40 protein-coding genes, 2 tRNA genes and 2 pseudogenes (1 of these 44 running past the window's edge) are annotated in these 57671 nt (G+C 72.7%); 24 read left to right on the top strand and 20 right to left on the bottom strand.

What is annotated here, in order from left to right; genetic code table 11:
• Positions 1 to 3574, top strand: the 3' portion of a protein-coding gene (locus tag AC07D6_RS18125; protein ID WP_479045391.1) for a NaeI family type II restriction endonuclease. Its footprint begins 1493 nt before the window's first position; the window shows 3574 of its 5067 coding nt (coding positions 1494-5067); the start codon falls outside the window, past its left edge; its stop codon occupies positions 3572 to 3574.
• 221 nt (positions 3575 to 3795) lie between these two features.
• Here AC07D6_RS18125 and AC07D6_RS18120 read toward each other — a convergent pair whose 3' ends face one another.
• Both AC07D6_RS18120 and AC07D6_RS18115 read right to left on the bottom strand, forming a co-directional pair.
• A complete protein-coding gene (locus AC07D6_RS18120; protein WP_479045756.1) occupies positions 3796 to 4056 on the bottom strand; it encodes a DUF2180 family protein in 261 nt (86 codons plus the stop codon).
• A 42-nt stretch (positions 4057 to 4098) separates the two neighbouring features.
• Positions 4099 to 4992 (bottom strand): annotated as a pseudogene (locus tag AC07D6_RS18115) (glycosyltransferase family 2 protein); the annotation flags it as partial.
• Between the two features lie 456 nt (positions 4993 to 5448).
• Here AC07D6_RS18115 and AC07D6_RS18110 point away from each other — a divergent pair.
• Positions 5449 to 7521 (top strand): pectinesterase family protein, encoded by a 2073-nt coding sequence (locus AC07D6_RS18110; RefSeq protein ID WP_479045389.1) that lies wholly within the window; start codon positions 5449 to 5451, stop codon positions 7519 to 7521.
• 247 nt (positions 7522 to 7768) lie between these two features.
• Here the strand turns inward: AC07D6_RS18110 and AC07D6_RS18105 are convergent, their stop codons facing one another.
• Entirely contained in the window at positions 7769 to 8347 is a 579-nt protein-coding gene (locus AC07D6_RS18105) for a hypothetical protein (protein WP_479045386.1), read from the bottom strand.
• Between the two features lie 5 nt (positions 8348 to 8352).
• On the bottom strand, positions 8353 to 8544 hold the full coding sequence (locus tag AC07D6_RS18100) for a hypothetical protein (RefSeq protein ID WP_479045384.1): 192 nt from the start codon (positions 8542 to 8544) through the stop codon (positions 8353 to 8355).
• 253 nt (positions 8545 to 8797) lie between these two features.
• Here AC07D6_RS18100 and AC07D6_RS18095 point away from each other — a divergent pair.
• From AC07D6_RS18095 to AC07D6_RS18080, 4 genes and pseudogenes are all read left to right on the top strand, one after another.
• Positions 8798 to 8902, top strand: a pseudogene (locus tag AC07D6_RS18095) (IS5/IS1182 family transposase); the annotation flags it as partial.
• Positions 8903 to 9331: 429 nt separating this feature from the next.
• Positions 9332 to 10393 (top strand): ABC-2 transporter permease, encoded by a 1062-nt coding sequence (locus tag AC07D6_RS18090; protein ID WP_479045383.1) that lies wholly within the window; start codon positions 9332 to 9334, stop codon positions 10391 to 10393.
• A gap of 76 nt (positions 10394 to 10469) precedes the next feature.
• A complete protein-coding gene (locus AC07D6_RS18085; RefSeq protein ID WP_479045381.1) occupies positions 10470 to 11003 on the top strand; it encodes a DoxX family protein in 534 nt (177 codons plus the stop codon).
• Positions 11004 to 11525: 522 nt separating this feature from the next.
• Positions 11526 to 12407, top strand: a complete 882-nt coding sequence (locus AC07D6_RS18080) for an SGNH/GDSL hydrolase family protein (RefSeq protein WP_315879690.1) — start codon at positions 11526 to 11528, stop codon at positions 12405 to 12407.
• A gap of 549 nt (positions 12408 to 12956) precedes the next feature.
• Here AC07D6_RS18080 and AC07D6_RS18075 read toward each other — a convergent pair.
• Positions 12957 to 14483, bottom strand: a complete 1527-nt coding sequence (locus tag AC07D6_RS18075) for a non-reducing end alpha-L-arabinofuranosidase family hydrolase (protein ID WP_479045379.1) — start codon at positions 14481 to 14483, stop codon at positions 12957 to 12959.
• 1259 nt (positions 14484 to 15742) lie between these two features.
• Here AC07D6_RS18075 and AC07D6_RS18070 point away from each other — a divergent pair.
• From AC07D6_RS18070 to AC07D6_RS18060, 3 genes are all read left to right on the top strand, one after another.
• Entirely contained in the window at positions 15743 to 16915 is a 1173-nt protein-coding gene (locus AC07D6_RS18070; RefSeq protein WP_479045377.1) for a cellulase family glycosylhydrolase, read from the top strand.
• A 1031-nt stretch (positions 16916 to 17946) separates the two neighbouring features.
• A complete protein-coding gene (locus AC07D6_RS18065) occupies positions 17947 to 18186 on the top strand; it encodes a DUF397 domain-containing protein (protein ID WP_315879686.1) in 240 nt (79 codons plus the stop codon).
• Between the two features lie 84 nt (positions 18187 to 18270).
• Complete coding sequence (locus tag AC07D6_RS18060; RefSeq protein WP_315879685.1) at positions 18271 to 19242, top strand: Scr1 family TA system antitoxin-like transcriptional regulator; 972 nt, start codon at positions 18271 to 18273, stop codon at positions 19240 to 19242.
• Between the two features lie 21 nt (positions 19243 to 19263).
• Here AC07D6_RS18060 and AC07D6_RS18055 read toward each other — a convergent pair whose 3' ends face one another.
• From AC07D6_RS18055 to AC07D6_RS18045, 3 genes are all read right to left on the bottom strand, one after another.
• Positions 19264 to 20073: an SAM-dependent methyltransferase gene (locus AC07D6_RS18055; RefSeq protein WP_479045373.1), complete on the bottom strand. Its 810-nt coding sequence runs from the start codon at positions 20071 to 20073 to the stop codon at positions 19264 to 19266.
• Positions 20074 to 20236: 163 nt separating this feature from the next.
• Positions 20237 to 20686, bottom strand: a complete 450-nt coding sequence (locus AC07D6_RS18050; protein WP_479045370.1) for a hypothetical protein — start codon at positions 20684 to 20686, stop codon at positions 20237 to 20239.
• A gap of 1196 nt (positions 20687 to 21882) precedes the next feature.
• A tRNA-Pro gene (locus AC07D6_RS18045) sits at positions 21883 to 21956 on the bottom strand.
• A gap of 704 nt (positions 21957 to 22660) precedes the next feature.
• On the opposite strand from AC07D6_RS18045, the gene AC07D6_RS18040 reads away from it, so the two are divergent.
• On the top strand, positions 22661 to 23173 hold the full coding sequence (locus AC07D6_RS18040; protein WP_479045367.1) for a DUF309 domain-containing protein: 513 nt from the start codon (positions 22661 to 22663) through the stop codon (positions 23171 to 23173).
• A 75-nt stretch (positions 23174 to 23248) separates the two neighbouring features.
• Here AC07D6_RS18040 and AC07D6_RS18035 read toward each other — a convergent pair whose 3' ends face one another.
• The 3 genes from AC07D6_RS18035 to AC07D6_RS18025 all read right to left on the bottom strand — a co-directional run bounded on the left by AC07D6_RS18035 (position 23249) and on the right by AC07D6_RS18025 (position 26288).
• Positions 23249 to 23629, bottom strand: a complete 381-nt coding sequence (locus tag AC07D6_RS18035; protein ID WP_479045364.1) for a DUF488 domain-containing protein — start codon at positions 23627 to 23629, stop codon at positions 23249 to 23251.
• Between the two features lie 240 nt (positions 23630 to 23869).
• The gene (locus AC07D6_RS18030; protein ID WP_315879679.1) at positions 23870 to 25246 is read right to left on the bottom strand and encodes a carbohydrate-binding protein; all 1377 of its coding nucleotides are present in this window, start codon (positions 25244 to 25246) and stop codon (positions 23870 to 23872) included.
• Positions 25247 to 25337: 91 nt separating this feature from the next.
• On the bottom strand, positions 25338 to 26288 hold the full coding sequence (locus AC07D6_RS18025; RefSeq protein ID WP_479045361.1) for a LysR family transcriptional regulator: 951 nt from the start codon (positions 26286 to 26288) through the stop codon (positions 25338 to 25340).
• A 169-nt stretch (positions 26289 to 26457) separates the two neighbouring features.
• Here AC07D6_RS18025 and AC07D6_RS18020 point away from each other — a divergent pair, with 169 nt between their 5' ends.
• Positions 26458 to 28677: an NADP-dependent isocitrate dehydrogenase gene (locus AC07D6_RS18020; RefSeq protein ID WP_479045358.1), complete on the top strand. Its 2220-nt coding sequence runs from the start codon at positions 26458 to 26460 to the stop codon at positions 28675 to 28677.
• Between the two features lie 151 nt (positions 28678 to 28828).
• Here AC07D6_RS18020 and AC07D6_RS18015 read toward each other — a convergent pair whose 3' ends face one another.
• On the bottom strand, positions 28829 to 29845 hold the full coding sequence (locus tag AC07D6_RS18015; protein WP_315879676.1) for a LysR family transcriptional regulator: 1017 nt from the start codon (positions 29843 to 29845) through the stop codon (positions 28829 to 28831).
• Between the two features lie 881 nt (positions 29846 to 30726).
• Here AC07D6_RS18015 and AC07D6_RS18010 point away from each other — a divergent pair.
• The 7 genes from AC07D6_RS18010 to ssuE all read left to right on the top strand — a co-directional run bounded on the left by AC07D6_RS18010 (position 30727) and on the right by ssuE (position 38203).
• Positions 30727 to 31965, top strand: coding sequence for a styrene monooxygenase/indole monooxygenase family protein (locus tag AC07D6_RS18010; protein ID WP_315879675.1), 1239 nt, complete (start codon positions 30727 to 30729; stop codon positions 31963 to 31965).
• On the top strand, positions 31962 to 33101 hold the full coding sequence (locus tag AC07D6_RS18005; RefSeq protein ID WP_315879674.1) for an LLM class flavin-dependent oxidoreductase: 1140 nt from the start codon (positions 31962 to 31964) through the stop codon (positions 33099 to 33101). Before AC07D6_RS18010 ends, AC07D6_RS18005 begins: the two co-directional genes overlap by 4 nt.
• Complete coding sequence (locus tag AC07D6_RS18000; protein ID WP_479045354.1) at positions 33098 to 34360, top strand: styrene monooxygenase/indole monooxygenase family protein; 1263 nt, start codon at positions 33098 to 33100, stop codon at positions 34358 to 34360. Before AC07D6_RS18005 ends, AC07D6_RS18000 begins: the two co-directional genes overlap by 4 nt.
• Positions 34361 to 34463: 103 nt before the next feature.
• Positions 34464 to 34985, top strand: a complete 522-nt coding sequence (locus AC07D6_RS17995) for a cupin domain-containing protein (protein ID WP_315879672.1) — start codon at positions 34464 to 34466, stop codon at positions 34983 to 34985.
• Between the two features lie 112 nt (positions 34986 to 35097).
• Entirely contained in the window at positions 35098 to 36288 is a 1191-nt protein-coding gene (locus tag AC07D6_RS17990) for an MFS transporter (RefSeq protein ID WP_315879671.1), read from the top strand.
• Between the two features lie 325 nt (positions 36289 to 36613).
• Positions 36614 to 37420 (top strand): SDR family NAD(P)-dependent oxidoreductase, encoded by an 807-nt coding sequence (locus tag AC07D6_RS17985; RefSeq protein WP_479045350.1) that lies wholly within the window; start codon positions 36614 to 36616, stop codon positions 37418 to 37420.
• Positions 37421 to 37603: 183 nt separating this feature from the next.
• Positions 37604 to 38203, top strand: a complete 600-nt coding sequence (gene ssuE, locus AC07D6_RS17980) for an NADPH-dependent FMN reductase (protein ID WP_315879669.1) — start codon at positions 37604 to 37606, stop codon at positions 38201 to 38203.
• A 104-nt stretch (positions 38204 to 38307) separates the two neighbouring features.
• Here ssuE and AC07D6_RS17975 read toward each other — a convergent pair whose 3' ends face one another.
• From AC07D6_RS17975 to AC07D6_RS17955, 5 genes are all read right to left on the bottom strand, one after another.
• On the bottom strand, positions 38308 to 39222 hold the full coding sequence (locus AC07D6_RS17975) for an alpha/beta fold hydrolase (RefSeq protein ID WP_479045347.1): 915 nt from the start codon (positions 39220 to 39222) through the stop codon (positions 38308 to 38310).
• A gap of 531 nt (positions 39223 to 39753) precedes the next feature.
• Complete coding sequence (locus tag AC07D6_RS17970; protein ID WP_479045344.1) at positions 39754 to 40740, bottom strand: 2-isopropylmalate synthase; 987 nt, start codon at positions 40738 to 40740, stop codon at positions 39754 to 39756.
• Complete coding sequence (locus AC07D6_RS17965; protein WP_479045342.1) at positions 40737 to 41414, bottom strand: 2-isopropylmalate synthase; 678 nt, start codon at positions 41412 to 41414, stop codon at positions 40737 to 40739. Before AC07D6_RS17965 ends, AC07D6_RS17970 begins: the two co-directional genes overlap by 4 nt.
• A gap of 226 nt (positions 41415 to 41640) precedes the next feature.
• Entirely contained in the window at positions 41641 to 42753 is a 1113-nt protein-coding gene (locus AC07D6_RS17960; protein ID WP_479045340.1) for a Leu/Phe/Val dehydrogenase, read from the bottom strand.
• A 61-nt stretch (positions 42754 to 42814) separates the two neighbouring features.
• Positions 42815 to 44596 (bottom strand): PHA/PHB synthase family protein, encoded by a 1782-nt coding sequence (locus AC07D6_RS17955; RefSeq protein ID WP_479045337.1) that lies wholly within the window; start codon positions 44594 to 44596, stop codon positions 42815 to 42817.
• Between the two features lie 584 nt (positions 44597 to 45180).
• On the opposite strand from AC07D6_RS17955, the gene AC07D6_RS17950 reads away from it, so the two are divergent.
• Positions 45181 to 46908, top strand: a complete 1728-nt coding sequence (locus AC07D6_RS17950; RefSeq protein WP_479045334.1) for a long-chain-fatty-acid--CoA ligase — start codon at positions 45181 to 45183, stop codon at positions 46906 to 46908.
• A gap of 51 nt (positions 46909 to 46959) precedes the next feature.
• Here AC07D6_RS17950 and AC07D6_RS17945 read toward each other — a convergent pair whose 3' ends face one another.
• Positions 46960 to 47301 (bottom strand): transposase, encoded by a 342-nt coding sequence (locus tag AC07D6_RS17945; protein ID WP_479045331.1) that lies wholly within the window; start codon positions 47299 to 47301, stop codon positions 46960 to 46962.
• Positions 47302 to 47786: 485 nt separating this feature from the next.
• On the opposite strand from AC07D6_RS17945, the gene AC07D6_RS17940 reads away from it, so the two are divergent.
• Positions 47787 to 49541 (top strand): alpha-keto acid decarboxylase family protein, encoded by a 1755-nt coding sequence (locus tag AC07D6_RS17940; protein WP_479045329.1) that lies wholly within the window; start codon positions 47787 to 47789, stop codon positions 49539 to 49541.
• Positions 49542 to 50300: 759 nt separating this feature from the next.
• Here the strand turns inward: AC07D6_RS17940 and AC07D6_RS17935 are convergent.
• Positions 50301 to 51671 carry a transcriptional regulator gene (locus AC07D6_RS17935; protein ID WP_479045327.1) on the bottom strand — a complete coding sequence of 457 codons (1371 nt, stop codon included), beginning with the start codon at positions 51669 to 51671 and terminating at the stop codon, positions 50301 to 50303.
• 1773 nt (positions 51672 to 53444) lie between these two features.
• Here AC07D6_RS17935 and AC07D6_RS17930 point away from each other — a divergent pair.
• From AC07D6_RS17930 to AC07D6_RS17920, 3 genes are all read left to right on the top strand, one after another.
• Positions 53445 to 54245: an alpha/beta fold hydrolase gene (locus tag AC07D6_RS17930; protein WP_479045324.1), complete on the top strand. Its 801-nt coding sequence runs from the start codon at positions 53445 to 53447 to the stop codon at positions 54243 to 54245.
• Positions 54242 to 55903 (top strand): FAD-binding dehydrogenase, encoded by a 1662-nt coding sequence (locus tag AC07D6_RS17925; protein ID WP_479045322.1) that lies wholly within the window; start codon positions 54242 to 54244, stop codon positions 55901 to 55903. Before AC07D6_RS17930 ends, AC07D6_RS17925 begins: the two co-directional genes overlap by 4 nt.
• Positions 55904 to 56085: 182 nt before the next feature.
• Positions 56086 to 56313 carry a hypothetical protein gene (locus AC07D6_RS17920; protein WP_479045320.1) on the top strand — a complete coding sequence of 76 codons (228 nt, stop codon included), beginning with the start codon at positions 56086 to 56088 and terminating at the stop codon, positions 56311 to 56313.
• A 99-nt stretch (positions 56314 to 56412) separates the two neighbouring features.
• Here the strand turns inward: AC07D6_RS17920 and AC07D6_RS17915 are convergent.
• Positions 56413 to 56486 (bottom strand) — tRNA-Pro (locus AC07D6_RS17915).
• A 560-nt stretch (positions 56487 to 57046) separates the two neighbouring features.
• On the opposite strand from AC07D6_RS17915, the gene AC07D6_RS17910 reads away from it, so the two are divergent.
• Positions 57047 to 57671: acyl-CoA dehydrogenase family protein (locus AC07D6_RS17910; protein WP_479045317.1), on the top strand; the 625-nt coding region annotated here is incomplete at its 3' end.

Below are 57671 nucleotides of genomic sequence, written 5' to 3'. Positions count from 1 at the left end.
GGCCCTCGACCGGCACGTGGCGTCCCTCGGCGACGGCCGGCCGGGGCTGCGCTCGGTGGCGTACGACGCGTCCGGGCCCCATGAGTTGCCGGCCGAGCAGGAGGCGTTCGCCCGGGCGTCCCGGCAGACGCTGGAACTGCTGGGGCTGGCGGTGCCCGGCGGAGAGGGGCCCGCACCGGACGGAGGCGGGGAGACGGACGGGGCCGGGGCGACGGGCGCGGAGTCCGACGCGTTCCCGCCCCCGCCCGAGAGGTTCGTCGAGCGGGGGCACACCGTCGAGTCCCTCGTCGCCCGGCTCGCGGATCCGGCCGCGGGCGTCGTGTGGGTGACCGCGGTCCGGGACGATCCCGGCGCGGGGCGGACGGCACTGGCACTGCGGGCGGCCCACCGCTTCGCCGGTGAGCGGCACTTCGTCGACATGCGCGGTTCGAGCGACCACCCCGTACCGCCCGAGGCGGCGCTGCACCGCCTGCTGACCTCCCTGGGGGCACCCGACGACGGAGAGGCGCGCTCCGCCGAGGAACTGGCCGCCGAGCTGGCCGAGGCGGTCACCGGGCGGCGTGTGCTGCTCGTCCTCGACGACGTGCCCGAGCCCGCGCGGATGGAGCGCCTGCTGCCGTCCGTACCCGGCTGCGCCGTGCTCGCCACGACCCGGGTGACGGACGTGGCGCCCGAGCACCGACTGGCGCCCCTGCTGGACGGGGAGGCCGCGGACCTCCTCGCCACCTGGGCCGACCGGGAAGGGCACGAGGGGCGTGCCGCCCTGCGGGAGCTGCCGGCCGGCCGCGCGTGGTGGCCGCTCACGCTCCGGCTCATCGGGTCCTGGATCGCTTCGAGTGCCGCGCCGCCCCCGGCCGAGTTGTCCCGGATGATCCGCGACAGTTTGTCCGGCAGGACGCGGGCGACGCCGAAGGAGGACCTGGCCGCCGTCCTCCACCTGCGGCTGCGGGCCCTGCCCGCCCCGGAGCGGGAGGCGCTGCGCCGCTTCGTGCTCGTCCCGACCGGGCAGCTGACCCGCACGGAGGCGTGGGCCCTCCTCGGCGGCGACCGGGCCGCCCGCGCGGCGCTCGACCGGCTGACCGCCGAGGGACTGCTGGACCGGCGGGCCGCCGGGGTGTACCGCGTGCCGGAGGAGGTGCGCCGCCACACGATCCGGGAGCACGGGTACGGCGCCGAGGCGGCGGCCCCCCTCCTCCAGCGGCTCGTCGGCCACTACCTCGCCCGCGCCGCCGCGCTGTACGAGGAGGACCGCCCCGACTCCGCCCTCGTGGTCAACCTGGGGGTGCGGGCCACCGACATCCTCGACGACCCGGTTTCGCGGCACGTCTGGCTCGACAACGCGCTGGCGCTGGCCGCCTCGGCCGGCGGGGCCCCCGACCCGCTGCCGCGGCAGGTGCCCGACCTGCTGCTGCTCCTCCACGTCCACGGCGCCTCGGCCTCCTACCGGTCGCGGTTCGAGGAAGCCGCGAGGGCCGTGATCGGGAGGGCCTCCGCACGCTCCGGGGAGCCGACGGCCCGGGCCGTGGTCGCCCTGGCCCTGTCGCAGTACGCCGCCGGGGCGGTCGCGGACGCCGCGTCGACGTTGAACGGGCTGCCGGGGGGCGCGTGGGACCGGGACGACGCCCTGCGCGGTCCGGTGAACCGACTGGCCGGGCAACTGGCCCTGGCGAGGGGCGCGCCGACCGAGGCCGAAGAACCCCTGAGGCGGGCGCTCGACGCCTTCCGCGCGGACGACGACCGCTTCGGCGTGGCGGCGACCTGTCTGGACCTGGCATCGGTCCTCACCCGGCTCGGCAGGACCGACGAGGTGCTCCGGACGGTGCTGGAGGCGCTCGGCGGCTATCCGGACTCGGTTCCCCACCCGCTGATGCGCAGTGCCCTCCTGGCGCTGGAGGACGCGCTCGCGACGGCCGGCCGGTACGGCGAACTGCTCTCCGCGCAGGAGGCGCTCCTCGCCCAGTACCGGACGGAAGGCGGGGACTCCCGCGCCGAGGGCCTGCTCCTGACCCGCATCGCGCGGACGCTGGTCGCGCTGGACCGGCTCGACGAGGCCGGGGAAGCCGCACGGGCAGCGCTCGAGCGCCTGGACGGCCCCGGCGCGCAGGCCGACCGGGAGGAGGCCCGGCGGCTGCTCGACGAGGCCGGGGCGAGTCCCGGTTCCCCGAAGCCCCGGACCATCGTCGCCGTCGAAACGGACGGTGATCCGCGGGCGACGGGCGAGGCCCTTTCGCTCGCCCTGACCTCCGTGGCCGGGGGCCGCGACCTCGGGTGGTCGGACCACCGCCTGGTGGTCGGGGACGACCGCTGCCTGCTGTTCCTGCCCGCCGACGTCCCGCTCGACGCACTGCTCAGCACGCTGGCGGAGCGGCTGCCGGACGAACTGGAGGCGGCCGGGCGGCACCCGGCGGTGCGGCTGGCCGTGCACGTGGGTTCCGTCGAAGGGTTCGACGAAGGACGGGCGGAGGCCGAGCTGAACGTGCGGCTCGCGTTGGGCATGCTGCGCTCCGCGGAGTTCCGGGCGCTCTCGGAGAACTTCCCCTTCCACCCCGCCCTGTGCGTCTCGCCCGAGGTGTTCGGCCGGCTCGGCCACGGGGACGGGGACGGGCTCGTGGCAGGACGGTTCGTGCCGCGTGAGGTCACCGGGGCGGACGGCCGGGTCGTGTGCGTCGTCCTCACCCCGCACGTCGACCTGACCGCGTACGACGCCGAACTGCTCATGCTGGCCCGCGTGTTCAACGACCGCGACCCGGACGGGCGGGTGATGGCGGCGGCCGTACGGGAGTCCCTGGACGCGGTGCTCGCCCCGGAGGCCACCGGCCGTTACGACGTGGCGGAGCTGGACGAGCGGGAGAAGGCGCTGATCGGGCCACGGCTGGAGCTGGAGCTGCGGCGCCTGTTCCCCGCGGTGGCGCCGTTCCGGCTGAGGCTGTCGCTGGACGGCGGTCGGGGCTGGGCGTCGTTCTCGCGGGCCGAGCACGGCGAGATCTTCCTGGTCGTCCAGGCCGACGACGCGCACGCCCGGTGGTCGGCCGGGCTGCTGCGGATGCGCCATGGCATGACGGTCGCGCCGGTGCACCGGGACGCGCCGTCACCGCTCACGGCACAGGCGCGGATGGCGGTGCTGTGGCTGCACCGCGGCGCGCCGCTGCCGGAGAACGTGCTGCTGCGCCTGCCCGAGGCGGACCGCGTCGCGGTCCTGGCGCCCGCGTCCGTCGTGGACCGTGCGGCGGAGCTGTTCCGGCGGGTGCGGGAGCGGCCGGTGCCCGAGGCGGCGCTGCGGGCCGTGACGCGGCGCCGTGACAGCGCCCGCCTGGTCCGGGAGGCGGCCGCGGCGCTCCGGGAGGAGGGCGTGCTGGTGGTGGGCGGCAACCGGCGGGGACGGGAGCTGGCCAGGGCGCTGCGGATCCCCGTGCCGGAGGCGGACGCGTACGTGAGCGTGCGGCTGACCCGCCGCCGGCCGCACCACGGCGGGCCGTCGATCCTCGCGGGTGGCGTGGCCTGGGTGGTGGCCGGGCCAAACGATCCGGTGGAGCCGCTCCCGCAGGACCTGCCGGCCCCCCGGCGGCCCAGGTGACCCGCCCACCGGGACCGCGGCCGCCGGCGGTGCGGGCGCGCGGGCGCGGTCGCCGTGGCGCGTTCCCCGGCCGCGCGGGCCCGGCCGACGGCGGGGGCGCGCGAGCCCGGTCCCGGCTCACACGCCCGTGGGCCAGGTCTCCTCCTCGCGGGCGTCCGGCAGGGCGTCGTCCCGCACCCGCCGGGCGTCGCCGCCAGGGGTACCGGCCGGTGCCGCGCCGGTCATGGCACGCCCCCTTCGCCGCCGCCCCCGTCGAGGACGCCGCCCCCGTCAAGGGGGCCGTCCCCGCCGGGGGCGCTCGGTACGCCGACGCAGACGCCGCACAGGAGGCGGCGGCCCCGGGCTGTCCGGGAGGGTCCCGGCCCGACGATCTCGTGGAGTTCCTCGCCGCGCACCCGCACGTGGTCCCGGCAGAGTCCGGCGCCGCAGGAGCGGCACACGGCGATGGCCGGGTTCGGCCGGGCGCATTCGTAGCAGTTCACGGTCTTCCTCCCTCTCGGCGCCGGCCGGAGCCGCCGCCCGTCACCGACGTAGCGGCGGGCCGTGGACTCGCGCTGTGCCTTCGACAGGGCCCGGAGGCGCGCCTCGACGGGCGGGGGCACGACGCGCCGTTCCCGCAGGACCCAGGGCAGTCCGGCCACCGCGGCCGCGAAGGCCCTGGCCGACGCGCGGTCGCGGGGCACCGTACGGGCCAGGTACAGGGTCCTGCGCAGGGCGGGCCCGACCGGGCGGCGCAGCCGGCAGAACCACAGGGTGTTGCGCAGTCCGTCGATGCGGCGCTGCGTGGAGTCGCGGGCCTTGGACGGGGCGTGGTGGACGGTGAGATCGGAGACGTACGCGAGCCACCAGCCCAGCGTCGCGAGGTCCGTGGCCAGCGGTTCCTCCTCGCCGCCGAGCCACAGCCGCTCGTCGAAGCCGTCCGCTGCGAGGAAGGCGTCCCGGCGCATGACGGTGGCTGCCGCCAGGAACGACCCGAGCGCGGGACCGGGCAGCCGGTCCGGGCCCCGGACCGGCGGGTCGCGCAGCTCGGCGACGATCGGGTCCTCCCGGCCGCCCGGCTCGACGAGGATGCGCGCCGTCACCGCGGCGAGCCGCTCGTGCCGGTCCAGCAGGTCGGCGGCGCGGGCCGGCGAGCCGGGCTCCCACCAGGACTCGTCGTCGCAGAAGGCGACGTACGGCGTACGGGCGTGGCGCGCGGCGAGGTTCCGGCCGACGGCACCCAGGTTGGCACCGGGGGTGAGCAGGGTGACGTCCGGGTGGCAGCGGGCGACGGCTTCGGCGGTGCCGTCCGTCGAGGCGTTGTCCACGACGATCACGGGCAGCCGTTCGGGCAGCCGTACGGTCCGGTCGAGGGTGCGGAGCAGTTCGTCGCGCCGGTCGTGGGTGATGATGACGACGGTGGTGCGCGGATCGGTCACGTGGGCGCTCCTCTCCCGTACGGGCGGCTCTCCGCGGTCCGGCGCGGTTCGGGTGCCGTCGTGCGCGTTCCGGTCGCGGTCCGGTGTCCGGGGCCTCCCTCCCGGCTACCGTCCCAGGACCGGGTGAAACAGGGCGGCGCGCCGCCCTCCGGCCCCCCTCCGCGCGGGTGCCCTCCCGGGCCGGCCCGGCGAGCGACCCGAGGCCGCCGGCGCGGGCGGTACGCCTCCCCGTACCGGCGCCCCGGATCCACCGGGCACCGCGACGCGGCCGGCGCGGACCCGGACCGCCCCACCCAGGCCCCGCCCGGACCGCCCCACCGGGACAGCGGGCGCGGAGGCGGGACCGCTCGGCATCGGGCCGGTACCGGGGCAACCTTTCGCGGGTCGGCGGCGACTGCCCCGTGCTCGGCCTCCGGCGCGAGCAGCACATCCCCCACGCAGTATCGGAGCCAGTACATGACTGAAACCCGTGGCCGGGCGCGTCACCGCAGGCGGAGGACGGCCCTCACCGGCGTCCCCCTCGCCCTCGCCGCCGCCGGCGTCCTCGCCTACGGAAGCGCCTTCGGCGTCTTCGGCGAGGAGGAGCAGCAGTCCGCGTCCGCGGCGACGGCCGCCGTCCCGGCCTGGGCCGGTGACGTCGCCGACGGTTTCGCCTCCGTCGACGCGCTCGGCCAGAACGGCACGTACGGCGGCCGGGGCGGCAGGACCGTCACCGTGCGGACGCTCGCCGACCTGGAGAAGTACGCGACCGCCGCCGAGCCGTACATCATCGTCGTGGCCGGGACGATCACCATGAACCCGGTCGGCAAGGAGATCCGCGTCGCCTCCGACAAGACGATCGTCGGTTCCGGGACCAGCGGGCACATCGTGGGCGGCGGCTTCTTCCTCGGCCCCGGCGTCCACAACGTCATCATCAGGAACCTGACGATCCGGGACGCCTACCAGGGCGTGTGGAACGACAAGGACCACGACTACGACGCCGTGCAGATGGACGGCGCCCACCACGTCTGGATCGACCACAACGACCTGCGGCACATGGCCGACGGCCTCATCGACGTCCGCAAGGACAGCACCTACGTGACGGTGTCCTGGAACCGGCTGAGCAACAACAACAAGACCTTCGGCATCGGCTGGACCACGAACGTCGTCACCGACATCACGATCCACCACAACTGGCTGCGCGAGACCGAACAGCGCAACCCCTCGACGGACAACGCGGCCCGCGCGCACCTGTACAACAACTACCTCGAGGACACGCCGGGCACGGACATCACCTCGGCGTACGGCAACTACTCCCGCGGCAAGACCCGGATGGTCCTGGAGAACAGCTACTTCCGGGGCGTGCGGAACCCCGTCATCCGGGACAGCACCGCCGTGCTCGTCCAGCGCGGCAACGTCTTCTCCGGCACCAGCGGCCGCAACGAGAGCGGTGGCGGCGCGGCGTTCGACCCCCGGTCGTCCTACGCCTACACGCTCGACAAGGCCGAGGCCGTGCCCGCGCTGCTCAGGGCGGGTGCCGGGCCGAGGCCGTCGATCGGCACGGCGGCGACCACGGTCGCCCGGGCCGCCGCCGCGCAGACGCTCACGGTCGCCAAGAGCGGCGCCCAGTTCACCAGCGTGCAGAAGGCCGTCGACGCCGTCCCGGCGAACAACGCCTCACGGGTCGTCATCTCCGTCGCCCCCGGAACGTACCGCGAGACGGTCCGGATCCCGGCGAACAAGCCGCACGTCACGATCCAGGGCTCGGGCGGCAGCCGCAAGGACACCGTCATCGTCTACGGCAACGCGTCCGGCACCCCGAAGCCGGACGGCTCGGGCACGTACGGCACCGGCGGCAGCGCCACCGTGGCCGTGGAGGCCGACGACTTCCAGGCCCGCAACCTGACCATCACCAACGACTTCGACGAGGCGAGGAACCAGCACCTCAGCGGCCACCAGGCGGTCGCCCTGCGCACCGCCGCCGACAAGGTCCTCCTCGACGGCGTCATCGTCAACGGCGACCAGGACACCCTGCTGCTGGACACCGCCGCCAAGGACAGGCTCGGCCGCGTCTACGTCACCAACTCCTACGTCACCGGCAACGTCGACTTCGTCTTCGGCCGCGCGACCGCGGTGATCGACAAGTCGGTGCTGTCGCTGAAGAAGCGCTGGGACGGCACGTCCGCCGGCTACATCGCCGCGCCCAGCACCCCCGCGAACCGCAAGGGCTTCCTGATCAACCGGTCCGTCGTCAACGGCGACGTGTCCCCGCGCAGCTTCCACCTCGGCCGCCCCTGGCACGCCGGCGGCGACGCGACCCTGGACCCGCAGGTCACCGTCCGGGACACGACGCTCAGCGACGCGATCAAGACCGCCCCGTGGACCGACATGAGCGGCTTCTCGTGGAAGGACGCCCGCTTCGCCGAGTACCGCAACACCGGCCCCGGCGCGGGCGCCGCCGGTACGAACCGCCCGCACCTCACCGCCGACCAGGCCGCCGACCAGGAGGTCGCGGACTGGCTGGGCGGCTGGACGCCCACCGCGTCCTGACCCGTCCCACCACCACTCCCCTCCGCGGCGACGCACCCCGGCGCGCCGCCGCGGAGGCCGTACTCCCACACCACCGGTCCGGCCCTCGCCCCACGGTGTCCCGCGATGTCCAGCGGTGTCCCGCGGTGTCCGGCGGACGCCGCGGCGGATCACCCAGACGGCACCGCTGCGATCTGACGGACCACGGTAGGCGATTTCCTGAAAAACCGTGCCGCACCTCCCCGCTTGCCCAGCGCGAACCCCCGGTTCAATAACAGACGCGGAAACCATAAGCTCGCGCACTGGCTCGCCGCTCTGCTTGGACTTTTTCGTCGGCGAGTTGGTCCAGTTCCACTTGGGCCCGATCCGTGTCACCGGCTGCCCATAAATCTCGCACCCGCTGAATTGCCGCTACGTCCGCGTATTGTTTTTCGATGAAGGCGTCAGCCTTACCCGCGTCGCCCGCCGGCGGCGTCAGGGCGTGCCACTCGTTCGCCATGTTTGTGCCGAGCCGAATCAGAGTGGTGAAGAGTTCCCAGCTCAGCTCCGCGTCTGCGGTGGTGTGCTTTTCAGCCTGTCGAGTCCACTTCTGACAGATCGCGTCAGCGGCTTTGATGTACTCGGCTTTCTCAGGCGGTTTCGGCACGGTCGGACCAGGCGTGGTCGAGTGGGACTGCTGTGCAGCTTCCTGCTTCGGCACCGCATCCGGCTCGGCCGCCCGTCCGTTTGCCTCGTTGCCGCTGTTTTGGTTACCGCACACCGACCCGGTGCAGTTGTTGCAGCCTGTGACAAACATGAGTACGACGAGACTGGCACCCAGCCAGCCGGCCACGGCACGGATGTTCATGTCGTTCACCGTGTCGGCGAAGGCGCGGGGCCCACATTGTTGCCCTTGTTTCCGTCGCCGCAGACGCTCCCGACACAGGTATTGCTGCTGCCCCCCACGGTGTTGGCCACGGTGAAGATGCCAATCACCGCCAAGGCCACCACCCCCAGCGTCATAATGAGCTTGATCCAGACTCTCCGGCGGTCCGTGCCGCTCATGCCAACCATGCGCCCCCCTGCCTGCATCCGTTGGTTCCGGGCCATGGTGACACAAGTCACGTTCAGCCGTAGTTGAGTTCTGCGAACAACATGGAGTGCAGTGACGGCTCAAAGCACTGCTCTACCGGCTCCCGCTCCAGACGGCTGCTGCCTCGCCACCTCTGGCCAGGAGAACCGTCTCCACCGGAGGCTTCGCGCGCCTGTCCACCCGCCGGAGGCCGGCGTCTCTGGCTCCGCCCTTCGCTTCCTCGCCCTGCGGCTACGGCGGTACCGCCGCGAGATCGGCTCCCGCTGGCAGCCCCTGAGCGGCGGTCGCCAGGCCCTGCTCGCGCTCGCCCCCGTGCGGGTGGGCCACCCATGATGTCCGCTGAAGAACCGAGCACCCGCCGAACAGCCCGTCGCCACCCCCACGTCCCGACGCGTCCTTCGCACACTACGGTGACCGGTCGCCCGAATCACCAAGCTCGTCCACGTCGTCCTCGCCCTTCACCTGACCAGCTCAGGGCGAGGCGGGAAAAGCTCACTGCCGCGCGGGAAGGTTCCGCCCGCACCGGGACGACCGGGGCACGTTTGGCGGACGCGGAGGGAGACGACTCCGGAGCCGTTCGGCCGGCCGACCCGGGGCGCGGCCCGACTCGGGCCGGGGAGAGCGGCGTCACCGGTGGCCCCGGTCCGGGTGGTGCGGGCCTCCCCGTGGACGGGCCCCACCCTCGAATGAACCGTCATCACGTGCCGGTTCCGTCCGGGTGTGTCAGGGTCGTGCCTGATTGAAGGGAGGGTGTACGGGATGGCCGATACGCCCCATGGCGGCCACGGCAGGCCGCCCACGCGCGGGCAGCGCTGGGCCGCGTTCCGGCAGTCGCCGCTGCTGCCGGCCGTCGTGCTGGTGCTGATCCTCGCGGCCGCCGCCGGGTTGTTCGCCGGCTCGTACACCTACTCCATGGCCAACCCGACCCCGCGTTCGATCCCGGCGGCCGTGGTCGGCGCGTACCAGCAGGACCGGGGCCGGGCGTTCCTGGAGGGCATGGAGAAGGCCCTGAACGCCTCGGTGAAGGGACGCACCTACGACAGTGTCGCGCGGGCCCGGCGGGCGATCGACGAGCAGGAGGTCTTCGCGATCTTCGACGTGCGCGACGACGGACGCAGCGTCGTCCTGGACGTCTCGGGAGCCTCGGGCGTCTCGGTGGCCCAGGTACTGGCCGAGACCGCCCCGGCCGTGGGCCGCAGGACCGGGGTCGCGGTCACCGTCCGGGACATCAAACCGCTGCAACCGGGCGACCCCCGGGGGCTGACCATCTTCTACATCTCGCTGGCCGCCGTGATCATCGGTTTCGTCGGCGCCATCCAGCTGAGCGTGCACGCGCGGGCGCTCACCCCACCGGAGCGCATCGCCTTCACCGTCGCGTACGCGCTGCTCGGCGGCTTCACGATCGCGGCGGCCGTGGACTGGGTGCTCGGTGCGCTCGATCTGCCGTTCGTCGAGTCCTGGCTGATCCTGGCGCTGACGATGTTCGCCAGCGGCATGGTCTTCACCATGTTCAACACGCTGATCGGACGCTGGGCGATGCTGCCGACGTGGGGGCTGATGGTGCTGTTGGGCAACCCCTCGTCCGGCGGCGCGGTGTCCTGGCCGCTGCTGCCGTCCGCGCTGGGGGCGATCGGCCAGTGGTTGCCGCCCGGTGCCTCCGTCAGCGCCCAGCACACGGCCGTGTACTTCGCCGGGCACCAGCACGCGCTCCCGTTCCTGGTGCTGTCCGGGTGGGCGCTGGTGTCGTGCGCGGTGTTCTGGACCTGGCGGCACCGCCATCCCGGCAGTCGCGAGCGCCGTCCGGCGCACGCCGCCCCGTGAGGGTCCCGCGCATGTCCCCGACCGCCGCCGGGAACCCGGCGACCACCATCCGTCCGACGTCCTTCGGAGAGTTGCCATGAGTGTGCTGCGTCTGGTCGGCCGTCCCCTGCTCGCGTCGATGTTCGTCGCCGGGGGCCTGAACTCCGTGCGTGAACCCGAGCAGGTCGCGTCCGCCGCGGAGTCCGTCGTCCGTCCCGTCACCGAACGGGTGGCGGTGCTGCCCGACCGCACCGAGCAGATCGTACGACTGAGCGGTGCCGTGCAGGTGGCGGCGGGGCTGATGCTCGCGACCGGACGGACGCCCCGGCTCGCCGCGCTGGCCCTCGCGGGCACGCTGGTGCCGACGACCCTGGCCGGGCACCGCTTCTGGGAGGCGGAGGATCCGGCCGAACGCTCCCAGCAACTCATCCACTTCCTGAAGAACCTCTCCATGCTCGGCGGCCTGCTCATCGCCGCCGACGACACCGCGGGCGCCCCGTCCCTGCTGTGGCGGAGCCGCCACAGCGCCCGGGGCCTGCGGCACGACGCGCGTCTGGCGCGCCGTACCGCGCGGGCCGCGGCACGCGCGACCGCCGGCGCGGGCGCGCTGCGGACGAGGCTGCCCCTCTGACACCGGGGCGGGAACGGGGTGCGGACGGCGGTGCCGCACCCCGTTCCCGTACCTCATTGTGCGGATGGCCTTCCCGTCCCGGGCTCGGGACGGTCGAGCAGGCGCGGCGGCCCCACGGCCGGGGACGACTCCCGGGCCGCGGCGGCCTCGGAGCCGGGGGCGGCTCCCTGGCCGGGCGCGACCCCAGGCCGAGGGTGGTCGGCGGAGAGCGGCGCGCGGGTGGGCGCGCCCGACCGGCGCAGAGAAGCGGAGCCGTTCCCCCCGCGGAGGATGACGGGGCACCAGCGGTCGGCCCGTCCCCGTGCGCATGCCCCGCCGACCGGGCGCGGCTTGCCCCTCGTTGCTGTCGGACGTCTTGACGGGCTTTCACGCCCGCCACATATTACGTACCAGTAGCACACCCCAGTAACTGCGCGCAGTGCCTCGTGTCAACGGCAGGCGGACGGGACCGCCTGCCGCCGTTCCGCCCGCTCCCCGGTCCCCGCCGACCGGAGCCCCGCCCCCACCATGAGAGGCACCGCCATGCGTTTCGTCCCATCGAGCCGCCGCGCCCGCACCGTCGTCGCCGCTGCCACCACCACCGCGGCCGCCCTGGCCACGGCCGGTCTCGGCACCGGTCCCGCCCTGGGCGCCGAGACCCAGGTCGGCCGCTACGTCGCCCTGGGCGACTCGTTCGCCTCGGCGGCCGGTGTCCCGGACCAGGTCGACTCCGCCTGCGCCCGCTCCAGCCGCAACTACCCCGCCCTGGTGAACGCTTCGCTGGCCCCCGCCGCCCACAAGGACGTCACCTGCGGAGGGGCCACCACCGTGCACATGACCTCCTCCCAGAACGCCTCCGCGCCCCCGCAGTTCGACGCGCTGAACGCCGACACGGACGTGGTCACCCTCACCATCGGCGGCAACGACATCGGCTTCGCCGACATCATCGTCCGGTGCGTGAGCCTCGGCCTGTTCAACCCCTCCGGCTCGCCGTGCAAGAACAGCTACACCTGGACCGGCACCGACCGGCTCGCCGCGACCATCAACGCCACGGCTCCCAAGATCGCCGCGACCATCGACGGCATCCGCCAGCGCGCGCCACACGCCAGGATCCTGGTCACCGGCTACCCCGCGATCCTGCCCGACGACGGCACCAACTGCCCCTCCGTCGTCTCGATAGCCAAGGGAGACGCCCCCTGGCTGCGGGACACCCACAAGCGCCTGAACGCCATGATCGCCGCTCAGTCCGCCGCGCGCGGTGCCGTGTACGTCGACACCTACACCAAGTCCATCGGGCACGACGTCTGCAAGCCGCAGGGAACCCGGTGGATGGAGCCGCTCATCACCAACGCCGCCGCGCCGTTCCACCCCAACGCGGCCGGTGAGCGGGCGATGGCCGACGCCGTCCTGGCCGCCGCGTCCTGACGGGCCCGCCTGCGCGCCACCGCTCGACGGCCGACGGCCGACCGGCCGACCGGCTGACTCAGCGCACGCCGCGTCGGCCGGTCGGCCGGGGCCCGCGCCGTACGAGCGGACGCGGACACCGGACACCGGACACTCGCCCGGATGCCCCGAGGATCACCCGGGCACCGGGAGGGCGCGGAACCCCCTGGGTACGGCCCGAGTGGCGGCCCGGTCGGCGAGGTCGCCGGCGGTCCGGTTGCCACCCGGCCCCGACGGTGACGCCGGGCACGCGGCCGACCGTGTCGCGACGGGCGGCCGCCCTGCCCCGGCACGGCCACCGAGGCGCACCCCCCGGACTCGTCACGGAGGCGGGGCGACCGCCGAACACCGGTGGCTCCGTGGGGTTCACGACCCCAGGCGGCAAAGCGGTCCGCACGGGGTGGGGCGAGCGTGGTGACCGCCCGAGCGCCACGGGCCTGTGTCCGGCCGGTGCGGTGAGGCGGCAGGGTGACGGCACCCCGTCGGCACGGGTCCGCCGACGGGGTGTGGGGTTCGTCCGCGACGGTCGGGTCAGCAGGTGGAGTTGGTCTGGGTGAGCAGGCCCATCCGCCAGGGCAGGCGGAGGTAGTCGCCTCCGGCGCCGGGATCCATGCCCTGGTAGACGTACTGCATGCGGCACGGATTGATGGTCAGGGTCTGGTCGTTGTTCGCACGGACGAGCTCGCCGTGGCTGATGTCCTGGGTCCAGGCGCCGCCGGGGAAGGTGACGTTGGCGCGGCCGGCGAAGGGTTCGTTCTCCGTGGCGGCGAGAGGGGTCCAGGTGCCGGTGAGGGTGGAGGAGGTGTAGGAGCGGAAGTAGCGGCGGCCGGTGGAGCCGATGGACTCCTGGATGAGCAGGTACTGGTTGCTGCCTGCGACCTTGTAGACGTTGGTCGCCTCGAACAGGTTGAACTTGCTGTCGGAGAGCACGATCTGCGTGTTCCCGAAGCCGTTGGGGAAGTTCGCCAGGCTCGTCTGGGCGCGGTAGATGTGGCCGTTGTCGTCGCTGAAGAACAGGTGGCAGTTGGCCGTGTCGCAGATGACCCAGAAGTCGATCCAGGTGCCGTCGCCCTTGTTCTGGGTGACGATCGGCGGTTCCTGGGAGATGAAGGTGCGCGGCGCGGACCAGGAGCGCGGGTCGGCGGGGTTGGTGCTGGTGGAGTAGGTGGGCGGGCCGGTCTGGTAGACCATGTACCACAGGTTCTGCGGCGCGAAGTAGAACACCTGGGGTGCGGCTCGGTAGCCGGGGCCGATGGCCGAGGCGGTGTCGAGGTAGGTGTGCGGCGCGGAGGCGGCCTGCGACCAGTCGGCGAAGTTGAACTGCACCAGGCCCCAGCCGGAGGGGCTGGCGGTGGTCGCGTAGGTCAGCCACTGGTTGTTGTGGCGTATGACGGAGAAGTCCTTGATCGCCAGCGCCTGCGGGTGCTGGGCGTCCGGCTTCGGGCCGGCCAGCACGCCGCTGGAGGACCACCGGAACGTCGACGGCAGCGAGCCGCCGCCGCTGCCGACCCGGACCAGTTGCCACTGCTGGTTCGCCCCGCCCCAGTCGGCGTACTGCACGACCTTGGCCCCGTCCGCGGTGGAGCCGCCCTGCACCTCGACGGCCTTGCCGCTGTTGCGGTTGATCAGCCGGACGTGGCCGTCCGGTGAATCGGCCAGCCGGAACTGCTGGTTGGTGCCGTTGAGGTCACTCCACTGCACGATGCCGGCCCCGTCGGCGGTGGAGTAGTTGTAGACGTCCAGCACCTTGTCGGAGTGCTGCGCCCGCAGGCGGTAGTAGCCACCGCCCGAGTCGACGAACTGGAACCGCTGGTGGGCACCGTCGTGACGGGCCCACTGCTGGACGGAGGCGCCGTTGCCGGTGTCCGCGCCGGACACCTCCAGCGCCTTGCCGCTGCCCCGGTTGACCAGCACGTACCACGCGTTCGGGTCCACGGTGGCCGCCTGCGCCGTCCCGGCCGTGCCCCATCCGGACAGGAGCGCCGCCAGCAGGGCGGTCACCGCGGCGAGCACCCCCGTACGCCGGCCGCGCCTCCACCCCGGAGACAGGAATGTCATGTACCTGCCATTCATTTCTCGATTCCCCTTCACTGTGCGCGGCTCCCGCCGGGGCGCCCGCCGGCCCGCCGTGTCGAGTGACGCGGGCCTGGAAGCGCTTCCATGTGACGAAATATCGAACATTGGTCGGTAGGTCGGAGATCTGGGGCGCACAGTAGTGACCTGCCCGGTGAGCGTCAACGGGTCGCGGCGCCGCGGGGAAAGCCCTTCCACCGCCGACGGGCAGCGAGCCCCTTCGACCCGACCGCCGATCGGAGTGACGGTGGGGACCGTCCGCGCCCCTCCTGGCGGTGGCCGGCCCGCTCGGCCCGGCTGAACCGGCGCACGGGGAACCGCCCACGCCCCGAGCCCCACCAAGCCCACGCCTCCGAGCCCAACCAGCTCACGACCGTGCGCCAGCACGCCCCACGCCCACCACAACCCCCTGCCCCACCACCACGGCGAACACCGTTGCAGTACGAGTAGGACGTGGACAGGCCCACCCACCGACGGCGTGCCCGTTCGACGGGATGGTGCCGATCAGGCGAGCAGGAGGGGGAATTGGCCGGGGACCGCTGCGCCCCGGAGGCCGGTCGCTTATACACAGGAGTCGCCGCCCGGCGTGAAGGGGTCACGGCCCCAATCACACCAAGGACCCCGACACCCCGTGACCTCTCACGGAAATGCACTGCGGAGCCGACAGTCCCGCATCGCTCCCGCCGGACCCGGAAAGGGGCACTCCTTCACAGAGCCTGCGGCACCTCACCCGCAAGCCCGTGAAGGGCAGCGGCCACTCCGCCCTCGGAATCGGGCAAGATCGTAGAGGGAAAGCACGGGGGTGACAACCGCCGGAACAGGGCCGATTCGGTTTAGCGGCGGTTTATCTCTCGAACAGAGCCCCCATCAGGTTGCGACGCGAAACTTTCTTGACACTTCTATTGACACGACGCGAACACAAGCCGCCTCATAGGGGGGACATCCGGCCTGCGGACTGACGCGAGAGGGTGTCCTCGCCCCATCACGGCAGGACCCCTCACGCATTTCCGCTGGAGGGTTCCTCACGTTCTGACAACGTTGTCTAGCCGATCACCTCCGGCAAAGGGCGACGCGTCGGAGCTTCCGGGGCCCTGCGACCACGTCGCCCGTGCCGTCCGTTCCCGGCCGCCATCCCCATCGGCCGGGCGCAAGGAGGACTCCCGCACCCCCAGGCGGTCTCCGTGCGCGGGCGGCACCAGGGCGCGGCAGGCCGATCCCCCACTGACATGCCTCCGAGGAGAGACATGAACAAGCCACCGCGCGGCACCCTGCGCACGGCCGCCGGCGCTGTGATCGCCGCCTTGGTCGGCCTGCTGCTCCCCGTGTTCGGGCCGGCGGGCGAGGCCGAGGCCGCCACCGGCATCCGCGTCAGCAACGGTCGCGTGTACGAGGCCAACGGCAACGAGTTCGTGATGCGCGGCGTCAACCACGCACACGCCTGGTACCCGGAACGGACCAGTTCGATCACCGACATCGCCGCCAAGGGCGCCAACACCGTCCGCGTCGTCCTCAGCAGCGGCCACCGGTGGACCAGGACTACCACCGCCGAGGTCACGTCCCTGATCGGCAAGTGCAAGGCGAGCAAGCTCATCTGCGTGCTCGAGGTGCACGACACGACCGGTTACGGCGAAGATGCCGCCGCGACCACCCTGGACAAGGCCGCGGACTACTGGATCAGCATCAAAAGCGCACTGGCGGGCCAGGAGAACTACGTCATCGTCAACATCGGCAACGAGCCGTTCGGCAACAACAACCAGAGCGCCTGGACCGACGCCACCAAGAGCGCGATCGGCAAGCTGCGCGGTGCCGGCATCCACCACGCCCTGATGGTGGACGCTCCCGGCTGGGGCCAGGACTGGTCGAACGTCATGCGGAACAACGCCGCCTCGGTCTTCGCCTCCGACCCGGACCGCAACACCATCTTCTCGGTCCACATGTACGGGGTGTACGACACCGCCGCGGAGGTGCAGGGCTACCTGAACCACTTCGTGAACAACCGACTGCCCATCGTGGTCGGGGAATTCGGCGACGAGCACAGCGACGGGAACCCGCACGAGGACTCGATCATGGCGACCGCGCAGTCCCTGAAGCTGGGCTACCTCGGCTGGTCCTGGAGCGGCAACGGCAGCGGAGTCGAGTACCTCGACCTGGTCAGCGGCTTCAACGCGAACTCCCTGACCGGTTGGGGCAACCGCTTCTTCAACGGCGCCAACGGCATCTCCACGACCTCCAAGCCGGCCACCGTCTACGGCGGCACCGGCAGCACCGGAGGGAGCGGCACCGGCGGCACCGGCGGCACCGCCCCGAACGGATTCCCGTACTGCACCGGCGGCAGCGCCTCCGACCCCGATGGCGACGGCTGGGGCTGGGAGAGCAACCGCTCCTGCGTGGTCCGCGGCAGCTCCGCGGACCACTGACCACTCCCCCGTCGAAAACGGAGGAGAGCGAACAGGTGCCCTCCCGATCCCCTGGACGGGAGGGCACCCTCCGGCGCCCGGTAGGCGTTCGTCCCCTCCCTCCGCCTCGGCAGCGGGATCCGCCACGCCGTCCGCACGACCGACGCGGTCGAACCGATCGAGCGCGGAGTCGCCGGCGGTCGGGGCCCGCGACCACGTTCCCGACAGGCGGGCCGCACTCCGGCGCGCCCCCACGGCGATCCTGTCGCCCGGTCCCGCGAGCGAGGGAGCGGCCCGCCGGCCCGGCCGTGGGAAGACCCGCGCCGAACGCCGTCACCGAACACCTTCGACGACCGGCTCTCCCTCTAGTACGTCGACGCCCCCGGCCCCTCCGGTTGCGCCGGTTCGGCCGACGGGCCCTGGGCCGCGTCACCACCGACCGGCCGTGCCGCTCCGACAAGCACCGCCCGCGCAGGACGAACGTCCGGGTCGGCCGTCGAGCCGCTCGGAGCCCGTACGAGTCCCCCTCACCCCGCCCGGAGCGGCCCACGCCGTCCGCGCGACCCGCACCCACGCCACCACCGACACCCCGGGGCTCCGGAGCCGGCGCCGTTTCGGTTCCGCGGGGTGGCCGCCCCATCGAGGCGAGTCTCCCCATCGGCTCTCCCCCGGCGGCCCACCGCCGTGTCGCGACGGCAACCGGCTCCCGCTCACCGAGCACCCCACCACCTCATCCCTCGTCCCCGGAGCCCGGAGCCCGCACCCGCACCGCGCGATCCCACCCCGCTCACCCACACGGCTGAGCTCCGTACCGTCGTGTTGCCGCCGAGCGAGACGTGCCCCCGGCGTTTGCGGTGAAGCGCGGCACAACGGGGGTCGCCTCACCCTTTCGTGGGACGGCATTGTTCGATTTGAGGTCGCTAGCATTCCCCTCACACCGGGCCATGAAATTGCATGACGGGATTGCATGGGGCTCCCGCCTGCGCGATTCCAGCGGACCCGCCAAGAAGGATCAATTAATAGGATTATCCAACAGGAAGGGTGAGTCTCGAATGCAGGACTTCACGAACGGCATGGCGGCCGGCCTCATCACCACCCCGTGGGTGAAGAGCAGCGTCAGCGAAGCCAACGGCCAGTGCGTCGAGCTGTCGCAGCTGCGCAAGGGGAGCGTGGCGATGAGGAACTCCACCGACCCCGACGGACCGGCGCTGGTCTTCCCCGCCGTCGAGCTCGCCGCTTTCCTCGAGGGAGTCAAGGATGGCGAGTTCGACGCCCTGGTGGCCACGAACTAGGCTTACGTGGTAGTGAGTTCGGGCGACACTTCGCGCTCGGGCGTGTCATGATGGCGCATATGACAAGCCTCTGAAGGAGCGTCAGTGTCCCCGGACCCGATTCCCATCAACCGTCGGGCTCGGCGCATCGCCGGGCCCGACGGTACCAACACGGCCGCCTTGGTCATGCTGGGGCTGGCGGCTAAGGACCTGCGTGACGAAGCGGGACTTACACAGACCGCCCTCGCGAAGGCGATTCACGTATCGAACTCGACGATCAGCCGCCTGGAGAAGGCCGAAACCGCCCCGGAGCGGCGGACGGTCGAGTCGGTGTTGAACCACCTCCGTCCGAGCCCCGCGAAGAGGGCGGAGATCGAGACGTTGTTGTCGCGGGCGCTGGAGCCGGAATGGTTCCAGCATCGCTTCAGTGACTGCACCCCGGATTACCTTCGGCGGCTGCTGGGCCTGGAGTCGATGGCGATCCACCTGACGACGTACGACGTACGGCTGGTCTCCGGTCTCCTGCAGACGCCCGCGTACACGCGCTGCGTCATCCTCACCGGTCTGCACCTTCGCGAGTGGGACTCCCCCGAGGTGGAGCTGCGTCTCACTCAGCGCATGGAACGCCAGAAGCGCGTGTTCGAACAACCCGACCCACCTCGGTGCATCTTCCTCATGGACGAGTCCGTTCTGCTTCGGCGGGTCGGCCCCGACGAGGTGATGCGCGAGCAGATGTCACACCTTCGCGCACTGGCCGACCTGCCGCACATCACCATCCGGTTCGTGCTCCTCGACCGCATGATCGCGGGCAATGCCGGCACGATGGCCGGCTCGATGACCCACCTCGTGTTCGGCCGCGGCGGCCTTCCCGACTTCGTCTACGTCGAGGGGTACGAGAAGGCCGACTACTACAGCAAGCCCGCGCTGAGCGCCGAGGAGCGTGCGAAGCCGTGGCCGACCAAGGAGAACGAGTTCGAGCGGCATTTGCAGCTGCTCCTGCGTCTCCAGGGCGAAGCGTGCGCGTCCCCGGCCAAGAGCCGACTCATGCTGGACGAGGCCGTCAAGCGCTACTCGTAACAACTCGCGTGGCCCGACCGCCTACTCCCGGGGCGGCACCTTCCCCAGCCCCCCGTACTCCGTCCACTCGATGCTGCGCTGACGCTGCTGGAGTTCGGAGTCAGGACGCCAGTCGGTCACATCGACGAGTCCCGGCTCCTCCACGACGAGGTTCTTGAAGATCTCCTCCACGTCCGCCTTCTCCCGGACGCGGCCCCAGTTGCCGTGGGTCTGGACCCGCATGAGTTCGGTGACGTCGTCGCGGACCTCGGGATCGTCGCTCACGAGCTGGCAGACGACGACGAAACTGCCGGGGCGGAGCTTGTCGACGACCCTCTCCACGAGCTCTTTGGGGCCGGCGCTGTCGGGCAGGCAGTGAAGCACGGAGACGAACAGGGCGGCCACCGGCTCGGTGAAGTCGATGAGCCGGGTGAAGTCCTCGTGCGCGAAGATCGTGTCGGTGTCCGTCATGTCGACGGGCAGGATCGCGGTGTTGTCGTTCTCGTCCAGCAACGACTGGCCGAGCGCCAGGACGACGGGGTCGTTGTCGATGTAGACGACGTGGGCCTCGGGATCGACCTCTTGGGCGATCTGGTGCACGTTGCGCTGCGTCGGCAGACCGGATCCGAAGTCGATGAACTGCCTCATGCCGTGCTCCTCGGCGAGCACACGGACCACGCGCTGGAGGAACAAGCGGTTGTTCAGTGCGAGTTCGCGTGACGTGGGCGCGATATCCAAGAGCAGTCGGCAGGCTTCCCGGTCGACTTCGAAGTTGTTGCTGCCACCCAGCAGCCAGTCGTACATACGCGCCGCGCTTGGCACCGACAGATCGACATGCTTCTGCTTCGCCAACGGGCGTGTCCCCTCGCCGTTTCCGCCGCGCTCCCAGTGGATTCGCCCATCCTATGAGGGCAGCACACAGCGCACCAGCGCCGGTACGGGTGAAGGGTGGCGCAAGGTGGCGAAAAGTGGCGGAGCGGAGTGCCACGCCGGCGGATACGTGCGCGGGTGTCGTTCAGGAGTGCGTCAGGCGCTTCTCCCCGGCGAGGTGAGGCAGCGCGCGCCGGGCGACACCGAGGCCGGCCTCGACCGCGGGAGGTTCGAGGCCCATGAGTTCGGCCGCCTCGTCGACGGAGAGGCCGAGCCGATGGCAGAGCACCACGCTGTCGGCGCTGGTCTCGGGAAGGCCGTGGTACAGGGCGGCCACCCCGGCGTCCTGCGGTGGGCTGTCGTCGGCCTCGCAGCGGATGTGGTGGCGGAGTTCCTCCCAGACGTCGGCCGCGAGACAGGGCTGGTTCAGCAGCCAGTCCCAGTGCCGGTGGGCGTAGGCCAGGGTGGCGCGCACCACGGTCACCGCTCCGGCGGACAGGCGCGCCTCGGCGTAGCGCGTGTAGCGGGGGCGGTTTCGTTCGGCGAAGGCGGCGAACCCGAGGCCGGCGGCGACGAGGGCGGGCCCCGGCTGCACGCGGGGGTGAGTCCGCGCACCGGCCTTCGGCGCACTCGATCGAGGGGTGGAGAGAATGGGGAGCTCCTCAAGCATGCGGGACCGCTCGCCGGCCCTGTACTCATTGCCGCGCATCGCAGCGGCACGGGGAGAGGGCTCCACGCCCTTCAGGGCGCGGAGCCGGAATGCCCGGGCTGCCCGGACCGGGCCCCGGGTGACGTTCACGCCGGCATGTCAGGTGAAGCCCAGCACGGTCACGACGAAGGCGGACCCGGCCGCGTCGGCGTCGGTGTCCGGGCCCGGAGTCCGCCCCGGGGCGAGCGCGGCGGGAAGGGCACTCGGCCTGACCGGCGCGCATCTGCCGGATCCATCGAGAAGTGCCACGGGAAAGGCACGGGAGCTGATACCGTGAAATTGCCCGGAGGGCGGCTGCAGATGCCCTCGGCGAATCGGTTCGAACATTTGGTGCATTTACCTTCGATCTGAATCGTCCTCGGGAATGTGGTGACGCACCTTCCCGGGCGGGCCCTCGACCAGGGGCCCGAAAGGAAAGTACCGCGCCGCACAGGGCGATCGGGCCCCTCACCCCCCTCATGCAAAGTCATTCTTGTCGTACTTAGTACTTCGGTCAAAAGTGATCAAAATCTTCCATCATTTGACCATGTCCGATAATGGAAGAGTCAATCTCATTCCCTCTCGGTCCGAAGGGGCAATTTCACCTCACATTTGACGTGGAAGGACTCCAGGCGGGGCGACGCCGGCCGGGGTCGGAAAGGCCACTTCGGTTCCCGTACCCGTGACCGACCCGTCATTCCTCGTTCACGCCGACGGCCTCGGCATACCGGCCCTCTTCCGCGACGGCCCGCACCGTCCGACGGCGAACGGTCCCCGCCTCGGCGGCCCGGCCGGCGAGGGGACCAAGAGCAAGCACACCCGCGAGGTCCCCCTCGTCGAGGAGATCCGGCCCGTCGTAGCGCAGCGCGTCCTGGCCGCCGGCCCCGTCTCCGACGCCCGCCTGTTCACCGGGTCCCGCGGCGGCCTCATCACCACCGCCGGAGCCGTGCTCACGCCCCACCCCGGCGTGCCGCGCACCCCACGATCCCCGTCGCCGTCGCGCGCCGGCGCGGTCAGCGAGTTGGTCCCCAAGAGGCCCCAAAACGATCAAGGGGCCGTTTCAGATTCCTCTGAAACGGCCCCTGACCTGCGACTCTTTCGAGTCGGGACGACAGGATTTGAACCTGCGACCCCTTGACCCCCAGTCAAGTGCGCTACCAAGCTGCGCCACGTCCCGATGCGTCTCGGCCCGGCCATCGCCGGGTGAGCGCGCAAGAGAACATTACCTCACCGCGCGGGCAGGTCCGAAAGGGGCTGGTGGGCGCGGGCCGCCAGGGTGTCGGCGCCGCAAACCGCGGCGAGGGCGGCGGCGCGGGCCAGTTCGGCGCGGGAGCCGAGGACGTGGTCGTGGCGGACGAGGGCGTGCCCGTACGCGGACGGGGACGCCTCCGGGTGGCGTACCGCGCGGGCCAGGAGGGCCCTGGCCTCGTCGGGAGTAGTGAAGCGGCGCGGCGCAGGGCCTCTCGGAGGGCGGTTCCGGTGCCGGAGCGTTCCGCGCGGGTGAGGGCGAGGGCGGCGAGGCCGGCGACCAGGCCGCTGCCGCGTGCCGACGCGCCCAGGCCGCGCAGGAGGCCGGTGGAGCGGGCGACGGGTTCCGACCTCCGGTCCCGTACGGTCGCGAGGAGCTCGACCGTCCCGTACGGGTCGCCGCCGGTGACCCCCCGCAGTTCCCGGCAGGACGGGGCGTCGGTGCGGTCGCCGAGCGCCGCGCGGGCCGGGTCGGCGATGGTGTCCTCGGTGAGGGCCCGCAGGGGGGCGGTGAACCCGGCCCGGGCGGCGGCGCACCCTTTATCGAATGCGGGTTCGAGTGGTGAGGGTGGCCGGGGCGTCGGTCGGAGCAGACGATTCGGGCCGTCCGCGCCGGGCGGGGACAATGGGCGGATGGACAGGGCTCGGAGGGACCGCGACGCGGAGGGGCGCGCCCGCAGCGTGCGACCCCGGGACGGGCTGGGGAGGCCGCTGCCGTACGGAACGCCGGGGGTGGAGCGGCAGCCCGAGGGGGTGGAGCGCTCCCCCGAGGAGAGCCTGCGGGAGGCGCAGCGGCTGCTGGACGCGGGGCGGCCGTTCCACGCGCACGAGGTGCTGGAGGACGCGTGGAAGGCGTGCGCCGGCGCGGGGCGCGAGCCGGAGCGGGAGCTGTGGCGGGGGCTGGCGCAACTGGCGGTCGGGCTGACGCACGCGGCGCGCGGCAACGCCGCGGGCGGGGAGCGGCTGCTGCTGCGCGGTGCGGACCGGATCGGGCCGTACGGGGCCGGGAGCGGGGCTCCGGGGCCGTACGGGGTCGACGTGGGCGGCCTCGCGGCGTGGGCACGGGAGCTCGCGGGGCGGCTGCGCGGGGGCGCGGGCGCGGCGGTGGACCCGGTCGCGGAGGCGCCCCGGCTGACCGGGCGCTGACCGGGCGCCGGCCGGGTCGGTCCGTCGGTGGTCCTGGCGGAAACCGCACGGTGAGGGGTGCCGGGGGCGGTGCGGTCACCCGCCGCCGAGCCGGTCGCGCAGGACGGCGGCGTGGCTGCGCTCCGGGTCCTTGGCGGCCGTCAGCAGGGTGAGCGGCCCCTGCCGCGTGAGGGCCCGGACGCGGTCGAGGGCCTCGGCGGCCCGGGGTTCGGCGAGCTCGGCCTCGTACCGGCGCCGGAACTCCTCGAACACCTCGTCGGACGTGGCGTCGGAGGCGTGGAACCAGCGGCGCAGCCCGGTCGACGGGGTGGCGGACCTGGGCCACTCGTCGACCCTCGCGTCGGCCTTGGAGAGCCCGCGCGGCCACAGCCGGTCGACGAGCACCCGCGGCCCGTCGCCGGGCTCCGGGGACTCGTACACCCGCCGCAGCCGGACGCGGGGCTCGGGACGGCTCATGCCCCCAGCGTCCCCCGGCCCCCGCCCTCCGGCAACACCCACCGGCCGGCCCGGCGGCCTGTGCGGGGCGGCGGGCGGCGGCGGGCGGGCCGGAAGAGGCCGCCCCCGGCGCCGGGGGCAGGCCGGAGCCGGGGGCAGGGGCGCTCCCCGCCGTGCCGGGGCGGGGGCGCGGGCGGGGTCCGTGTCCGGACGCCCTGGCCGGTGTGCTGGTGTGACGTTTCCGCGGTGGGGTCCCCGTGCCTAGACGCGCTGCCAGAGCGCCGGCACGTTCGGCGGCTCCCAGCCGGCCTGGGCCTGGTGGGACTGGAGGCAGCGGTAGGTCGCGCCGCCGTACGTGACCTGGTCGCCGGCGCTGTACACGGTGCCCGCCGCCCACGTGCCGCCCGGTTCCTCCGGCGGGTCGCCCGGCCCCGGCTCACCGGGGTCCGTCGTGGTGGTGAGGGTGAGGCCGTACGTCTGGAGGATCGGGTTGATCGGCTGGTGGTACGTCGTGCCGCCCGACCGGCAGTCGCCGGAGCCGCCCGAGGTGACGCCCTGGGCCTGGCTGCCGGAGATGTACGAGCCGCCGGAGTCCCCGGGCTCGGCGCACACCGACGTGCGGGTGACGCCGCTGATGGTGCCCTCCGGGTAGGTGACGCTCGTGTTGTGCTGCTGGATCGCCCCGCAGTGCCAGCCGGTGGTGGAACCGGACCGGCAGATCGACGCGCCGACGACGGCCTGCGTCGACCCGGTGACCTGGACGTTCTGGCCGCCCGCTCCCTTGACGTACGGGGTGGAGCGCCAGTTGCTGTTCGCGGCCACCCACGCCATGTCGCGGCCGGGGAAGCTGGACCCCTGGAAGGAACCCAGCGCGATCTGGTTGAAGCCGCTGGTGGCGGTGCCGGCACGGCCGCAGTGGCCGGCGGTGGCGAAGCCGTGCTGGGTGCCCTTGGTGACGGCGTAGCCGATCGAGCAGCGGCCTCCGCCGCCCATGTAGTACGCGTCTCCGCCCCGGATGTCGTACAGCGGGCGCGGCCGCTCGGCGGAGGACTCGACACGGACGAGGGACCGGTCGACGCCGGCGGCCCTCAGGAACGACTCGGCGGCGGCCCGCTTGGTGGCGCGGACGGTGACGGAGTTGGTGCGCACGTCGACGTACCAGACGGGCGTGTCGAGGGTGTCGGTGCGGGCGGCGGCCCGGTCGAGGGCGGCCTTGGCGGCGTCGAGGGCGGCCAGCGCGTGGGGGACGACCTTGGCCTCGGCGCCGGCCGCGCGGATCGCCGGGGCGTCGGCCGGGTCGGTGGTGGCGACGGTGAGGGTCGCCGACTCGGCGCCCCGCACCCAGGCTCCCGCGTAGTCCGCGCCGAGGGTGCCGCCGAGGCGGCCGGCCACCGCGCCGGCCTCCGCCTCGTTCACCAGGCGCCGCTGGGCCTGGGGCGCGCTCAGCCCCAAGTCCCGCTGCATCGCGGCGAGTACGTCGGGGGACGGCTTGTCGGCGCCCATGCTCACCGCGGCCGAAGGGGGGGTGGCGGGCGGGGTGGGCGCGGCGACCGCCGCGCCGGGGAGCGCGGTCAGCGCGAGCGCGCCGACGGCCGTTGCGGCGACGGCCCACGCGGCTCCGGTGTGTCTGTGGAGCATCTGGTGTTCTCCTCGGTTTCGGTGGGGGTCCCGAAACCGTAGGTCTTGCCGAATGCCCCTCAGAAGATGTCGCTTTTCCCTCTCTTCGACGTTATGGGAGGGCCGAAGCCCTCCAGGCGGCGTAACTGCGGCTGCGGGCCGCCGCCTCGGTGTGCGCGGCGCGCGCCCGGGCGACGACGGACGGCGCGGCGAGCGCGGCGGGCGCGGCCGGGTGCCAGCCGATGAGGTGCCGCCACACGAGGGGCGTGCCGGCGAGCGGCCGGGTCACGAGCCCGGCCGTGTCGGGGAACGTGGCGCGGCAGAGCCCGACGGCCCGCCCGACCTGGACCAGGTGGACGCAGGAGGCGGTGTCGGTCTCGTACACCCGGGACGGGGCGAAGCCGGCGCGGGCGCAGGCCGCGTGGAAGCAGTCGGCGAAGCAGCCGTCGCCGGGCACGTCGGCCCAGGCGGCGCCGGCGAGGTCGGCGAGGTCGACCTGGTCGCGGGCGGCGAGGGGGTGGCCGGTCGGCAGCATGACGAAGACGGGGTCGGTGGCGATCTCCGCCCAGGCCAGCCGGTCGCCCCCGGGCGGGGCGCTGGTGCCGCAGGTGCCGATCAGGGCGTAGTCGAGGCGGCCCTCGGTGACGGCGGCGGCGATCTCGCGCTCGGACCAGGAGGTGTGGGTGGTGACGGCGGCGCCGGGGTGGGCGGCGGCGAGCCGGTCGACGAGGGCGCCGAGGAGCGGGCCGTGCGTGCCGCCGAGCCGGAAGCGGCTGCCCGTGCCCTCGGTGGCACCCCTGGCGAACCGTACGGCGTCCTGCTGGAGCTCGCTGACCGCGGGCAGCACGATCCTGGCCCGCTCCAGGACGAGCTCGCCGAGGGGCGTCGCCCTCACCCCGTGTCGCCCCCGCTCGAACAGGGCCCCTCCCAGTACGCGCTCGATCCGCTTCAGCTGGGCGCTGAGGGCGGGCTGGGCCAGGCCGAGCGTGGTGGCGGCCTTGGTGAGGCTGCCCGCGTCGGCGATCGTCCGCACCGTCTTCAAGTGCCGCAGCTCAAGGTCCATGGAGCGAGCTTCGCGGGCCCGCCCGGACAGGGCAAGACTCTGGTCCGGACCTGTACGGCCGCTCCGGGGAAACCGCCGCGGAATCCGTGGGAGGGGGTCTGTCGAGCGGGAGGCGATCACGAGATATCTTGATGTCGAGCAATGTTACAGACGTGGAGCGGAGCACCCGGTGACTGACTCGACCATCATCTACACCCACACTGACGAGGCCCCGGCCCTGGCGACGTACTCGTTCCTGCCCGTGGTCCAGGCGTACGCCTCGACGGCCGGCGTCAGCGTCGAGACCCGCGACATCTCGCTGGCGGGGCGGATCATCGCCTCCTTCCCGGAGCACCTCCAGGAGGGGCAGCGCATCGACGACGCGCTGGCCGAGCTCGGTGAGCTGGCCAAGACGCCCGGCGCCAACATCATCAAGCTGCCGAACATCTCGGCGTCGATCCCGCAGCTGAAGGCCGCCGTCGCGGAGCTCCAGGAGAAGGGCTACGCCCTTCCGGACTACCCGGACGACCCGAAGACGGACGAGGAGCGCGACATCCGCGCCCGGTACGACAAGGTCAAGGGCAGCGCCGTCAACCCGGTCCTGCGCGAGGGCAACTCGGACCGCCGCGCCCCCGCCTCGGTCAAGAACTACGCCAAGGCGCACCCGCACCGCATGGGCGCCTGGTCGGCCGACTCCAAGACGAACGTGGCGACGATGGGCGCCGACGACTTCCGGTCCACCGAGAAGTCCGCGGTGATCGCCGAGGGCGGCACCCTGCGCATCGAGCTGGCCGGTGAGGACGGCACGACGACCGTGCTGCGCGAGTCCGTGCCGGTCCTGGCGGGCGAGGTCGTGGACGCGTCGGTGATGCGCGTCGAGGCGCTGCGCGAGTTCCTGTCCGCGCAGGTCGCCCGCGCCAAGGCCGAGGGCGTGCTGTTCTCCGTCCACCTGAAGGCCACGATGATGAAGGTCTCGGACCCGATCGTCTTCGGCCACGTGGTCCGCGCGTTCTTCCCGAAGACCTTCGCCGCCTACGGCGACGTGCTCGCCGGCGCCGGCCTCAGCCCGAACGACGGCCTCGGCACGATCCTGAAGGGCCTGGAGGCGCTGCCGCAGGGCGAGGAGATCAAGGCGTCCTTCGACGCCGAGCTCGCCGAGGGCCCGGCCCTCGCCATGGTCGACTCGGACCGCGGCATCACCAACCTCCACGTGCCGAGCGACGTCATCGTCGACGCCTCCATGCCGGCCATGATCCGTACCTCCGGCCACATGTGGGGCCCGGACGGCAAGGAGGCCGACACGCTCGCGGTCCTCCCGGACAGCAGCTACTCCGGCGTGTACCAGGCCGTCATCGAGGACTGCCGCGCCAACGGCGCCTTCGACCCGGCGACGATGGGCTCCGTCCCGAACGTCGGCCTCATGGCGCAGAAGGCCGAGGAGTACGGCAGCCACGACAAGACCTTCGAGATCGCGGCGCCCGGCACGGTCCGCGTCGTGGACCAGGCGGGCGAGGTCGTCCTGGAGCAGTCCGTGAACCGCGGCGACATCTTCCGGATGTGCCAGACCAAGGACGCGCCGATCAAGGACTGGGTGAAGCTGGCCGTCACCCGCGCCCGCGCCACCGGCGACCCGGCCGTGTTCTGGCTGGACGAGAGCCGCGCCCACGACGCGCGGCTGATCGAGAAGGTCAAGGCGTACCTGCCGGAGCACGACACCGAGGGCCTCCAGATCGAGATCATGGCGCCGGTCGAGGCGACCAAGTTCTCCCTGGAGCGCATCCGCCGCGGCGAGAACACCATCTCCGTCACCGGCAACGTGCTGCGCGACTACCTGACCGACCTGTTCCCGATCCTGGAGCTCGGCACGAGCGCCAAGATGCTGTCGGTCGTCCCGCTGATGAACGGCGGCGGCCTGTTCGAGACGGGGGCGGGCGGCTCCGCCCCGAAGCACGTCCAGCAGCTCGTCAAGGAGAACTACCTGCGCTGGGACAGCCTGGGCGAGTTCCTCGCGCTGGCCGTCAGCTTCGAGCACTTCTCGCAGGTCACGGGGAACGCCCGGGCCAAGGTCCTGGCCGACACGCTGGACCGCGCGACCGCGACGTTCCTCAACGAGGACAAGTCGCCGACCCGCCGCGTCGGCGGGATCGACAACCGCGGCAGCCACTTCTACCTCGCCCTGTACTGGGCGCAGGAGCTGGCGCGGCAGACCGATGACAGCGTGCTCGCGGAGGCGTTCGCGCCGCTCGCGAAGACCCTCACCGAGCAGGAGGGCACGATCGTCGAGGAGCTGATCGCCGTGCAGGGCCAGCCGGCCGACATCGGCGGCTACTACCAGCCGGACCCGGAGAAGGCGGCGGCGGTCATGCGCCCGTCGCAGACCTTCAACCAGGCCCTGGCGTCCCTGAGCTGACGCCACGCGCGCGAAGGCCGTGCCGGGCACTGTCCGGCACGGCCTTCGCCGTACCCGGGCGCCCTCCCGGGACGGACTTCCCGGGGCTGCCCGGACGGGCTCCCGGGGACGGCCGTACTCGGCCGGCCGTCCCCTGCCGCCCGCGGGCCGCTCACCGGGACGGCAGGGCCACCGCGGGCTCGGCGTGCGCCTCCCGCCCCGCCCCGCGCGGCGCCGCCGGCTCGTCGGGCTCCCGGATCGTCCCCGGCAGCAGCCCTCCCTGGTCGCGCAGGCGGCGGCAGACGTCCGCCAGGACGGCGATGTTGGGGTTCTCGCGGTTCGGTTCGGGCCAGACCACGCTGAAGGTGCACGGCGCCAGGTCCGCGACGGGGCGGTAGCGGATGTCGGGCCGGGGGAACAGCTCGGCCGCGACGGCGGGCAGGAAGGCGATGGCCCCGTCGAACGAGACGGCGGACAGCAGGGACTCGACCCGGATGGCGTGGTGGTCGGTGTAGCGCACCGGGGTGCCGTCGGGGCGGGGGTCCATGCCCCAGAAACGTCGCTCGGCGACGGACACCGCCGGTGCCAGGCCGACCATGGGGCGGTCGGCGAGGTCCGCCAGCCGCAGCGCCGGCCGCCGTGCGAGCGGGTCGGAGGAGGACAGGCACACCACGCGCGGCTCGGTGGTGAGCGGCTCGGCGTGGAAGCCGGCGGACACCGGACCGTAGACGAACGCCGCGTCGATCTTCCCCAGCGCCAGGGCCATCGGCTGCTCGACGAGGTCGAGCACCTGGAAGTCGACCTCCAGGCCGCGGTGCAGGGTGGTGAGCGTGGCGATCACGCTGCGCGTGGCGGCCAGGGTCGCGGCGCAGTCGGTGAGTCCGATCCGCAGGACCATCCCGTCGGCCCCGGCCGTCGAGTGCCGAGCGGCGTCGCGCAGTTCGTCCGCCGCCCCCACCACGTTCCGCACGAGCGGCAGCAGGGAGCGGCCCAGAGGGGTCAGTTGCACCCTGCGGCTGGTACGGGTGAACAGTTGGACCCCCAGGCGCCGCTCCAGGGTGCGGATCTGCTGGCTGAGGGCGGGCTGGGTGAGGTACAGCCGCGCGGCGGCACGGCCGAAATGCAGTTCCTCGGCCAACGCCAGCAGCGACCGCAGTTGATGAACGGCTGGGTCCTCCGCGCCGGCCATCCCCCACGCCTCCTACCGCTGCAGTTGCGTCTTCATCCATCAAGCATGCTAATCGATGGATCATTGCGCAAGCCCTCCGGTTCGCGGGAAACTGGCGTAGCCCGGGTCCGGTTGCGGGGATTCCGGTACAGCGCGAGGGCATTGGCCGAAAACCGGTCCGCCAATCCTTTGCCCTGTCCTGAATTCGCCCGCACACGGCAGGGCGCTCTCCGGCACGTTCCGCGGAGGGCGGTCGCCGGATCGCGTACGGAAGGGTCGGCGGAGGACCGCACGAGCCCGACCGGCGATACGGCGACAACCGCGCACGACCATAGAGCATCGAACGGTTTGTCAGGTCATCGGTGATCGTCGAACATCCCCCGGGAACCGCCCGCCCGCACGGGCCGATCCCCCGGTCCCGCGCCCGTGTCCGTACCCGAATGCTCCGTGGAGGTGGTGTGAACGGCGACTGGTCGGGGGCACCGGCCGTGAGCGCGGAAGCGGCGGCCGGGCGGCGTCCCCCGTCCCCGGCGGTCCCGCGGCGAACGCCCCGGGGACCCACCGAACGGCACCGGAGCGCTCCGCCGGGCACGGCGGCCGGACCACCCCCGGGCGCCGGTCCTCCCGTGACGCCGCGCGGCGCGCCGCGCCACGGTCGAGGAGGCGGTGGACCGGCAAAGCCGCACGCCTCCGGAAACCGTCGCCTCACGCATTCCTCTTCACGGACCGCGAATCCCCGCTTCCCGGACCCTCTGAAAGGAAGTACCCGCACATGACGAATTCCACGTCCACCCCCGTGGGTGGCCGGCGCGTTCCGCCGTATTCCCCCACCCGCACGGCCGGATTTCCGGGCGGCAGTGCCCCGGGAGGAATTCCGTTCCCGGCGCGGGTGGGGTGAGACCATGGGCATCGGTATCGTGGGCACGGGGATATCCGGTCTTCACCTGGCCCTCCGGCTGCGGCAGTCGGGCATCGACGCCACCTTGTACTCGGCCCAGGGGCCGGACGAGATCCGCGGCGGGCCGCCGTTGAACTTCGTCACCAGGTTCGCCTCCACCCGGGAGCGGGAAAAGGCGCTCGGTCTGACCGCGTGGGAGTCGAGCACGTTCGACAACGCCTGGGTCCACATGTGCGTGGAGGCGCCGGGGGGGCCGTCGTTCCGCGCCCGGCTGCCCCGGCCCGCCAGTTCGGTCGACTTCCGGATGTACCTCGCCGCGCTGCTGGAGGAGTACCGGCGGCGCGGCGGGAGCTGGGTCCGCGAGCGGGTGGCGGACCGGGACGACCTGCTGCGGCTGGCCGAGCGGCACGAGCTGCTCGTCGTGGCGGCCGGGCGGGGAGCGCTCACGGACGTCTTCCCACGCGACCCGGCCCGCTCGCCGTACGACTCCGCGCCGCGGCACCTGGTCGGCGGCCTCTTCCACGGCGTCCGGTCCCCGGAGGAGCCCGGGATGACCATGCACATGGTCCCCGGTGCCGGTGAGGTCCACGCCCCGGCGTACCACTCGTTCACCGGGCGGGTGACCGCGGTGCTCGTCGAGGCGGTGCCGGGCGGCCCCTTCAGCGCGGTGACGGACCGGGACCACCGGGAGGATCCCGGCCGGTTCGCCGGGGAACTGCTGGAACTGCTCGCCGCGTACGCGCCCGCCCTGCGCGCCCGGATCGACGAGCGGGAGTTCGCCCTGACCCGGCCCGTGGACCTGATGCGGGGCGCGGTGGTGCCGGGGGTCCGCCACGGCTGGGCCCGGCTGGCCGACGACCGGTACGCGCTGGCCGTGGGCGACGCGTGGATCACCAACGACCCGATCACCGCGCAGGGCGCCAACCTCGGCTCGGCCCTGGCCTTCCAGCTGGCGGACGCGCTGCGGGAGCACCCCGGGCCGTACGACGAGGCGTTCTGCCGCGCGGTCTCGGAGCGGATGTGGACGACCGCCCAGCCCGTCGTCGACTGGACGAACCTGTTCGTCGGCCCCCCGCCGCCCCAGGTGGGCACGCTGATGGCCGCCGCCGCGGCCGACCAGCGGGTGGCGGACGCCTTCGTCGCCCGGCTCGACCGCCCGGACGCCATGTGGCGGTGCGTGCGCAGCCCGGAGAGCACGGCCCGGTTCATCGAGGAGGCACGAGCAGTGAGGAGCGCCGCATGAGCGTGAAGGTCGGCCTCGTCTGGGACGCGGTCGGAGACGTGGGGGCCGGACGCGGGCTGCTGGAGGTCGCGCGCCGGGCCCGGCTGGACGCCTTCATGGTGGTCGACCACCTGATCAACGTCTTCCCCCGGCAGGCCTGGGACACCGACTTCAGCTACCTGGCCGCGGACATGCCCACCCCCGACCGGTGCCTCGACTTCGCCACCGTGCTCGGCAACTTCGCCCCGCTGGCCGGCCCGGTCCGGCTCGCCATCGGGGTCACCGACCCCCACCGCCGGCACCCCGCCGTACTGGCGCAGACCGCGCTGACCCTCGCCCAGCTCACCGAACGGGCACCCGTGCTCGGCATCGGGGCGGGCGCGCTGGAGAACCTCGTGCCGTACGGCGTGCCGCACGACCACCGGGTGGGCCGGGTCGAGGAGGCGCTGCGCGTCCTGCGGATGTTCTTCTCGGGCGAGGGCCCGCACGACTTCCGGGGCCGCCACTTCACCCTGGACCGCGCCCTCATGGGCCTGCCCGCTCCGGCGGGCCGAACCCCGCTGATCTGGCTGGGGGCGAACCGCGAGCGCATGCTGAACCTGGCCGGCCGCTACGCCGACGGGTGGATCCCCTCCGACCTGATGGCTCCGGACGAGTACGCCCGGCGGCTGGCCGTGGTGCGCACGGCCGCCGAGCAGGCGGGCCGGGATCCCGACGCCGTCCTCCCCTCGGGCGGCGTGCCGATCGTGGTGGCGGAGTCCGACGCCGCCGCCCAGGACCTGCTGCGGGCCGCCCCGATCCGGTTCCTGGCCCTGCACGCGGGAGCGCGGGCCTGGCGCGCGCACGGTGCCGCGCACCCCTTCGGCGAGGAGTACAAGGGCCTGGTCGACCTGCTGCCGCACCTGCTGACCCGTGAGGAGGTGACCCGGGCGCTGGCCGCGGTGCCCGACGAGGTGGTCGCCGACCAGGTCCTGGCCGGCAGCCGGGAGACGGTGCTGAAGAAGATCGGCGAACTGATCGAGGCGGGCATGCGGCACCCCATGCTGATGCCCGCCTCCGCCATGGCGTCGCCGGAGGCGGCCCGGTTCACGATGGAGGCCGTGGGCTGGCTCGCCGACCGGCTGCGCGGCGGGTCCGCCGAGGAGGAGGCGAAATGAGCGGCGTGGGCATCATCGGCTGCGGCATCTCCGGTCTGCAACTGGCCCTGCGGCTCCAGCAGCTGGGGGTGCCGGCCACGGTGTACTCGGAGCACGACGTCGACCGGCTCAAGGCCGGGCGGCCACGGAACTTCCCCGCGCGGTTCGGCCCCACCCAGGAGCGGGAGCGGGAGCTCGGCGTCTTCGACTGGGACTTCCCGGACGCCCAGGTCCACCACTGGGCGGTCACCATGCACACCGGCGGCCCGCGGCCGCTGGAGTTCCTCGGCGCCCTGCGGCCCCCCTCCAGCGTGGTGGACTTCCGGATCTACCTGCCGCACCTGCTGTCCGCGTTCGTCGACCGCGGCGGTGAGCTGGTGATCGGGGACTTCCCGGTCGAGGACCTCGCGCCCCGCCACGACCTGCTGGTCGTCGCCAACGGCAACCAGTCGGTGCGGCGGCTGTTCCCCGCCGACCCCGAGCGGTCGCCGTACTCCGCCCCTCAGCGCGTCCTGTGCACCGGGATCTACTTCGGCATCGGCGAGGAGGTGCCGCACTCCGTCGACATCCACTTCCTGCCCGGCGCGGGGGAGATACTGAAGCTCCCGTTCCTCTCCCCCGCCGGGCGGGCCGACGTCCTGTCGATAGAGGCGATACCCGGCGGCCCGCTGGAGGCCGCCCGGCACTTCGACGCCGACGCCGACCCCGCCGCGTTCCACCGGGACGTACTGGACCTGGTCGCCGCCTACGCCCCGCGGCTGCGCGAACGCATCGACACGGCCGGGTTCTCACTGATCGCGCCCGGCGAACTGGCCCAGGGCGGGATCACACCGGTGGTGCGCCGGGGCTGGACCCGGCTGGACGACGGCACCTGCGCGCTGGCCATCGGGGACGCCTGGATCACCAACGACCCGCTCACCGCGCAGGGCGCCAACCTCGGCTCGTACACGGCCTTCGCGCTGGCCGGCCTCATCGCCGGCAACGAAGGGCCGTTCGACGAGGGGTTCTGCCGCGAGGCGTCGGCCCGGCTGTGGGAGCACGCACGCCACGTCGTGGAGTGGAGCAACGCCTTCCTCGCCGAACCGCAGCCGCACGTGGCGGGGTTGTTCCGACGGGCCGCGGCGGACCCGCGGGTCGCCGACGCGTTCATCAGCAACTTCCATGACCCGGTCTCGATGTGGCAGGCCCTGGCGACCCCGGAGGGCACGGCCGCCTTCGTGGCCCGCTGCGAGCGGCAGGCGCCCCCGCCCGCCGGCCCCCCGGCGGTCCCCCGCGGGTGACCGGCCGCGCCCGGCCCCTCCTCCCGGCACGACCCGACGCGACCCGAAGCCGCCCCGTCGCCGACCCGAAGCGACCCGATACGAACCGACGCAAAGGAACACCATGACCTTCCCGGACATGGCCCGTGACGAGAAGGGCCGCCTGATCCCGGAGTCCGAGCAGACCGCGGTGTGGCTGCTCGGCGGCCTGGCGCAGATACGCGTGCCCGGCTCGGCCACCCGGAACTCCTTCACCGTCGTCCAGCACACCGGCAACCGCGGCTACAACACCCCGCTGCACGTCCACGACTACGAGGACGAGGTCTTCATCGTCCTGGACGGCACCCTGCGCATGGTCTGCGACGGCGAGGAGCAGGTCGCCGAGGCCGGCAGCACGATGATCGTCCCGCGGAACGTTCCGCACGGCTTCGTGACCACTTCGGACAACGCTCGTTTCCTGACCATCCACTCCACACCGCAACCGGACCGCCGCCCGCAGTTCGACCTCTTCCTGGAAGCGGAGCTGCCGCACGCCAAGACGCTCACCCTGCCCACCGAGGACCTCGCCGGCCCGGACCTCGACCACCTGATCGCGCTGGGTTCCGCGTACGCGTTCCGCTACGCCGGCCCGCCACCCGCCCCGTGAGGGGCACCCCGCGGGGCACCCCCGGCCGGGGCCCGACGCGCCGTCCACCGCGGCGCGTCGGGCCCGGCCCCGCGGGCGACAGTCGCGTCCACCCCGAATCAGAAGAGACAGCATGTCGTTGAAGCTCGTTGCCCTGATGCTGTGCGTGTTCGGCATCACCTCCGGTGAGTTCGTCATCGCCGGCATCCTGCCGGACGTCGCCGACGACCTGGAGGTGTCGATCCCCTCCGCCGGACTCCTGGTCACGGCGTACGCCATCGGAATGATCGTCGGCGGTCCGGTGCTGACCGCGCTCACAGCGCGCTACCCGCGCAAACCGCTCATCGTGGGCCTCATGGTGATCGTGGTGATCGGGAACCTCGCCTCGGCGCTGGCCCCCGTGTACTCCGTCCTGTTCGTGGCACGCGTCGTGACCGCGCTGATCACCGCCACCTTCTTCGCCAACGCGGTCGTCATCGCCGTGTCCACGGCCCCGGAGGGCAAGCAGGCCTCCACCGTGTCCAAGCTGGCCTTCGGGATGAACCTGTCGATGATGCTCGGTGCGCCGCTCGGCACCTTCATCGGCAACAACTTCGGCTGGCGCGCCACCTTCGGCGTCATCGCCGTCGTGTGCCTGCTCGGCCTGCTGCTGGTGCTGCCGTCGGTGCCGAACGTGGCGGGCGCGACACCGGGGGGCTCGGCCGTGGCCGAACTGCGGGTGTTCCGCAGCCGGGACGTCCAGCTCGCGATCCTCATCACCGCCGTCGCCAACATGGGCCTGCTGATGGTGTTCACCTACTTCGCGCCGCTGCTCACCGACGTCTCCGGGTTCGCCGCCGGCTCGGTCGCGGTGCTGCTGGTCGTGTACGGCGTCGGCGCGGCGGTCGGGAACTTCGCCGGCGGCTGGCTGTCCGACCGGGCCCTGATGCCGTCGCAGGTCGCGCTGCTGGGGCTGCTCGCCGCGGGCCTGCTGTTGACCTGGGCGGTCAGCGGCAGCACCGTGGCCGCCGCCGTGATGGTGTTCTTCGTCGGCGCGCTCGGCTTCTCCGTCATCCCCGGCATGCAGACCCGGGTCCTGAACACCGCCAGTTCGGCACCGACCCTGGCCATCGCGGTGAACGCCTCCGCCTACCAGGTCGCCGCCGCGCTGGCCGGCTGGCTGGGCGGTCTGGTCATCGACGGCCCCGGTCTGCGCTCCGTCTACCTCGCCGCCGCCGCGGTCACCGTCCTCGGCATCCTCGTGAGCTGCTACGCCTGGTACCGGGACCGCGCCACGGCCGCCTCCGGGTCCCCGGAGACGGCGGTGGAGACCTCGCCGGCCTGACGCCCGTACCGTACGGGCACCCCGCGAGGAGGAACCCCGAGCCGCGCGTCCGCCCCGGTCACCGGCGGCCGGAGCGGGCGCCGCGGCTCACGGGGGCTTACGGGGGCTTACGGGGGCTTACGGGGGCTTACGGGGGCTTACGGGGCCGTACGGCCACCGGCCGGTACGGCCCGCCCGACGGCGGACGTGGGAGGCCCGGCGGCCCCGGCACTCACACCGGTACCGGCGAGTCCTGGCCTCCCACCCGCGTCACGCGTCACCCCTTCCCCACCGACCCCATGTCCGAAGGGAGCAGGGCCGACCCGACCGGGCGGCACCGCCACCGATGAGCGCACACTTCCCGCACCACATCTCCGACAGCACCGCCCTCCGGCACCGGCTGGAGGGCAAGGTGGCCCTGGTGACAGGCGCCAGTTCCGGTATCGGCGAGGCCGCCGCGAAGGCGCTGGCCGCCCAGGGCGCGGCCGTGGTCCTGGCGGCCCGCCGCCGCGCGGACCTGGACCGGGTCGCCGGGCAGATCACCGCCGCCGGCGGCACCGCGGCCGTCGTACGCGCCGACGTCACCGTCGACGAGGACGTCGCCGCCGCGGTGCGCACCGCCGAGGAGCGCTTCGGCGGGCTGGACATCGCCTTCAACAACGCCGGCTCGCTCGGCACCCCCGGGCTGATCGCGGAGCAGAAGCCCGAGACCTGGTCCGAGGACGTCGGCAAGGTGCTCACCAGTGTGTTCCTGTCCATGCGGCACGAGATCCCCGCCCTCCAGCGCAGAGGGGGCGGAGTGATCGTGAACAACGCCTCCCAGCTCGGTGTCGTCGGATTCGGCGCCGGGATCAGCTCCTACGTGGCCGGCAAGCACGGGGTGGTCGGCCTGACGAAGGCCGCCGCGCTGGAGTACGCCGGGCAGAACATCCGGGTCAACGCCCTGGCGCTGGCATCGGTGGACACGCCGATGTACCGCTCCACGGTCGGGGGGAGCCAGGAGAAGGCGGACATGTTCGCCGCTCTGCACCCGCTCGGCCGCGTCGCGACCCCCGAGGAGGCCGCCTCGGCGGTGGTCTACCTCGCCGGGGACGAGGCGGGCTTCTTCACCGGCTCGGTGCTGGTCATGGACGGCGGGTGGACCGCGCAGTGACCCCGCGACCACCCCCGGCCGCCGGAGGACGCCCCGCCGGCGGCCGGGCCGGAGCGCCTCGACACCCTGCGCTACGGCGGCCGGCGCGGGCGCCCGGCCCCGCCGGATGCCCCGGCCCCGCACGGTCCCCCGATGACCCCCCCGGCGGCCGTACCCGTCCCGTCGCCCGCGAAGGAGCCCCCGATGACCTCCCTGCTCGCGATATCCGCGAGTCCCTCGGCGCGCTCGCGCACCGCCGCGGTCGCCGCCCACCTGGTGCAGCGCCTGTCCCGTGCCGGCTTCCGCACCGCGCACCTGAGGGTCCGGGACCTGCCGGCGGCGGAGCTGCTGGCCGGGCGGACCGACCACCCCGTGATGCGCCGGGCGCTGGACGCGGTGGCCGCCGCCGACGGCGTCCTCGTGGCCACCCCCGTCTACCAGGCCGCCTACAGCGGCCTGCTGAAGACCTTCCTCGACGTGCTGCCGCAGTCCGGGCTGGCCGGGAAAACGGTGCTGCCGGTGATGACCGGCGGCAGCCTCGCACACGCGCTCGCCCCCCACTACGCCCTGCAGCCGGTGTTGGTGGCGCTGGGCGCCCGGCACGTCGTCCGCGGCGCGTTCGTACTCGACCACTCGATCGGCGTCGACGGCGACGGCCTCCCCCCGGTCTCCGGGGACGCCGCGCCCCGGCTCGACCGCGCCCTCGAGGAGTTCGTCGCCGCCCTGCCGCCCAAGGAGCCCTCCGCCTCCGGGGCCCTCCACGCGGTCCGGTTCGGCGACCCGGCCGCGCCCCGTACGCACTGACCCCCGGCGCCGTGCGCACGGTCGGTCGGGCGGTCGCCCCGGGTGCCCGGGCCGGTTCCCGGGCCGCGACGGCCCGGGGCCTGTGGTGACGTGCTCCGCGGGCGTCACCCCATGTGCACGGGTGTCTGTCCGCCGCTGGTGACGCCCTCGCCCGTGGAGTGGGCGAGGAACGGGCGGACGGCCCTGAGCAGTTCGTCGGCGGCTTCCATCGGTACCAAGTGCCCGGCGCGGGGGACCAGTTTCAGCCGTCCGTCATGCAGACGGCGGCGGGCGGCGATCCCCTGCCAGAAGGGCACCAGGACGTCCTGGAGGCCCCAGGCCACCAACGTGGGCATCGGCAGTTCCGGCAGTCGCCCGAGAAGGAGGTTCCTCTGCCCCAGCGGTCCCACCGAGGTGCGCTGCGAGCGCAGTGTCATGGACAGGGCACCGGGCGAGGAGACGGCCTTGACCTGGCTGGACCACCAGGGGGACGGGATGCGCCAGGGGCGGCAGGACCCCACGGCCGCCACCGCCGTCACGAGCAGGCGCGGCCCGAAGGGCAGACGGGGGATCAGCCACTTCGTCAGGTCGCCCAGGGGTGTGAGGGCCAGCACCAGCTTCGCCGGGTTGATGGCGCGTCCCATACCGGCGGGGCTCACGAGCACCAGGGACGGCACGCTGCCCGGCTGCTGCAGCGCCATGTTCACCGCCACGGCACCCCCGAAGGAGTGGCCGACGACCACGGGACGCTCGGCACGGACCGCTCGGGCGAACTTCCACGCGAACGCCGCCATGGCCGCCGGGTCGGCGCCGGGGACCGGTTCGCTGTAGCCGTAGCCCGGCAGGTCCACGGCGATGACCCGGTAGCCGTCCGCGAGCCCCTTGAGGACTCCGTACCACTGTTCGGATGCACAGCCTTCGCTGGGGATCAGCAGTACGGGGTCTCCGCGTCCGGCTTCGAGGTAGCGGGTCGATGTCCCGCCCACGTCGATCCGGCGTTCCCTCACGGTCCGCCCGTGTGCAGCAGTGGTTCTGTTCATCGTGGTCTCCCGTCTCGTCCGGTGCAGGGCGGGCCGCAGCGCGCCCGGGTGCGGTGGGGTGCGGTGCCGCCGGAAAGCGAACGGAGGTTCTCCCGGCGCCGGGCCGCACCTGCTGACGACCGGTGGGCCGCGGGGGGAGGGGTGTGCCCGAGCCGGAACCGGACCTTCCCCGCACGGAAGGCGACCCGGGTCCGTGCGGTGGAACCCGTACGTTCCCCGGGGTCACGCCGGCGCCCTCCCCCGGCGACCGGTGACGCGGGTGACGCGGGTGACGGCACCGTGACGCGCGGCCCGTCGGCGCCGGCAGGCGTACGGGGCGGGTCCGGGGGGCGGGCTCGCCCCGTGGCGTGCGCGCCTGCTCGTACGGCGGTGTCCGCGCGCGCCGAGTCCCACCGCGCGGTCCGTCCCGGCGCGCCTTCCGGTCCACCGCGCGCGGCGGGCGGAAGGGTCCCGGTGACCGGGGCGGCGTGCGGGCCCCGCGCGCCCCGCGGAGGGGACGCGCGGTGCGGGGCGCGCGGAGCTCCGGGCCGCTCACGGGGCGGGCGCCTTCAGGGACGCGGCCGGGGCGTTCCGTGTCCGCGGCTCCTCGGACCGGGCCCGCCGGACCGTCGCCAGCACCGCGCCCCGGACGGCTTCCGCCTCGTCCGCGTGGAGGCCCACCCCCCACAGGGCACGCGTGTCCGTACCCAGGACGACCTCGCAGAAGGCGACGTGGTCGGCGCGGCCCTCGCGCCGGTCGACGATGAAGTCCCGCACCGTGGCCGGTGTGAGCAGAGTGGCGAGCAGGTACTGAGCCCGTTCGCGCCAGTCGCCGGGGCACCGGTCGAGGTCGAAGGTCGTTTCCGGACCGCCCGCCGCGGCTCCCCGCCCTACCTCCGTACCCGGTGTGACGTACCGGTCCACGAAGGTCTGCCAGAGCTCGTCCGCGCCGACCTCACCGCCCTGCTTCTCGCAGAGCTTTTGCATGACGTGGGCGAAGTCGATCTGCAGCCTCCTGGGCAGGACCACGCCCTGGGTGCTCCGCAGCAGGTGGGCGATGCCGCCCTTGCCCGACTGGGTGTTGATGCGGATCAGGGCCTGGTAGCTGCCGCCGATGTCGCGGGGGTCGACCGGGAGGTAGGGCACGTCCCAGAAGGCGTCGGCGTCCTCCTCCTCACGGGCACGGAGACCTTTGGCGATGGCGTCCTGGTGCGTGCCGGCGAAGGAGGTGAACACGAACTCGCCCACCCAGGGGTGGCGACTGGAGACCGGGAGCTGGCTGCACTTCTCCGCCACCCGCCGTATGCCGTCCAAGTCGTGCAGGTCGAGCATGGGGTCGATGCCCTGGGAGAACAGGTTCATCGCCAGGGTGGGCACACAGACGTTGCCCGTGCGCTCACCGTTGCCGAACAGGCAGCCCTCCACGCGGTCGGCGCCGGCCAGCAGTGCCAGCTCGGTCGCGGCGACGGCGCTGCCGCGGTCGTTGTGCGGGTGCACGGTGAGGATGGTGCGGTCGCGGTGCGCCAGCTCCCGGCTCATGTACTCGACGCGGTCCGCGAACTCGTGCGGGGGTACGCCTCGACGGTCGCGGGCAGGGTGATCCGTAGGGTGCGGTCGGTACGGGGGGCGCAGTACTCCTGCACCGCGTTGCAGACCTCCAGGGCGAAGTCGGGCTCGGTCTGGGTGAAGGACTCGGGCAGGAAGGACAGCAGGATCTCGGTTTCCGGTGTCGTCTCCTGCAGGTGCACTGCCTGCCGGGCGCCTGCGAGGGCCATCGCCAGCATCTCCTCGCGGCTGGCGCGGAAGACCACCCGGCGCTGGGCGGTGGAGGTCGGGATGATGTACTGCACGATCGCCTTGCGGGCGCCGCGGACCGCGGCGACGCTGCGTTCGAGGGCTTCGGCACGGATCGGCGTGAGGACCTGGATGACGACGTCGTCGGGAATGGCGTCGGTCTCGATCAGGTGCCGCACGAAGTCGTGTTCGTCCTGGGACGCGGCAGGGTAGCCGACCTCGATCTCCTTGAAGCCGATGGACACCAGGAGGTCGAACATCTCGCGTTTGCGGGCGACGTCCATCGGATCGATCAGGGCCTGGTTGCCGTCCCGGAGGTCCACACTGCACCAGAGGGGTGCCTCGGTCAGCCGCCGGCCGGGCCAGGTGCGGTCGGCCAGCCCGATCGGCTCGTACGGCGCGTACTTGTGAAAGGGCATGCCGCTGGGTGTCTGCACCCCCCTGTGCTGCGGGGGGAAAGTCCGGCGCGGCTGCTGAAGGCCACTCATGTTGTCCTCCTCCGGGAATCGGGGATGGGGGATCGGGACCGTAAAGACCGGTCGGGCCGTGGTGCCGGCACGGTGGAGCGTCCACGGGACGACGCGTACGCTCCGGCGCCGCGGTCGGGGCCCGTCCGGGTCCGGTACGCCCCCTCCGTCCGTGTGGTCACCGCGGTCGCGGCCCTCCCGCCGCGGTCCGCGCGTCCGCGGCGGTGGCGATGCGCTGTTCGGCGATCCGGTCGGCGGCGGCACCGGGCAGGATGTCCTCCGCCCTGGCGCGTTCCAGGACGGCCAGCGTCGTGTCGAAGATCCGCTCCACCTTCGTCATGCTCTGCTGGGGCGTGGCCCCGCGCAGATCCCCGGCGGCCTGGATCACCCCGCCGGCGTTGACGACGTAGTCCGGGAGGTAGAGGATCCCCCGGTCCGCGAGTTGGCGCTCCACGTCGGGACGGGCCAGCTGGTTGTTGGCCGCGCCGCACACCACCTCGGCCGTGAGCACCGCGGCGACGGCTTCGTCCAGTGCCCCGCCCAGCGCGCAGGGAGCATAGATGTCCATGCCCTTGAGCTGGATCAGCGCTTCGGTGTCGTCCGCGACGACGATCTGGGGGAATTCTTCCGCCAGGCGGCGCACCGGCTTTTCGCGCACGTCGGTGACGGCCACGCGGGCACCCTCGTCGAAGAGGTGCTCCACCAGGAGGCGGCCGACTTTGCCCACTCCTGCGACTCCGACCGTCCGGTCCCGGAGCGAGGGCGTGCCCCAGCGGTGGAGCGCTGCCGCCCGCATGCCCTGGAGCACGCTGAGGGCGGTGAAGACCGACGGGTCTCCCCCGCCGCCGCTCTCCAGCGAGCGGGTCGCGGTCCACCGGCACGTGCGGGCGATCGTGTCCATGTCCGCCGTGTCCGTGCCGACGTCGCACGCCGTCACGTACCGGCCGCCGAGGGAGTCCACGAACCTGCCGTAGGACATCAGCAGTTCCTCGGACTTGATCTGTTCGGGGTCCCCGATGATGACGGCCTTGCCGCCGCCGAAGTCGAGTCCGGCCATGGCGTTCTTGTAGGACATGCCGCGCGAAAGCTTCAGCACGTCGGCGAGAGCCTTCTCGTCGCTGTCGTACGCGTGGAAGCGGGTGCCCCCCAGGGCCGGGCCCAGGGCCGTGGAGTGAAGGGCCACGATGGCTTTCAGGCCCGAGGCGGGATCCTGGAACAGGGCGACTCGTTCGTGGTCGAAGGGGTCCGAGCCGAGAGTGGTGAGGAGTGCCTTGAGGTCGACGGAATGCATGGTGCTTCTCCTTGGGAGAGACGGGTCTTCCTGCGTCGTGCCGGTGGTTCCGGTGGGCGGTTCACGCCGTCGCGGACGGCCGTTCGGGGTCGGGTGCGTTCTTCCAGCGGGGGTTCGTCCACCCATGGGCGGCCTCGCCGGTGGCGGCGGGCGGGAACGACGGGGCGAGCCGGGCACGGCGACGGCGGACGCGGCGGCGAGGGGACGCCGCGCGGGTCGGGCCGCCGGCGGTCCCGCGGTCACCGGGCAGCACGTAACGCCCGGGTGCGGGGGTGCGGGCCGGATACCGCGCGCTGCCCGTCGTGCGGCTCGGGACGCGCGGGCCCGACCGGGGGCCGAGCCACCGCGACCAGGCCGTCCACCAGGACTCGTGCTGTGAAGCGGCGCGGGCCAGCCAGTCCTGGGGCCTCGGGGGAAGCCCGTCCCCGCCGATGAGGTAGTCGGCCTTGGGGCGTGGCGGACTGATGATGCCTCCCACGTGTCCCGAGGGCACCAGGTGGAAGGCGACGTCGCCGCCGAGCAGCCGGGCGCTCCGGTACACCGTTTCCCAGGGGATGATGTGGTCGCGGGAGCCGGCCACCACGAACGCGTCCTGCGTGACGGCGGAAAGATCGATGGTCCTGTCATCGATCCGCAATCGACGCTGGGCCAGGGAGTTGTCCGCCGCGATCCGCAGGGTCTGCTTGAAGAGCGTGTCGGGCACGTCTATTCCGTCCTCGCTCCACGCCCAGATGTCGAAGGGTTGCGGCCTGTCGCCCATCAGCCAGCCGGACACGAGCGGTTGCCAGATGGTTTCCCTGGGCCTGAGCAGGTCGAAAAGAAGGCTGATCTTCTTGCCGTCGACGAGGCCGCGCTTGTTGGAGAGCATGCGGGTCAGGAGGTCTATCTCCGCCTCCGACGACTTCTCGCGGCCGTCCGGACCCGCGTAGTCGAGTGCCGACATCAACAGGGTCAGCGATGCCACCCTCGCCTCGCCGCCCGCCGCCAGCCAGGCGGCCGCGGATGCCGCGAACATCCCTCCGGCGCACACTCCCACCAGATGGGCCCGGGGGGCCCCGGTGATCTCCCGTACGACATCCAGGGCGCGCAGTGGGGCCTGCGGCAGGTATTCGTCCAGTCCGAGCCCCGCCTGGTCGGGTTCGGGGTCACGCAGGCTGATGGCGAACACCGTGAAGCCCTCGCGGACCGCCCACTCGACGAGACTGCGGTCGGGGGCCAGGTCGTATATGTAGAACTTGTTCACCCAGGCGGGGACGAACAGCAGCGGCACCTGGTGCACCTCTGCGGTCTGGGGCTCGTACTGGATCAGCTCCATCAGTTCGTTGCGGTACACGACGCGGCCGGGGGTGGCGGCCAAGTCCTCTCCCAGCCGGTAGGCGCCGGGCGGCATCTTGGCCGGCCGCCCCCGGCGGCGCACCACGTCGTGCAGGAGGTTGCCCGAACCGCGGACCAGGCTCACGCCCCGGGTGTCCGCGGCGCGGCGCAGCGCGGCGGGGTTCCCCGGAAGGAAGTTCACGGGGGCCAGGGCCTCGGTGACGACTTGGGCGAGGAACTGCAACTGCTGCCGGCGCCGCGCCGGCAGGTAGGGGGCTTCGGCGGCGGCCAGGGTCAATCGGGACCACGTCAGGTAGTACTGCAGAAGACGTTGGTACTTCGGGTCGGAGCTCCAGGCCGGGTCGCTGAAACGCCGGTCGTCGGGTTCCGGGCTCCACCGGGCCGCTGGGGACGTCTGACGCGGCCGCCCCCGGCGGAGGCGCCGGAGCACCTTCGCGCGCCGGTTTCCCGAGGCCGGCCCCACGTCGTTGTCGTCGTAGGCATAGGGCTCGCTGCCGCACGGACTCATCAGGGTGTCTCCTTGCCGGGCCGGCGATCGCACCGGCACTCGATTTCGCAGGGGGGTGGGCCTGTTCCTGTGACGGGCAGGTGGCAGAGGGGGCGGCGGGCAGGGAATTCGGCTCGCCCGTTTCCTGAGAAAGGAATGTAGAGGCGTGCCGGATCCGCCGGCAGGCGTGTTCGTGGCCCGCGGAACGGCTCACCGCCCAAAGGTGCAGTCGGCGCACGGCAGGGCGCGTACCGGCTCCGGCCCACCCCCGCACCACCAGTGCGACAACAGGCGTGTGTCTCATGTGGGGCACTGCGGGGAAATCGCGGTCCCGGGCGGAACGCTCGCGCGAACACCCGCCTTTTGGTATCGCCGGGCCTTGTGGAGGACGTCCCGGGAAGGCCCGCGGGCCGGGGCGCGGAACAGCGGAAAAACCGACCACGACGGCATGTGGCAGTCATGTCCTTTGTCCGGTGGTCGGCGACCACGCGAGACCGGCGGGGAGGACGACAGGCGAAGCGGAGGGGAAATACCTTGCCGTTACGGATTCACGAGGGCCCGACAATCCGTTCCATCTGGCACGACACCCGATCCGGAGGATCACCATGCGCAGCACCATGCCGGACACTCCGCTCACCATCGCCCGTGTCCTGCAGTACGGCTCCACGGTCCACGGCGCTTCCACCGTGTCCACGTGGAACGGAAACGGATTCGACCGCAGGACCTACGCGGAGACGGGTGAGCGTGCCGCTCGTCTGGCGCACGCGCTCCGCGATCAGCTCGGTGTGCGCACCGGTACCGGACCGTCGAGCGAGCAGAGCGTCATCGGTACCTTCATGTGGAACAACGCCCGCCACCTGGAGCTGTTCCTCGCGGTTCCGGCGATGGGCGCCGTCCTCCACACGCTCAACCCGCGCATGCCGGCCGAGCAGTTGGCCCACACCCTCAAGGACGCGGGCGACGAGGTCATCGTCGTGGACGCCGACCTGACCGAGGCGCTCGCCTCCGTGCTGCGCCTCCTGCCCCGAGCGGTGCGGCACGTCGTCGTCGCCGGTTCCGGCGAACGCGCGGCGCTCGCCGGGCTCGCCGGTGAGGTGCACCGGTACGAGGAGCTGATCGCCGACCGTCCTCTCGACTACCCCTGGCAGGAGCGGCTCGACGAGCACACCGCCGCGACGATGTGCTACACGTCCGGCACCACCGGCCGCCCCAAAGGGGTGGTCTACAGCCACCGGTCGATATACCTGCACTGCTTTCAGATGATGGCCCCGAGCCACTACGACGTCGGCCAGCGCGACGTCCTCTTCCCCATCGCGCCCATGTTCCACGTGAACGGCTGGAGCATCCCCCACGTCGCGTTCCTCACCGGCGCCGACCTGTTGCTGGCGGACCGGTACTCCCGGACCGCATCGCTCGCCCGCATGATCGAACAAGGGCGGCCGACCTTCAGCGCCGCCGTGCCGACGGTCTGGGCCTCCCTGCTGGAGGAGCTGGACACCCACGCGTACGACACCGGCAGCCTGCGCCGGGTGTTCGTGGGGGGATCCGCGTGCCCTCCCGCCCTGATGGCCGCCTACCGGGACCGGCACTCCATCGACTTCCTGCACGGGTGGGGAATGACCGAGACCCTCGGGGCGGTGAGCGCGGCCGTGCCTCCGGGAGGGGTGGGCGCCGACGAGGAGTGGACCTACCGCGTCAGCCAGGGGCGGTTCCCGGTATCGGTCCGCTTCCGGCTCGTCGACCCGGACGGGGCCCTCGTGCCGCACGACGGCGTGTCCGTGGGCGAGCTGCAGCTGTGCGGTCCCGACATCACCACGGCCTACCACGGCGGCGTGGGCGCCCTTCCGGTACGGCCGGAGGGGAACTTCACCCCGGACGGCTGGCTGAGGACCGGCGACGTCGGAAGGATAACCCCGGACGGGTTCCTGACCCTCACCGACCGCGTCAAGGACGTCATCAAGTCCGGTGGCGAGTTCATCTCCAGCGTGCACCTCCAGAACACGCTGATGGAGCACCCCGCGGTGTCCGAAGCGGCGGTGGTCGCGGTGCCCGACGAGCGCTGGGGCGAGCGGCCCCTGGCGGTCGTGTCGCTGCGTCAGGACACCGGCGCCGACCCGGAGGAGCTGCGGGACTTCCTGGCCCGCCGCGTCGACTCCTGGATGATGCCCGAACGGTGGGCGGTCGTCGGGGAGATACCGAAGACCTCGGTGGGCAAGTACGACAAGCGCCGCATCCAGGTCCAGTACGAGCAGGGCGGGTTCGACGTCGTCAGCCTCGACAGGCGGCCCGGCAGTGCGCCCGCCACCAGGTCGGCGGAGCATGCCGACAGGTGAGGCGACGGCCTCTCCGAACCGCCCGCGGCGACGGCCCCGCGGCGGCGGACCTCACCGGGACATCGCGGCCTCCACGATCTCCATCGCCCACTCCCGGTCGCAGCCGATCTCCTCGTACTCCAGCACCGCCTGCCGCAGCCGCCCCCACAGCCCGGCCCTCGACCACGAGGCGAAGCGACGGTGCGCCGTGGCCGGGGAGACCTCGAACGAAGAGGGCAGGCGGCGCCAGGCGCACTCGCTGGTGAGGACGAACACCACGGCCGTGAAGACGTCGCGGCTGTCCAGCGGGCCGGTGCCGCCTCCCTGGCTCCGCGGGGCGAACTCGGGGATCAGCGGTGCGAACAGCTCCCACATCCGGTCGGACACCAAACGCCGTGCCAACGTCTCTCCCATGGCCGACATCATGGTGCTCGGCCGGGACCGCACAACCGGGCAGGGCCGTCTCACGTGGTGCCCGGTGCCCGCGGCAGCGATTCCACGGAGCCCTCCCGGCGACGTCCTGCCGCGAACCCGTCCCGACCCCCCGGCCTCCCCGCGCCCACCGCCGTGTGGGACGTGTCCCCGCGAAGGGCCCCGAAGCCCTTCCCCCCCCGTTGCACGCCCGCGCTCCGCCCGGGGCGCGGGGAGCGAGTGGCCCGGCGCACCTCCGCCACCGCCCCGTACGCCTGCCGGCGAAAGCCGAACCGCGTCCACGGTGACGGCCCGGCGGACACGGCGCCCGGCGGTGACGGCAGGGCGGCGGGCGGTGGCCCACCACGGTCCACCCCGGCGCGGAACCCCGCCGATCGCTCCGCGACACCGCACCCGAAGGCTCACGGCGCGCCGCTCTCCCCCGGCACGTGCGGCGCGGCCGGCCACCCGAGGAAAGGAAGGCACCCATGAAACCCCGGTCGTCCAAAACCGGCGAGACGGTCATCGACCACCTCCTGTACCGCTTGAGCGGCGTGGGGGTGAACCACCTGTTCGGTGTGGCGGGTGACTACAACCTCCCCGTCCTGGACCGTGTGCTCGCTCACCCGAAAGTGAAGTGGATCGGAACCGCGAGCGAGCTCGGCGCCGCCTACGCGGCCGACGGCTACGGTCGCACGCGGGGCTTCGGAGCACTCCTCACCACGTTCGGCGTGGGGGAGCTGAGCGCGATCAACGGGGTGGCCGGCAGTTACGCCGAGCGGGTCCCGCTGCTCCACATCGTCGTCGGACCGACGCAGGCCTCCGAACGCGCCGGGCTGGTGGTCCACCACACCATGGGGGACGGGGACTTCGACCGGTTCGCCCGCGCGCACCGGCAGGTGGTCTGTGCCGATGCCGTCCTGCGGCCCGGCAACGCCCTCGCCGAGATCGACCGGGTGCTGGCGGCCTGCCTGAACGAGAGCCGCCCCGGCTACCTCCGGGTGCCCCGTGATGTCGCCCTGGCCACCGTCCGGTCACACCGCCCGCCACCGCTCCCCCGCGGGTGGGCCGCCGACCCGGGCAGCCTCGAAGCCTTCCGTGCCGCGGCCCGGGCCCGGCTCGCCGCCGCGGACACCGTCGTGGTGCTGGCCGACTTCCTCGTGGACCGGTTCAAGGCCCGTTCCGAACTGGCCGGTCTGCTGCGGGCAGGTGCCTTCCCCCACGCGGTCCTGGCCACCGGCAAGACCGTCGTCGACGAGAGCGCCCCCGGCTTCCTCGGCCTGTACGCGGGAGCCATGAGCGAGAAGCGGGTCCGTCTCGCCGTCGACAGGGCCGACCTGCTGATCCGTGCCGGGGTGCTGCTCGCCGACATGACCACCGGCAAGTTCACGCACCGTTTCGATCCCGCCGCGGGCATCGACCTCGGGCCCACGACCGCCACGGTGGACGGCGTCGCCTTCCCGGACGTGCCGCTGGCCGCGGCACTGGGCGTGTTGACGGACCTGGTCGGTGACCTCGCCATGGCCCCCGCCCGCCCCGCCGGCGCCCGACGCCGCGGGCCGGCCGCGCCGGCACGCCGGGTCCCCGCCCTCCCGGCCGTGGTCCCCGGGAGGATCCTCGCCCACGGGCCGAGGCCGTACCGCTCCCTGCGCCCACTCACCCAGTCCTCCCTGTGGGAGGCGGTGGGCAACGCCATCCGTCCCGGCCACACGGTCGTCGCCGACGACGGCACTTCCATGCTCGGCATCGCCGACCGCCGCTTCCCCCGCGGAGCCCGGTTCATCGCACAACCGATGTGGGCGTCCATCGGCTACAGCCTGCCCGCGCTGCTGGGAGCACAGCTCGCCGACCCCTCCCGCCGCGGAGTGCTGATCATCGGCGACGGTGCGGCCCAGCTCACCGCCCAGGAACTGGGCACCATCAGCCGCTACCGCCTCAAGCCGATCGTGATCCTGGTCAACAACCACGGCTACACCATCGAGCGGATCACCCACGGCCTCCGCGCCGAGTACAACGACGTCGCCCGGTGGCGCTGGGGCAAGGTACCGGCCGCCCTCGGCGTCTCCCACCCCCTGGTACTGAAAGCCCGTTCCCCGGCTGCGCTGGACCGCGCGCTCGCCCGGGCCGCGGCCACCCCCCACCGCCTCGTCCTGATCGAAGCGGTGACCGGCCGGTACGACGTCCCGCCGGCGCTGAAGCGCCTGGCCATCAACAGGCCGGACAGGGCCCGCTGGGTCGCCTGACGGGTCCGCGCCCGCGGTCGGGCACCGCGACCCGCTCGACTGCGGGCGGGTTCCTCCTCCGGCCCGACCGGCGGGGCGACCTCCGCTCCGGCCGCACCCGTGGGACCCGGCAGGACGACGGGGCTCCCCCACCGGAAGGGCTGCCGAACCTCGATCGCCCCATGGGCTCACGGCGCGGTACCCGCGGTACGGGGGCTCCGCTCAGGAGGGCCGTCAGGTTTCACCGCCGGGCCTGTCCGGGAGCACGGGGGGGGACGCGTGGACGCGCACGCAGTGGACCGCGTACGGGTGAAGTCGGCGTCGTACGCCGCTGATGTGCCGGTTCCCACGGCGCGTGGCGGGGTGAGGTCGTGCAGGCGGGCGGTGCCGAGCGCACCATCACCCCTGAGCGGCAGCCCCGGAGGATCTTCCAAGTGCTCGTCCGCGCGGAGGCGTGCCCGACGCGGTGCGGACCTCGTGAGGGGAGGCGTGGCGTCCCTCCTTCTGGGCCGGAAGCCCCCGCCTGGCCGCGTTCGCAAGGGTGGGGAGGACCGGAGCGGTGTCCCGACGACCGCCGTCCGCGATCACCGTGGCCTGGTCGACGACGCCTTTCGCACCGGCGGCTTCCATGCCCCGCGGCCGTCGCGGCTGTCCGGCAGCGGCCGGCCGACCGCGGGGCCCGGGCGGGTGCCGGCGTCGACGACGGCCTGGTGGCCGGTCGGGCAACGGCAGCCCCTCGGCTGCTCGGCGACCGTGGGGTCACGGGCGGGAGGGAGCCGGTCAGTGCTCGTCCGCCGGACGGAGCCGGTGGGCTTCCTCATGCCGCCCCAGCGCCTCCAGGCGACCGCGGAAGGCTTCCAGGCGTCTGGCGCACTGCACGGAGCGCACCCCGCCCAGCACCTCCACGGCTTGTGCCGCGGTGCCGCAGCTCCGCTCCACCTCCCCGAGCTGCAGCTCCACCGACGCCAGGAGCAGCAGCCTGAGAGCGCGGCGCCGGGCTTTCGGCGCGCCTTCCCGCAGGGCCTCCTGCGCCCACCGGACGGCGGCTTCGGGCCGGCCCAGGTCCTGGTAGCAGTGCGCCAGCTCCTGCGCCAGGTACGCTCGGTCGACGTGGGGGATCCCTTCCTGGCGCTCGTGCGCGTCGGGACCGTCACCGTTCAGCGCTTCGAGTACCTGGTCGACGGCCTTCTCGCAGGCACCCGCGTCTCCCAGAAGGGCGTGGCCGCGGGCTTCGGCGGCGTAGAAGACCGCCCGAGAGGTCGCAGTGGTCCGTCGTTGCGTTCCTTCCCGGGCCACCTTCGCGAGCTGAACGGTCTCACCGGGGTTGTCGAGCAGCAGGGCCACGTGCCCCATCCCCGACGCGAGCACATAGCCTCCGAAGACGCGGTCGTCCGCCGCCTGCGCCAGGCGCAACGCCTGTATGTAATAGCGCTGGGCGAGCCCGAGCTGCCCGGTGTCGACCGTCATGTAGGCGGTGAGCTCCGTCAGCCGTGCGACGGCGCCGAGCAGGAGCCGCCCGGTCGACTCCCGGTACGGGCCCGCGAGCAGCCCGGAGACGACGCTGTCCAGGTAGCGCACGGCGACCGGGCGTATGTGCCCGCTGCCGAAGTTGTGGTCGAGGTCGGTCAGGGCGGCGGTGGTCGCCCGCACCACCTCGATGTCCGCCGGGCCGACCGCGGGGACGCCCTTGACCGCGACACTGGGATCCGGCTCGGCGATCAGCCAATCGCGGCTGGCCTGGACGAGCACGGAGGTGGCCAGCCGCTCCCTGGTCACCAGACCGCTGTACTTGGTGTCGCTGCGCCACAGTGCGCACGCCTGCTGGAGGGCGCCCGCCACCGTCGGCTCGAACCGCAGTCCCACGGTGGGGGCCAGCCCCGGGCCCGTGCTCATCCCTATGTCGTCGACGGTCACCGTACGGCCCAGCTTGCGCTCCAGCGCCTCGGCGATGATGGCGGGGGCGCGACCGCGAGGTTGCTGGCCCCGGAGCCACCGCGCCACCGACGTCTTGTCGTAGCGCAGATCGAGTCCGTGCTCGGCACCGCAGGTATTGACCCGGCGGGCAAGTCCCGTATTCGAACACCCCGCTTCTTCCATCACGGCCCTCAGCCGTTCATTGGCCTCACGGCCCGCACGCGGTGCTACGGCCATATTCACGTCTCCTTCTCAGGACCTGTATCGGGGATAGGTACCCGTCGCCGAGCCGCAACAGCCCCACCAGGGGTTTTTGGCCAATTCCGGATGGGCCGATTCCGGACGCATCCAACGGCAAGCAGATATCGATTTCGGCGGGTTGGCCGCCTGCCTCGCAAGAACTAACCCGAATCGATTTGATTCGATGGACCCACCGTCATATCACTTCACATCGAAGATGCGTGCCGTCCGCATCCGCGTCGATCCAGCGGCCGCGTTCTGGATTTCCATCCGTTCTTTTTCCGGGCCATGGGCCTTCAGGCGAGTGGACACGCTTCGTGCCGTGAAGGCGCCGCGTGGTCCCCGAGTTCACCCGCCGTCGACAACGCCTGAACGGTACGACGGGGTGCGAAGCCCTTTCACCCGGTGGGACGGGCGGGACCCGAGGCGGCGGCTCATCCGCCGCGACGCCTGCGGCCACAGCTCCTTCGGCCGCAGGACCGGAATTCGAGAGCGACGGATCCGCGACGTCCTCCCGACACATCGGGCGGCGTCTCTCCCGATCCGCCCGTGGTCGCCGTACGCACGCACCGCTCGGGCCTTCCTCGCCCCGGTGTCCGCCGCCGGCCCGGCCAGACTCAGGAATCGGCGTGTCTCGCTTGTTCCGACAGCCGAAGAAACGGGGGCGCCCCTTGTGCTGCTTGGTGGCGTAAAAGGCTGATGGAACAGTTTCTTGGGTCCAGCGGCCCCTCCTCGCCCGGAACACGGTCCCCACCCACCCCATCACGACCCGGTCGACAATGGTGACGAGCTATGACACATGATTGGCCATTGGCACTAGTGGACGATAGACGTACGTTCGGGGCAACCCTGCTGCAGGGGCGCACAGAAGGCTACCGGCATCCTTTGGCGCACATGCTAGGCGAGTAGTACTCGTCGGTATGCACTTCGGAACGCGTGCCCCCTCACAACGTGTCCCACGAGTCACCCCAAGGGCCACCGGTGACACGGGCCGGGTGACCGTACGCACGCGCGCGCGGACTACCGCGCCGCCCGTCGTGCGGCATGCGCTGGGCCTCGGCCCGCCCCGCGGTCCGGCGTCCCCCGTGCACGCCTCGCGAGGACCGGTCCGCCGGACGCCGGGCCGGGAGAGCCGTGCGGTGACGCGGCAGCGGAAGGCGCCTCCGCCCCGGGGCCGCCCCGCGCGACCGGTGGGCGTGCGCGTCACCGCGGGCCGGCGTCCGCCTGCCGTGCGTCGTCGGCCGGGCCGTGCCCGGTACGGCCACCGCGGTGCACCGGCGGTGTGCGCGCGCGGATGCCGCGGCACGCGCAGGCGTGCACGCCACGGGGCGGGGCCGCTTCCGGCCCCGCCCCGTGCGCCTGCCGGCGCCGGCAATCCGAAACTAGGGTGCCGTACACCCGCACACCCGGCCCATCGGAAATGGACGCCGCGGTGGGTGCACGGGGATGTGGTTTCACATCTCGCCACACGACTTCCCTCCCACTTCCGCACGGGAAACGCCCGCTCCGGCCCGAGCTCGACCCTCTTTCACTCGCAGTCCGCCGGTCATCAACCCATTCACCGTGGCCCGGCTTTGAAGAAAGCACGTCGTTTCCTCCGGCGGTACGGCATTCGATCACGCTGGAACGTGCCACGCCCACGCCCACGACACGAGACGGGACACCGTAATGAACAAACCCGCCGCCGCACCAAGGGAAAAAGTGGCGGAGCACTGGACCGACGTGGATGGAACAGCGGTCCGGTACCTCGAAACCGGGCGGGGAGACCCGGTGCTGCTGATACACGGCGAAGGCAGCGTCTCCGAACAGTGGTACGGCATTCTCCGGGGCCTTGCCGACAGCCACCGGATCATCGCCGTGGACCTGCCGGGATACGGCCACAGCGAACCGATCCGGAGCGCCGGTCCCGAAGCGATGGCCTCCTTCCTGTGGAGGTTCGCCCGAGCGGTCGGTGCGGAGCGGCCCGTGGTCGTGGGGCACTCCTTCGGAGGCGCCGTGGCCGTCCACATGGCCCTGCAACGACCGGACCACGTGCCGTCCCTCGTCCTGGTGGACTCCGCCGGCATGGGGCGCGCCATCAACCCGGCCATGGTGGTGCTGGCCGTCACCCCCCTGGGTGATCTGACGAAGTGGCTGATCCCCCGCCTGCCCTTCGGGCCTCGCCTGCTCGTGGTCTCGGTGGCGGTGGTGGGGGCCTGCCGCCCCTGGAACATCCCGCGCCCCTGGTGGTCCAGCCAGACCAAGGCCGTTTCCTCACCCGAGGCCCTGCCCACCACCCTGCGTTCGCAGCGCTCCTCGGTGGGGCCACTGGGACAGAAGAACCTTCTCCTGGGGCGGTTGCCCGAACTGCCGATGCCGACCCTGGTGGTCTGGGGCCTCCAGGACCTCTTCATCCCCTTCTGGCAAGGGATCGCCGTCCGACGCCGCCTGCGCGACGGGCGTCTGAAGCTGGTTCCCTGCGCCGGCCACCTGCTGCCGGCGGAGGCCGCCGGTGAACTACTGAAAGCCGTCCGCCCCTTCCTCGCTCACTCCACCGGGGCGGCGGCGGCTGAAGGAGGACTGCGACGGTGAACACCGAAGCCGATGTGATCGTGGTGGGATCGGGCCTGGCCGGTCTGGTCGCGACATACGAGTTGACGCGCGCCGGACGGCGCGTGGTCATCGTCGACCAGGAGAACCAGAACAACCTCGGAGGCCAGGCCTTCTGGGCCGAGGGCAGCCTGTTCCTGGTCAACAGCCCCGAGCAACGCCTGCTGGGCATCAAGGACTCCCGTGAACTGGCCCTGTCCGACTGGCTGGCCTCGGCCGGGCACGACCGCGACAGCGAGGACCGGTGGGCCCGCAGGTGGGCCGAGGCCTATGTGGACTTCGCCGCCGGGGAGAAGCGCGACTACGTGTACCGGCTCGGGCTGCGCCTGCTGCCCCTCGTCGGCTGGATCGAGCGGGGGGAAGGAACCGCGACCGGTCACGGCAACTCCGTCCCCCGGCTCCACTACACCTGGGGAAGCGGACCGGAAGTGGTACGGACGTTCCGCAAACCGGTGCTCGCCGCCGCCACGCGCGGCCTGGTCACCTTCAAGTACCGGCACCGGGTGGACGAACTCGTCATCGAGGGCGGGGCCGCGGTCGGCGTGCGGGGGGCGGTGCTGGAGCCCTCGCGGGAGCCGCGCGGCGTGCCCTCCTCCCGGAAGGAGACCGGGAGGTTCGAGATACGTGCGCAGGCGGTGCTCATCGCCTCCGGCGGCATGGGCGCCAACCACGACCTCGTGCGCGCCCACTGGCCGACCGACCGCCTCGGCCCGGCGCCGGCGACGATGCTCACCGGTGTGCCGGCGCACGTCGACGGACGCATGCTGCAGATCACTGAGCGCGCCGGCGGTTCGGTGGTCAACCTCGACCGCATGTGGTTCTACAACGAGGGCATGAAGAACTGGGCTCCCGTGTGGCCCGGCCACGGGGTGCGCCTCCTGCCCGGCCCGTCCCCCCTGTGGCTCGACGCGACGGGGCGGCGGCTGCCCCCGCCGCTGTTCCCCAGCCACGCGTCCCTGGCGACGCTGCGGCACCTCAGGTCGACCGGTCACGACCATTCGTGGTTCATCATGACCCACTCGATGGTGGACAAGGAGTTCGCACTGTCGGGATCCGATCAGAACCCCGACCTGACCGGCAAGAACTGCCTGCTCCTGCTCCAACGGTTCAAGAAGAGCACGATGGCGCCGATACGCGCGTTCATCGAGAACGGCGAGGACATCCTGGTGAGCCGTACGCTCTCCGAGTTGGTGGAGGGCATGAACGCCCTCACGCCCGAACCACTCCTCGACTACGCGCGCGTGGAGCAGGAGGTGGTGGCCCGCGACCGGCAGGTGGCCAACGACTACGGCAAGGACATGCAACTGATGGCCGTGCGCAACGCACGGGCGTACCTGCCGGAGAAAGCGGTCCGGATCGCCGCTCCGCACCGCCTGCTCGACCCGGCCCACGGTCCACTGGTCGCCGTACGACTGCGTCTGCTCACCCGCAAGACACTGGGCGGAGTGCAGACCACCCTCGGCTCGCAGGTCGTGCGGCCGGACGGGACGACTTTCGACGGTCTGTACGCGGCGGGAGAAGCGGCCGGATTCGGCGGCGGAGGGGTACACGGGTACAACGCCCTGGAAGGGACCTTCCTCGGCGGGTGCATCTTCTCCGGCCGGGTCGCCGGCCGTACGCTCGCCCACGACCTGGCGTGAACCGTCCCGGACCGTCGGCGAGCACCGGGGGCGGCGGCGGGCGGGCCGAGCGCGTGCCGGGCCGCGGGACCGCTGCTCCCGTGGGGCCACGCGGTGCGCCCGCCCGCTCCGGCCGCCGTCGTCGGCGTCACCCGCGCGAGCCCCTCGGCAAGGGGCGGACGGGTCGGCGGAGGCGTCGGGCGATGGCCGCGTCGCCGGCGAACCGGCGTGCCGGATCGACCTGGTGCACCGGCGTCGGGGCCCGGGCACGGGTCCTGCGCAAGATCGCCGGCCATGGCACGCCGCCCACCGCCCAGCACGGTCCGCACCCGGGCGTACACAAGAGCACAGCCGCCGGCGCGGCCCTCTCCGCCCACCCGGGCGTGCTGCACCCGGCGTTCCCTCCCGCCCCGATCGTCGTCACCCGCTGACGCCGGTCGGGGAGCACCGGCCCCCACCGGCTCCCAAGAATGATCAAAAGGCCGCTTCGGATTGCTCCGAAACGGCCTCTGACCTGCGACTCTTACGAGTCGGGACGACAGGATTTGAACCTGCGACCCCTTGACCCCCAGTCAAGTGCGCTACCAAGCTGCGCCACGTCCCGATGCCCGTCTGACCTGGGGTTTCCCCGGCCCGGCGTGCATGAGAACAATACCGCACTCCGAGCGGTGATCACTAACCGCTTCGACGGAAGGCGCGTGTCGGGGCCGCCGGGGCGCACGCCCCGAAGGCCGCGCGCACTGGATGCGCCCTCTCGTGCATCCGAGCGCCTCCCCCCGGCTTCGGGCACCGGGCGCCGGGGAGGTCGCCGTCCGGCGCAGGACGGCGTGTTCCGGCCCTCCGGTCCACTCCGGCGGCCGATCGGAAGGTCGCACATTGGTGCGGAACGTTCGGCCCGGCACCGCCGCCGCACCCTTGCCCTTGGCATGTGGCAGGAGGGCAGGCGGGGAATGCCCCACGGAGGGACGGCCGCCCGACCCGGCGCCATGCACAGCCCTCTTCGAACGTCAATGGATCTTGTTTCGGACAATGTTCAGGACCGTGTTGAACCGCCCCCGGGAGATCAACACCATGAGGTGTCTGCCTGCTCGGGAGGGGAGCGCTACCGATGCACCACCTGCTCGAACACCCACACGAGCAGGCGTTTCGCAGAGGAGGGCTCGCATGGACGGCTATTTCGCCGGTCGGCTGCACCACCAACTCAGGCAGCAGGTGAGAGACTTCGCGGAGGCCGAGGTCCGGCCACGGATTCCCGCCATGGAGGCGGCCCGCTCCGTGCACCACGAACTGTCCCGGCTCATCGCCCGCCAGGGCTGGCTGGGCGCGACGATCGGCACGGACCTGGGAGGGATGGGCGTCGGCCACCTCGGCAAGACGATCATCATCGAGGAGCTGTCCCGCGTGAGCGCGGCGATGGGCGCGATGGTGCAGGCGTCCCAGTTGGGCGTCGCGAAGATCCTGCACTTCGGGAACGACGAGCAGAAGAAGACCTGGCTGCCGCTGATAGCCGCCGGTGAGTGCCTTCCCACGATCGCGGTGACCGAGCCGGAGTCCGGCGGCCACGTGCTGGGCATGGCGGCCAGTGCCGTGCGCGACGGCGACGACTACGTCCTGACCGGCCGGAAGGTCTTCGTCGGCAACAGCCACGTCGGGGACCTGCACGGCGTCGTCGTGCGCACCGGCCCCGGCCCCAGGGGGCTCACGGCGTTCCTGGTGGAGGCCGACCGGCCCGGCCTGCACGTCGGCGGCGAGAGGCCCACGATGGGCCTGCACGGCTTCGGCTTCGGCG

It is taken from the genome of Streptomyces sp. NPDC045287 (assembly GCF_056432325.1).
This window is presented reverse-complemented; position numbering and strand designations above follow the sequence as displayed.

Coding starts and splice junctions, on each gene's coding strand:
- AC07D6_RS17945 (WP_479045331.1), bottom strand. CDS start 47,301: ATGGGAGAGACGTTGGCACGGCGTTTGGTGTCCGACCGGATGTGGGAG.
- AC07D6_RS17960 (WP_479045340.1), bottom strand. CDS start 42,753: ATGCATTCCGTCGACCTCAAGGCACTCCTCACCACTCTCGGCTCGGAC.
- AC07D6_RS18105 (WP_479045386.1), bottom strand. CDS start 8,347: ATGAACATCCGTGCCGTGGCCGGCTGGCTGGGTGCCAGTCTCGTCGTA.
- AC07D6_RS18005 (WP_315879674.1), top strand. CDS start 31,962: ATGAGCGTGAAGGTCGGCCTCGTCTGGGACGCGGTCGGAGACGTGGGG.
- AC07D6_RS18090 (WP_479045383.1), top strand. CDS start 9,332: ATGGCCGATACGCCCCATGGCGGCCACGGCAGGCCGCCCACGCGCGGG.
- AC07D6_RS17920 (WP_479045320.1), top strand. CDS start 56,086: ATGGCCGCGTCGCCGGCGAACCGGCGTGCCGGATCGACCTGGTGCACC.
- AC07D6_RS17950 (WP_479045334.1), top strand. CDS start 45,181: ATGCGCAGCACCATGCCGGACACTCCGCTCACCATCGCCCGTGTCCTG.
- AC07D6_RS17990 (WP_315879671.1), top strand. CDS start 35,098: ATGTCGTTGAAGCTCGTTGCCCTGATGCTGTGCGTGTTCGGCATCACC.
- AC07D6_RS17975 (WP_479045347.1), bottom strand. CDS start 39,222: ATGAACAGAACCACTGCTGCACACGGGCGGACCGTGAGGGAACGCCGG.
- AC07D6_RS17965 (WP_479045342.1), bottom strand. CDS start 41,414: ATGCCCTTTCACAAGTACGCGCCGTACGAGCCGATCGGGCTGGCCGAC.
- AC07D6_RS18100 (WP_479045384.1), bottom strand. CDS start 8,544: ATGAGCGGCACGGACCGCCGGAGAGTCTGGATCAAGCTCATTATGACG.
- AC07D6_RS17995 (WP_315879672.1), top strand. CDS start 34,464: ATGACCTTCCCGGACATGGCCCGTGACGAGAAGGGCCGCCTGATCCCG.
- AC07D6_RS18000 (WP_479045354.1), top strand. CDS start 33,098: ATGAGCGGCGTGGGCATCATCGGCTGCGGCATCTCCGGTCTGCAACTG.
- ssuE (WP_315879669.1), top strand. CDS start 37,604: ATGACCTCCCTGCTCGCGATATCCGCGAGTCCCTCGGCGCGCTCGCGC.
- AC07D6_RS17955 (WP_479045337.1), bottom strand. CDS start 44,596: ATGAGTCCGTGCGGCAGCGAGCCCTATGCCTACGACGACAACGACGTG.
- AC07D6_RS18065 (WP_315879686.1), top strand. CDS start 17,947: ATGCAGGACTTCACGAACGGCATGGCGGCCGGCCTCATCACCACCCCG.
- AC07D6_RS18030 (WP_315879679.1), bottom strand. CDS start 25,246: ATGCTCCACAGACACACCGGAGCCGCGTGGGCCGTCGCCGCAACGGCC.
- AC07D6_RS18010 (WP_315879675.1), top strand. CDS start 30,727: ATGGGCATCGGTATCGTGGGCACGGGGATATCCGGTCTTCACCTGGCC.
- AC07D6_RS17970 (WP_479045344.1), bottom strand. CDS start 40,740: ATGAGCCGGGAGCTGGCGCACCGCGACCGCACCATCCTCACCGTGCAC.
- AC07D6_RS18040 (WP_479045367.1), top strand. CDS start 22,661: ATGGACAGGGCTCGGAGGGACCGCGACGCGGAGGGGCGCGCCCGCAGC.
- AC07D6_RS18075 (WP_479045379.1), bottom strand. CDS start 14,483: ATGACATTCCTGTCTCCGGGGTGGAGGCGCGGCCGGCGTACGGGGGTG.
- AC07D6_RS18035 (WP_479045364.1), bottom strand. CDS start 23,629: ATGAGCCGTCCCGAGCCCCGCGTCCGGCTGCGGCGGGTGTACGAGTCC.
- AC07D6_RS17985 (WP_479045350.1), top strand. CDS start 36,614: ATGAGCGCACACTTCCCGCACCACATCTCCGACAGCACCGCCCTCCGG.
- AC07D6_RS18110 (WP_479045389.1), top strand. CDS start 5,449: ATGACTGAAACCCGTGGCCGGGCGCGTCACCGCAGGCGGAGGACGGCC.
- AC07D6_RS18025 (WP_479045361.1), bottom strand. CDS start 26,288: ATGGACCTTGAGCTGCGGCACTTGAAGACGGTGCGGACGATCGCCGAC.
- AC07D6_RS18070 (WP_479045377.1), top strand. CDS start 15,743: ATGAACAAGCCACCGCGCGGCACCCTGCGCACGGCCGCCGGCGCTGTG.
- AC07D6_RS17935 (WP_479045327.1), bottom strand. CDS start 51,671: ATGGCCGTAGCACCGCGTGCGGGCCGTGAGGCCAATGAACGGCTGAGG.
- AC07D6_RS18015 (WP_315879676.1), bottom strand. CDS start 29,845: ATGGCCGGCGCGGAGGACCCAGCCGTTCATCAACTGCGGTCGCTGCTG.
- AC07D6_RS18080 (WP_315879690.1), top strand. CDS start 11,526: ATGCGTTTCGTCCCATCGAGCCGCCGCGCCCGCACCGTCGTCGCCGCT.
- AC07D6_RS18085 (WP_479045381.1), top strand. CDS start 10,470: ATGAGTGTGCTGCGTCTGGTCGGCCGTCCCCTGCTCGCGTCGATGTTC.
- AC07D6_RS17940 (WP_479045329.1), top strand. CDS start 47,787: ATGAAACCCCGGTCGTCCAAAACCGGCGAGACGGTCATCGACCACCTC.